The organism is Pseudidiomarina sp. CB1 (genome assembly GCF_024752025.1).
Taxonomy (GTDB): domain Bacteria; phylum Pseudomonadota; class Gammaproteobacteria; order Enterobacterales; family Alteromonadaceae; genus Pseudidiomarina.
In genome coordinates, this window is the sequence record NZ_JANTPU010000002.1 from 344421 (window position 1) to 400989 (window position 56569).

At 50.2% G+C, this 56569-nt stretch carries 61 protein-coding genes and 2 tRNA genes (2 of these 63 only partly in view); 17 read left to right on the forward strand and 46 right to left on the reverse strand.

Annotated features, from left to right (window positions below; genetic code table 11):
* On the forward strand, window positions 1–572 hold the 3' portion of the coding sequence (locus NV375_RS10890) for a 23S rRNA (adenine(2030)-N(6))-methyltransferase RlmJ (protein ID WP_258240991.1). 286 nt of this gene lie to the left of the window's left edge; the window shows 572 of its 858 coding nt (coding positions 287–858); the start codon falls outside the window, past its left edge; its stop codon occupies window positions 570–572.
* Here the strand turns inward: NV375_RS10890 and NV375_RS10895 are convergent.
* Together NV375_RS10895 and NV375_RS10900 are read right to left on the reverse strand one after the other, a co-directional pair.
* Entirely contained in the window at window positions 569–1462 is an 894-nt protein-coding gene (locus NV375_RS10895; protein ID WP_258240992.1) for a phosphoribulokinase, read from the reverse strand. The two genes, NV375_RS10890 and NV375_RS10895, sit on opposite strands and share 4 nt — an antisense overlap.
* Window positions 1463–1551: 89 nt before the next feature.
* Entirely contained in the window at window positions 1552–1788 is a 237-nt protein-coding gene (locus NV375_RS10900; protein WP_258240993.1) for a SlyX family protein, read from the reverse strand.
* Window positions 1789–1876: 88 nt separating this feature from the next.
* Between NV375_RS10900 and fkpA the strand changes: the two genes are divergently transcribed.
* Complete coding sequence (fkpA, locus tag NV375_RS10905; RefSeq protein ID WP_258240994.1) at window positions 1877–2671, forward strand: FKBP-type peptidyl-prolyl cis-trans isomerase; 795 nt, start codon at window positions 1877–1879, stop codon at window positions 2669–2671.
* Window positions 2672–2723: 52 nt separating this feature from the next.
* Here the strand turns inward: fkpA and rsd are convergent, their stop codons facing one another.
* Window positions 2724–3194 (reverse strand): sigma D regulator, encoded by a 471-nt coding sequence (gene rsd / locus NV375_RS10910; RefSeq protein WP_258240995.1) that lies wholly within the window; start codon window positions 3192–3194, stop codon window positions 2724–2726.
* A gap of 89 nt (window positions 3195–3283) precedes the next feature.
* Between rsd and nudC the strand changes: the two genes are divergently transcribed.
* From nudC to NV375_RS10930, 4 genes are all read left to right on the forward strand, one after another.
* Window positions 3284–4105, forward strand: coding sequence for an NAD(+) diphosphatase (gene nudC / locus NV375_RS10915; RefSeq protein WP_258808250.1), 822 nt, complete (start codon window positions 3284–3286; stop codon window positions 4103–4105).
* A 60-nt stretch (window positions 4106–4165) separates the two neighbouring features.
* Window positions 4166–5230, forward strand: coding sequence for a uroporphyrinogen decarboxylase (gene hemE / locus NV375_RS10920; protein WP_258240997.1), 1065 nt, complete (start codon window positions 4166–4168; stop codon window positions 5228–5230).
* A 128-nt stretch (window positions 5231–5358) separates the two neighbouring features.
* Window positions 5359–6408 (forward strand): efflux RND transporter periplasmic adaptor subunit, encoded by a 1050-nt coding sequence (locus NV375_RS10925; protein ID WP_258808251.1) that lies wholly within the window; start codon window positions 5359–5361, stop codon window positions 6406–6408.
* 2 nt (window positions 6409–6410) lie between these two features.
* Window positions 6411–9518, forward strand: coding sequence for an efflux RND transporter permease subunit (locus NV375_RS10930; RefSeq protein ID WP_258808252.1), 3108 nt, complete (start codon window positions 6411–6413; stop codon window positions 9516–9518).
* 7 nt (window positions 9519–9525) lie between these two features.
* On the opposite strand, the gene NV375_RS10935 is transcribed toward NV375_RS10930, so the two are convergent.
* The 3 genes from NV375_RS10935 to rsgA are packed head-to-tail and all read right to left on the reverse strand — an operon-like array spanning window position 9526 to window position 12187.
* Window positions 9526–10254 carry a glycerophosphodiester phosphodiesterase gene (locus NV375_RS10935; RefSeq protein ID WP_258241000.1) on the reverse strand — a complete coding sequence of 243 codons (729 nt, stop codon included), beginning with the start codon at window positions 10252–10254 and terminating at the stop codon, window positions 9526–9528.
* Window positions 10255–10256: 2 nt separating this feature from the next.
* A complete protein-coding gene (asd, locus tag NV375_RS10940; RefSeq protein ID WP_258808303.1) occupies window positions 10257–11087 on the reverse strand; it encodes an archaetidylserine decarboxylase in 831 nt (276 codons plus the stop codon).
* Between the two features lie 32 nt (window positions 11088–11119).
* A complete protein-coding gene (gene rsgA / locus NV375_RS10945; protein ID WP_258808253.1) occupies window positions 11120–12187 on the reverse strand; it encodes a small ribosomal subunit biogenesis GTPase RsgA in 1068 nt (355 codons plus the stop codon).
* A 147-nt stretch (window positions 12188–12334) separates the two neighbouring features.
* On the opposite strand from rsgA, the gene orn reads away from it, so the two are divergent.
* The 3 genes from orn (at window position 12335) to NV375_RS10960 (ending at window position 13159) form a co-directional block, all read left to right on the forward strand.
* Window positions 12335–12886, forward strand: a complete 552-nt coding sequence (gene orn / locus NV375_RS10950; protein WP_126773574.1) for an oligoribonuclease — start codon at window positions 12335–12337, stop codon at window positions 12884–12886.
* Between the two features lie 94 nt (window positions 12887–12980).
* Window positions 12981–13056: transfer RNA gene (locus NV375_RS10955), tRNA-Gly, on the forward strand.
* Window positions 13057–13083: 27 nt separating this feature from the next.
* Window positions 13084–13159: transfer RNA gene (locus tag NV375_RS10960), tRNA-Gly, on the forward strand.
* 5 nt (window positions 13160–13164) lie between these two features.
* Here the strand turns inward: NV375_RS10960 and dgcN are convergent.
* Both dgcN and NV375_RS10970 read right to left on the reverse strand, forming a co-directional pair.
* Window positions 13165–14172, reverse strand: a complete 1008-nt coding sequence (gene dgcN, locus NV375_RS10965; protein ID WP_258808254.1) for an N-acetyltransferase DgcN — start codon at window positions 14170–14172, stop codon at window positions 13165–13167.
* Window positions 14173–14262: 90 nt separating this feature from the next.
* Window positions 14263–15165: a LysR family transcriptional regulator gene (locus tag NV375_RS10970; RefSeq protein WP_258241004.1), complete on the reverse strand. Its 903-nt coding sequence runs from the start codon at window positions 15163–15165 to the stop codon at window positions 14263–14265.
* A gap of 97 nt (window positions 15166–15262) precedes the next feature.
* On the opposite strand from NV375_RS10970, the gene NV375_RS10975 reads away from it, so the two are divergent.
* Window positions 15263–15922 (forward strand): 4'-phosphopantetheinyl transferase superfamily protein, encoded by a 660-nt coding sequence (locus NV375_RS10975; RefSeq protein ID WP_258808255.1) that lies wholly within the window; start codon window positions 15263–15265, stop codon window positions 15920–15922.
* Here the strand turns inward: NV375_RS10975 and NV375_RS10980 are convergent.
* The 24 genes from NV375_RS10980 to NV375_RS11095 all read right to left on the reverse strand — a co-directional run bounded on the left by NV375_RS10980 (window position 15902) and on the right by NV375_RS11095 (window position 34276).
* Window positions 15902–16336, reverse strand: a complete 435-nt coding sequence (locus tag NV375_RS10980) for an excinuclease ABC subunit A (protein WP_258241006.1) — start codon at window positions 16334–16336, stop codon at window positions 15902–15904. The genes NV375_RS10975 and NV375_RS10980 overlap by 21 nt on opposite strands.
* Window positions 16337–16370: 34 nt before the next feature.
* Window positions 16371–17603 carry a beta-ketoacyl-ACP synthase gene (locus NV375_RS10985; protein WP_258808256.1) on the reverse strand — a complete coding sequence of 411 codons (1233 nt, stop codon included), beginning with the start codon at window positions 17601–17603 and terminating at the stop codon, window positions 16371–16373.
* Window positions 17603–18331: a 3-ketoacyl-ACP reductase FabG2 gene (locus tag NV375_RS10990; RefSeq protein WP_258808257.1), complete on the reverse strand. Its 729-nt coding sequence runs from the start codon at window positions 18329–18331 to the stop codon at window positions 17603–17605. Before NV375_RS10990 ends, NV375_RS10985 begins: the two co-directional genes overlap by 1 nt.
* Window positions 18324–18782, reverse strand: coding sequence for a hotdog family protein (locus NV375_RS10995; protein WP_258808258.1), 459 nt, complete (start codon window positions 18780–18782; stop codon window positions 18324–18326). The genes NV375_RS10990 and NV375_RS10995 overlap by 8 nt, the downstream gene beginning before the upstream one ends.
* Complete coding sequence (locus NV375_RS11000) at window positions 18766–19989, reverse strand: beta-ketoacyl-ACP synthase (RefSeq protein ID WP_258808259.1); 1224 nt, start codon at window positions 19987–19989, stop codon at window positions 18766–18768. The genes NV375_RS10995 and NV375_RS11000 overlap by 17 nt, the downstream gene beginning before the upstream one ends.
* Window positions 19989–20582, reverse strand: a complete 594-nt coding sequence (locus NV375_RS11005; RefSeq protein WP_258808260.1) for a DUF3261 domain-containing protein — start codon at window positions 20580–20582, stop codon at window positions 19989–19991. The genes NV375_RS11000 and NV375_RS11005 overlap by 1 nt, the downstream gene beginning before the upstream one ends.
* Window positions 20567–21820, reverse strand: coding sequence for an NAD(P)/FAD-dependent oxidoreductase (locus NV375_RS11010; protein WP_258808261.1), 1254 nt, complete (start codon window positions 21818–21820; stop codon window positions 20567–20569). Before NV375_RS11010 ends, NV375_RS11005 begins: the two co-directional genes overlap by 16 nt.
* Window positions 21821–21832: 12 nt before the next feature.
* Window positions 21833–24118 carry a hypothetical protein gene (locus NV375_RS11015; RefSeq protein ID WP_258808262.1) on the reverse strand — a complete coding sequence of 762 codons (2286 nt, stop codon included), beginning with the start codon at window positions 24116–24118 and terminating at the stop codon, window positions 21833–21835.
* A complete protein-coding gene (locus NV375_RS11020) occupies window positions 24102–24668 on the reverse strand; it encodes an outer membrane lipoprotein carrier protein LolA (protein WP_258808263.1) in 567 nt (188 codons plus the stop codon). The genes NV375_RS11015 and NV375_RS11020 overlap by 17 nt, the downstream gene beginning before the upstream one ends.
* The gene (locus NV375_RS11025) at window positions 24665–25075 is read right to left on the reverse strand and encodes an acyl-CoA thioesterase (RefSeq protein WP_258241015.1); all 411 of its coding nucleotides are present in this window, start codon (window positions 25073–25075) and stop codon (window positions 24665–24667) included. The genes NV375_RS11020 and NV375_RS11025 overlap by 4 nt, the downstream gene beginning before the upstream one ends.
* Before the next feature lie 2 nt (window positions 25076–25077).
* Window positions 25078–26619: a histidine ammonia-lyase gene (gene hutH, locus NV375_RS11030; RefSeq protein ID WP_258808264.1), complete on the reverse strand. Its 1542-nt coding sequence runs from the start codon at window positions 26617–26619 to the stop codon at window positions 25078–25080.
* Window positions 26609–27568, reverse strand: a complete 960-nt coding sequence (locus NV375_RS11035) for an acetyltransferase (RefSeq protein ID WP_258808265.1) — start codon at window positions 27566–27568, stop codon at window positions 26609–26611. Before NV375_RS11035 ends, hutH begins: the two co-directional genes overlap by 11 nt.
* Window positions 27565–28308, reverse strand: coding sequence for a glycosyltransferase family 2 protein (locus NV375_RS11040; protein ID WP_258808266.1), 744 nt, complete (start codon window positions 28306–28308; stop codon window positions 27565–27567). Before NV375_RS11040 ends, NV375_RS11035 begins: the two co-directional genes overlap by 4 nt.
* Window positions 28309–28312: 4 nt before the next feature.
* A complete protein-coding gene (locus NV375_RS11045) occupies window positions 28313–28678 on the reverse strand; it encodes a hydroxymyristoyl-ACP dehydratase (protein ID WP_258808267.1) in 366 nt (121 codons plus the stop codon).
* Between the two features lie 11 nt (window positions 28679–28689).
* Entirely contained in the window at window positions 28690–29997 is a 1308-nt protein-coding gene (locus tag NV375_RS11050; RefSeq protein WP_258808268.1) for an AMP-binding protein, read from the reverse strand.
* Window positions 29972–30520 carry a hypothetical protein gene (locus NV375_RS11055; protein ID WP_258808269.1) on the reverse strand — a complete coding sequence of 183 codons (549 nt, stop codon included), beginning with the start codon at window positions 30518–30520 and terminating at the stop codon, window positions 29972–29974. The genes NV375_RS11050 and NV375_RS11055 overlap by 26 nt, the downstream gene beginning before the upstream one ends.
* A gap of 2 nt (window positions 30521–30522) precedes the next feature.
* On the reverse strand, window positions 30523–30777 hold the full coding sequence (locus tag NV375_RS11060) for an acyl carrier protein (RefSeq protein WP_126773723.1): 255 nt from the start codon (window positions 30775–30777) through the stop codon (window positions 30523–30525).
* Window positions 30778–30785: 8 nt separating this feature from the next.
* Entirely contained in the window at window positions 30786–31052 is a 267-nt protein-coding gene (locus NV375_RS11065) for a phosphopantetheine-binding protein (protein WP_258808270.1), read from the reverse strand.
* Window positions 31033–31830: a 1-acyl-sn-glycerol-3-phosphate acyltransferase gene (locus NV375_RS11070; RefSeq protein ID WP_258808271.1), complete on the reverse strand. Its 798-nt coding sequence runs from the start codon at window positions 31828–31830 to the stop codon at window positions 31033–31035. Before NV375_RS11070 ends, NV375_RS11065 begins: the two co-directional genes overlap by 20 nt.
* Window positions 31820–32485 carry a beta-ketoacyl synthase chain length factor gene (locus NV375_RS11075; protein WP_258808272.1) on the reverse strand — a complete coding sequence of 222 codons (666 nt, stop codon included), beginning with the start codon at window positions 32483–32485 and terminating at the stop codon, window positions 31820–31822. Before NV375_RS11075 ends, NV375_RS11070 begins: the two co-directional genes overlap by 11 nt.
* A gap of 90 nt (window positions 32486–32575) precedes the next feature.
* On the reverse strand, window positions 32576–33232 hold the full coding sequence (locus NV375_RS11080; RefSeq protein WP_258808273.1) for an START domain-containing protein: 657 nt from the start codon (window positions 33230–33232) through the stop codon (window positions 32576–32578).
* Window positions 33233–33487 carry a hypothetical protein gene (locus tag NV375_RS11085; RefSeq protein ID WP_258808274.1) on the reverse strand — a complete coding sequence of 85 codons (255 nt, stop codon included), beginning with the start codon at window positions 33485–33487 and terminating at the stop codon, window positions 33233–33235.
* An 18-nt stretch (window positions 33488–33505) separates the two neighbouring features.
* A complete protein-coding gene (locus NV375_RS11090; RefSeq protein ID WP_258808275.1) occupies window positions 33506–33889 on the reverse strand; it encodes a hypothetical protein in 384 nt (127 codons plus the stop codon).
* Window positions 33890–33904: 15 nt separating this feature from the next.
* The gene (locus NV375_RS11095; protein ID WP_258808276.1) at window positions 33905–34276 is read right to left on the reverse strand and encodes a DUF423 domain-containing protein; all 372 of its coding nucleotides are present in this window, start codon (window positions 34274–34276) and stop codon (window positions 33905–33907) included.
* Between the two features lie 57 nt (window positions 34277–34333).
* Between NV375_RS11095 and NV375_RS11100 the strand changes: the two genes are divergently transcribed.
* From NV375_RS11100 to maoP, 4 genes are all read left to right on the forward strand, one after another.
* Window positions 34334–35617: an acetyl-CoA hydrolase/transferase family protein gene (locus tag NV375_RS11100; RefSeq protein ID WP_258808277.1), complete on the forward strand. Its 1284-nt coding sequence runs from the start codon at window positions 34334–34336 to the stop codon at window positions 35615–35617.
* Between the two features lie 146 nt (window positions 35618–35763).
* Window positions 35764–37851, forward strand: a complete 2088-nt coding sequence (locus NV375_RS11110) for a cytochrome D1 domain-containing protein (RefSeq protein WP_309491688.1) — start codon at window positions 35764–35766, stop codon at window positions 37849–37851.
* Window positions 37851–40046 (forward strand): TonB-dependent receptor domain-containing protein, encoded by a 2196-nt coding sequence (locus tag NV375_RS11115; RefSeq protein WP_258808278.1) that lies wholly within the window; start codon window positions 37851–37853, stop codon window positions 40044–40046. Before NV375_RS11110 ends, NV375_RS11115 begins: the two co-directional genes overlap by 1 nt.
* 109 nt (window positions 40047–40155) lie before the next feature.
* Window positions 40156–40521, forward strand: coding sequence for a DUF413 domain-containing protein (gene maoP / locus NV375_RS11120; RefSeq protein ID WP_258241028.1), 366 nt, complete (start codon window positions 40156–40158; stop codon window positions 40519–40521).
* Window positions 40522–40570: 49 nt separating this feature from the next.
* On the opposite strand, the gene purD is transcribed toward maoP, so the two are convergent.
* The 11 genes from purD to cutA all read right to left on the reverse strand — a co-directional run bounded on the left by purD (window position 40571) and on the right by cutA (window position 51326).
* Window positions 40571–41860 (reverse strand): phosphoribosylamine--glycine ligase, encoded by a 1290-nt coding sequence (gene purD / locus NV375_RS11125; protein WP_258808279.1) that lies wholly within the window; start codon window positions 41858–41860, stop codon window positions 40571–40573.
* 24 nt (window positions 41861–41884) lie between these two features.
* Window positions 41885–42733 carry a class I SAM-dependent methyltransferase gene (locus NV375_RS11130; RefSeq protein ID WP_258808280.1) on the reverse strand — a complete coding sequence of 283 codons (849 nt, stop codon included), beginning with the start codon at window positions 42731–42733 and terminating at the stop codon, window positions 41885–41887.
* Window positions 42734–42812: 79 nt separating this feature from the next.
* Window positions 42813–44384 carry a bifunctional phosphoribosylaminoimidazolecarboxamide formyltransferase/IMP cyclohydrolase gene (gene purH / locus NV375_RS11135; protein WP_405035620.1) on the reverse strand — a complete coding sequence of 524 codons (1572 nt, stop codon included), beginning with the start codon at window positions 44382–44384 and terminating at the stop codon, window positions 42813–42815.
* Window positions 44385–44461: 77 nt separating this feature from the next.
* Window positions 44462–44755: a DNA-binding transcriptional regulator Fis gene (fis, locus tag NV375_RS11140; RefSeq protein ID WP_126773648.1), complete on the reverse strand. Its 294-nt coding sequence runs from the start codon at window positions 44753–44755 to the stop codon at window positions 44462–44464.
* 19 nt (window positions 44756–44774) lie between these two features.
* Window positions 44775–45740 carry a tRNA dihydrouridine synthase DusB gene (dusB, locus tag NV375_RS11145; RefSeq protein WP_258808281.1) on the reverse strand — a complete coding sequence of 322 codons (966 nt, stop codon included), beginning with the start codon at window positions 45738–45740 and terminating at the stop codon, window positions 44775–44777.
* Window positions 45741–45864: 124 nt separating this feature from the next.
* Window positions 45865–46746 carry a 50S ribosomal protein L11 methyltransferase gene (gene prmA / locus NV375_RS11150; protein ID WP_258808282.1) on the reverse strand — a complete coding sequence of 294 codons (882 nt, stop codon included), beginning with the start codon at window positions 46744–46746 and terminating at the stop codon, window positions 45865–45867.
* A 5-nt stretch (window positions 46747–46751) separates the two neighbouring features.
* Window positions 46752–48101, reverse strand: a complete 1350-nt coding sequence (gene accC / locus NV375_RS11155; RefSeq protein ID WP_258808283.1) for an acetyl-CoA carboxylase biotin carboxylase subunit — start codon at window positions 48099–48101, stop codon at window positions 46752–46754.
* A gap of 23 nt (window positions 48102–48124) precedes the next feature.
* Window positions 48125–48583, reverse strand: a complete 459-nt coding sequence (gene accB, locus NV375_RS11160) for an acetyl-CoA carboxylase biotin carboxyl carrier protein (protein ID WP_258808284.1) — start codon at window positions 48581–48583, stop codon at window positions 48125–48127.
* Between the two features lie 27 nt (window positions 48584–48610).
* Window positions 48611–49084: a type II 3-dehydroquinate dehydratase gene (gene aroQ / locus NV375_RS11165; protein WP_258808285.1), complete on the reverse strand. Its 474-nt coding sequence runs from the start codon at window positions 49082–49084 to the stop codon at window positions 48611–48613.
* Between the two features lie 143 nt (window positions 49085–49227).
* Window positions 49228–51006: a protein-disulfide reductase DsbD gene (locus NV375_RS11170; RefSeq protein WP_258808286.1), complete on the reverse strand. Its 1779-nt coding sequence runs from the start codon at window positions 51004–51006 to the stop codon at window positions 49228–49230.
* Window positions 51006–51326: a divalent-cation tolerance protein CutA gene (gene cutA, locus NV375_RS11175; RefSeq protein WP_126773662.1), complete on the reverse strand. Its 321-nt coding sequence runs from the start codon at window positions 51324–51326 to the stop codon at window positions 51006–51008. Before cutA ends, NV375_RS11170 begins: the two co-directional genes overlap by 1 nt.
* Before the next feature lie 145 nt (window positions 51327–51471).
* Here cutA and NV375_RS11180 point away from each other — a divergent pair, with 145 nt between their 5' ends.
* The 3 genes from NV375_RS11180 (at window position 51472) to NV375_RS11190 (ending at window position 54525) form a co-directional block, all read left to right on the forward strand.
* Complete coding sequence (locus tag NV375_RS11180; RefSeq protein WP_258808287.1) at window positions 51472–51765, forward strand: co-chaperone GroES; 294 nt, start codon at window positions 51472–51474, stop codon at window positions 51763–51765.
* 36 nt (window positions 51766–51801) lie between these two features.
* Window positions 51802–53436 (forward strand): chaperonin GroEL, encoded by a 1635-nt coding sequence (gene groL / locus NV375_RS11185; RefSeq protein ID WP_126773665.1) that lies wholly within the window; start codon window positions 51802–51804, stop codon window positions 53434–53436.
* A 165-nt stretch (window positions 53437–53601) separates the two neighbouring features.
* A complete protein-coding gene (locus NV375_RS11190) occupies window positions 53602–54525 on the forward strand; it encodes a hypothetical protein (RefSeq protein ID WP_258808288.1) in 924 nt (307 codons plus the stop codon).
* A 33-nt stretch (window positions 54526–54558) separates the two neighbouring features.
* On the opposite strand, the gene NV375_RS11195 is transcribed toward NV375_RS11190, so the two are convergent.
* The 3 genes from NV375_RS11195 to NV375_RS11205 form a co-directional block, all read right to left on the reverse strand.
* Window positions 54559–55773, reverse strand: a complete 1215-nt coding sequence (locus tag NV375_RS11195) for a WYL domain-containing protein (RefSeq protein WP_258808289.1) — start codon at window positions 55771–55773, stop codon at window positions 54559–54561.
* Between the two features lie 90 nt (window positions 55774–55863).
* On the reverse strand, window positions 55864–56157 hold the full coding sequence (locus tag NV375_RS11200; RefSeq protein WP_258808290.1) for a hypothetical protein: 294 nt from the start codon (window positions 56155–56157) through the stop codon (window positions 55864–55866).
* A gap of 8 nt (window positions 56158–56165) precedes the next feature.
* A protein-coding gene (locus NV375_RS11205; protein WP_258808291.1) for a nucleotide pyrophosphohydrolase crosses the window boundary here: on the reverse strand, window positions 56166–56569 show its 3' portion. 337 nt of this gene lie beyond the right edge of the window; the window shows 404 of its 741 coding nt (coding positions 338–741); its start codon lies off the right edge, out of view; the stop codon is at window positions 56166–56168.

Genomic DNA, 56569 nt, shown 5'->3' on the forward strand with positions numbered 1-56569 from the left:
ATCCTGGCTCGCCCTACCTAGCAGCCCTGCAATTGCGTCAGCAAGACATGCTGACGTTATGCGAACTTCATCCTGCTGATGCACAAGAACTGAGTGAAAACGTCGCCAATGATTTCCCCCACAACGGCACCATTCATGTGGAAGCCGAGCGTAATGGTTATGCTGCGCTAAAGGCGTTGACACCACCACCGATCAAGCGCGGGATGGTGTTAATCGATCCGCCGTTCGAGCAGCGTGACGAATTTGCGCAAGTGGTGCAAGCATTGCGTGAAGGAACAAAGCGTTGGGCTAATGGCAGCTATGTGGTGTGGTATCCGATCAAAGACCCAGTAGCGGTGAGTGAATTCCAACAGCAGGTTGCTGATTTAACTACGGTGAGCAAAGTCTATTGTACCGATATGCTCGTTCGTACTGCGCAAGATCCAAGCAAAATGAATGGTTGTGGCATGTTATTTGTGAACCCGCCCTATGGCGTGGTGCAGCAAATGGCGACGATCATGGACTTTATTACGCCACTATTGGCGCACGACCAAGGTGCCGAGTGGCAGGGGAGTTGGCTGCTCGAAGCTTAGCTTTTAAGCCAGCCAGGTTTTCCGCCATGCTGTTTGGCGAACATCATTTCTTCGATCAACGGGGCTAAAATCAGCTCCATTGCAAATACCATTTTGCCACCAGGCACCACTAGCGTGTTCATGCGTGACATAAAAGCGCCGTCAATCATTTGCAGGTAGTAGGGAAAGTTGACGTTGCGCATGCCGCGAAAACGAATCACCACAAAACTCTCATCCAACGAAGGAATATCTTTCGCGCTGAAGGGATTCGAGGTATCAACGGTCGGCACCCGCTGGAAGTTAATATGCGTGCGGGAAAACTGCGGCACAATATGGTGAATGTAGTCTTCCATACTGCGAACGATGCTTTGCGTGACTGCTTCTCGGCTATGTCCCCGCTCAGCGGTATCGCGCAATAGCTTCTGAATCCACTCTAAGTTAACGATCGGCACCATACCAATCAGCAGGTCCACATACTTGGCAACATCGTGCTCAGCGGTTTTAACCCCGCCGTGGAGGCCCTCATAAAACAGTAGGTCGGTGTCATCTTGCAGGGCTTCCCAAGGGGTAAAAGTCCCCGGCATTTGATGATAAGGGACGGCGTCGTCAAAACTATGGAGATAACGACGCACCTCACCGTTGCCGCACTCGCCGTATTCACGGAACAATGCTTCTAAACGATCAAAGTCATTGGCTTCAGGACCAAAATAGCTGATATGACGGCCCTGTTCTTGTGCTTTACGAATGGCAACATCCATTTCTGGGCGCGAATAGCGATGAAAACTATCACCTTCGACACAGGCTGCACTGATGTGCTGTGAGCGGAATATGTGGCGCAAGGCCTGGCTGGTCGTGGTCGTTCCCGCCCCCGACGAACCGGTTACCGCAATGATTGGATGTTTAACCGACATAATGACTCCGTAAAAGTAGAATGATTGTTATACGGGGTCAGAAGACTGGGGTCAAGTAAGCGCCGAGAATGTACGCTAACCGTTACAGCTTAGTAGTGCGGCGGGACTTCGTCGGCTGGGTCGTTGGCCAGTTGGTCATCACTGCGCTCTTGCAGTTGTTGCAAGCGTTGCCCTAATAACTTGATTTTATGTTCGAGACGTTGGAGTTGGTCTGATTGCTGAATGACAAGTTGGTTAAGTGTTTCAATGGTATCGTCTTGAAACGCCAAGCGACTCTCGAGATCAGCCAGTTGTGTGAGGATTGTGTCAGAGTGTTGCTCAGGCATAGGCAAAGGCCCCTGTTTATGTGTAGTATAGGAATGCAACGCATTAGACCTTGTTAACAGCAAGAATTCAATCTTGGAGTAGAAAGGAATGAGTTATTTAAAGAAAACCTTTGCGGTTAGTCTTGTTGCCCTTGCCATCACAGGGTGTACGCAAGAAAAGCAAGAAGCTTATCCGGTCAGCGAGAAAGCTCCGACCGAAGAGCAAGCGAAGATGGCTTATGCATTGGGCGCTTCAGTGGGCACCTTTGTCGGTAACAACCTTGATGAACAAGACAAAATGGACATGGTGCTTGACCGTAACTTGGTGATCGCTGGGTTTGTTGACTCACTTAAGGATACGTCAAAGCTGACCGAAGAAGAAACCGAGCAATTGTTGACTGCGATGCAGCAGCAATATACCGAAACCAAGACCGCTACCTTAGGAGCTGAATCCAAGGCCGAAGGTGACGCTTATCGTGCCGAGAATGCCCAGAAAGAGGGCGTAATGGTGACTGAGTCTGGGTTACAGTACGAGATCCTTGCAGAAGGTGAAGAAGGTGGTAAGCAACCAGTTGCTGAGGATATCGTCGAAGTTCATTACGAGGGTACCTTAGTCGACGGTACGGTTTTCGACAGTTCAATTGAGCGTGGCGAGCCAGCAGTATTCCCACTGAATCGCGTTATTCCAGGTTGGACTGAGGGCGTTCAGTTGATGAGCGTGGGTGATAAGTTCCGCTTCGTTATTCCACCTGAACTTGCGTATGGTGATCGCGAAGTAGGTGGTGGTACTATCCCGCCGAAATCCACCCTCATCTTTGAGGTTGAGCTGATCGACGTTAAAGATAAACCTGAGCAACCGAAAGCTGACGTTGAAGTTGAAGCTGAAGGTGAAGGCGGCGAGTAAGTCGCTCGCAAAGCTTAACTAAAAACGCCGCTCTTGGGAGCGGCGTTTTCGTTTACAGTAAGCGGTGCTTCTCAAGCGCATGAAGTAGTCGATCTTCGAATTCCATACGCAATTCTAATGCCTCGCCAAGCGAAGAGAGTTCTCGGTCAAACCCATTAAGATGATTGTCATCATCCAAGTCGCCATAGTGATCGTTAAAGTCCAAGGCAATTTCAGTGGTGTCGCTGATAAGCGGGAAAACTTCGTCGGCAAGCTCTTGGGTAACTTGAGGGGCATCTTGACAGTTTGAAATGATTTGTTCGTACACTTCAAAGTGCCCAGCCGACACATAATCCATCAGTAAACCACAGAAGCTGCGAATATCCGGTAAGGCTGGAAGCGCTTGATTGTCACGTTCATAAGGCGGTAACCCAGCGAGTTTAAAATACTCGATTAACAAGGCTTGGCGTTCATGTAGCCATGTATCCACCGCTTTGTGGGCTCCCCCCCAGCGTTGTTTGGCTTCTTGTTGGCGCTTCAGCATGGCTTACTCCTAGTGTTATGCTTACCGTCAATCTACCGATGATGTTAAGCTTACGTCAATAGTTTTTACTTTACCGATAAATGGCTGTTATGACAAAACCTTATCAACGCCCCTCGGCAGACGAACCCGCTTGGTGGTTCATTTGCTCCGCAGGTGAACTAACGCTCGATTATGATGACCTACCGCCCCATGGCCGTTTGCAAGATTTACCTATGCCCGAGCTTGATGATTATCAAGTGGTTTGGTTGGGCGAGTTAAGGGAACGCAGTTGTTATCTGGTGGTAGCAGACTTAAATGATGATGCGTTTACTGCGCTGGGCGAATTTAAATCGTTGCGGCCGCTCGTTGCAGCACAGGATGAAGCGCTGTTTATGATGGCATCGCGGGCCAAACAAGTGACCGAATTTTTAACAACGCATCGCTACTGTGGCCGGTGTGGCACGCGAATGCAGGCGGTAGACTGGGAATTAGCGATGCAGTGTCACGCCTGTCAGCATCGCTGTTATCCGCGCATTTCACCGTGCATTATTGTTGCTATTCGCAAAGGCGATAAGATTTTATTGGCGCGCGGAGAACGGCATCGTCCCGGCTTGTATTCGGTGCTCGCCGGCTTTGTTGAAGCTGGTGAAAGTCTTGAGCAAACGTTGGCTCGCGAAGTCATGGAAGAAGCCGGCATTGAAGTTAAGAATTTGCAGTATGTTTGCAGTCAGCCATGGCCGTTTCCGAATTCGTTGATGATGGGTTTTACTGCTGAATGGGCGGCTGGGGACTTACATTTTGACCCATTTGAGTTAGAAGATGGTGACTGGTACAGCTTTGACGCACTGCCTGATATCCCGCTCCCCGGCACGATCGCCCATAAATTGATCCAAGCCGTAAAAGCGCAAATAGATCGAGAATCCTCTGCTTGAGGCTGGTAGAATACGGCCTTTCATTTTTACGTCGCCCAGCTAGATAGGTAATCAAACGTCATGAGCACTTTGCAAAACGATCTGTATTTACGCGCGCTGTTACGTGAACCCACCGAACGCACTCCCATTTGGATGATGCGTCAAGCGGGACGTTATTTGCCGGAGTATCGCGAAGTACGTAAACAAGCCGGTGACTTTATGGCGCTGTGTAAGAATGCTGAGCTTGCTTGTGAAGTGACATTGCAACCATTGCGGCGCTTTCCGCTTGATGCTGCAATTCTGTTTTCAGACATTCTGACGATCCCTGATGCAATGGGTTTGGGCTTGTATTTTGAAGCTGGCGAGGGGCCGAAGTTTGAACGCCCTGTGCGCGATCTTGCTGCCATCAGTAAGTTGGGTGTTCCTGACCCGGAACAAGAGCTCGGTTATGTGATGAATGCGGTGCGCACGATTCGTCGTGAGCTAAACGGCAAGGTGCCTTTAATTGGCTTTTCTGGCAGTCCGTGGACGTTGGCAACTTACATGGTTGAGGGCGGTAGCACCAAGAACTTCAGCCAGGTGAAAAAGCTAATGTTTGCTGAGCCGCAAGCAATGCATATGCTCCTAGACAAGCTCGCTCAGTCGGTAACCAGTTACCTTAATGCTCAGATAGCCGCTGGCGCACAGGCAGTGATGATTTTCGACACCTGGGGTGGTGTTCTTAGTCCACGTGACTACCGTGAGTTTTCGCTGCGTTACATGCAGCAAATAGTGCAGGGGTTGACCCGTGAAGCTGATGGGCGTCGGGTGCCGGTAACGCTATTTACAAAAAATGGCGGCGCCTGGTTACCGGAAATGGCAGCGACGGGAGCTGACGCACTGGGTGTCGACTGGACCACGGATATGGGAACAGCGCGAACTTTGGTACAAGACAAAGTGGCTTTGCAAGGCAATATGGACCCAAGCATGTTATACGCCTCACCAGCTCGCATTGAAGAAGAGGTGGCAACGATCTTAGCGAGCTATGGCCATGGCACTGGGCATGTTTTTAACCTTGGTCATGGTATCCATCCTGAAGTTGATCCCGAGCACGCCGGAGCATTTATTGAAGCGGTACATAAGCTTAGCCCTGCTTATCATCGCTAATTTGCGATAGACCTCTAAGATTCGGCGGTAAGCGGGGCTATCGCCGATGATCCTCACGTTACAATAACGCCATACTCTACTAAGCAGCTCTTTGCTTATAGCACTCGCACCTCAAGGAGTAACTGGCGGTGGCAAAATTCTTTAATCCAATCACATTGGTGGTTCTTTTATTAGTCGTTGCGGCAGGCTATTTTAGCTTCTTTCATGAGCCTGTTATCGAGGAACAAAGGCAACAACAGGCCGTTCCGGTAAAAGTTACCGAAGCCAAGGTTCAGCCTTTTCGCGACATTATTGAAGCGCTAGGCACAGCACAGGCAAATGAGTCGGTGGTGATTACGGCGCAGACCCAAGAAAAAGTCACGGCAGTCCACTTTAGCGATGGGCAAACGGTTGAAGCTGGTGATTTATTGGTTGAGCTCGACGCTCGTGAAGAACTTGCTCGCGTTCAAGAGCTTAAGTTCCGCCTTGCCGAGGCCAACCGACAGTATCAACGTTTACAAGATCTGCGTAAGCAAAATGCTGCCTCAGCACAACAAGTCGAAACGCAAGATGTGGTGGTTAAAGAAATTGTTGCTCAGTTGGAAGTTGCTGAAACCCTACTAGCTCAAAAGCAAATCAGCGCACCTTTCGACGGCCGCCTCGGTATTCGTCAAATCAGTGTTGGTTCGCTGGTGAGTCCTGGCCAACAAATCACCACACTTGACGATATTACGCCAATTAAACTCGACTTTAGCGTGCCGGAATTGTTTTTTGCTAGCTTAGCGGTGGGACAACAAGTTACGGCGCGCAGCGGTGCATATCCAGAACGCGACTTTACCGGCATCATTCGTAGCATTGATTCACGTGTTGATCCGCTAACACGCTCTATTATGGTTCGCGCCGAAGTCCCGAATAAAGAAGGCTTACTGCGTCCAGGGATGTTGCTGCGGGTGCAGCTGCTGCGGAGTGTCGATGAAGTATTGCAACTGCCAGAACGTGCGGTGGTGCCCTTAGATACTCGCCACTTTGTTTATGTCGTCGGTGAAGACAATAGTGCAAAAGAGCGTCAAATTACCATTGGACGTCGTAAACCGGGCGTCGTCGAGGTAACTTCGGGAATTGAGCCGGGTGAGCGTGTGGTTGCTGATGGTCTGGTCCGCATGCGTGATGGCATCGCCGTTACCATCAAGGAGGACTAACAATGTTGCTCTCTGATGTGTCGGTCAAACGCCCGGTCTTTGCAACGGTCGTTAATATTCTCTTGATTGTCTTTGGTATCGTGTGTTTTACCATGCTGCCATTGCGTGAGTACCCAGATATTGACCCGCCGGTAGTATCGATCGATACCAGTTATCCGGGTGCCTCGGCCGAGGTTGTCGAAACTCAAATTACGCAACTTATTGAAGATCGTATTAGCGGTATCGAAGGCATCAAAAATATTAGTTCGAGTAGCCGTAATGGGCGTTCGCGCATCACCATCGAGTTTACCTTAAGCCGTGATGTGGATGCTGCTGCCAATGATGTTCGAGATCGCGTATCTCGGGTTGCAGATAATTTACCTGAACAGGTTGATCCCCCAGAAGTTTCAAAAGCAAATTCGGATGAATCCACGGTGGTTTGGTACAACCTCCGTAGTGAAAACTTAAGTATTTTGGAACTTACGGATTATGCTGACCGCTACATCGTTGAACGGCTGTCGGTGGTGGATGGTGTTGCCCGCGTCAACTTGGGTGGCGAGCGGCGCTATGCGATGCGAGTATGGCTTGACCGTGAAGCTATGGCCGCGCGGGGAATTACCGTAAGCGATATTGAAAGTCGACTCCGTTCCGAGAACGTTGAGTTGCCAGCTGGCGAGGTCGAGTCACTCGATCGTGAATTCACCGTGCGGGTAGCGCGCACTTACCTTACCCCAGAGCAATTTAACCTGTTAACGATTACGCGCGGCGATAACGGTCAATTGGTGCGTTTAGGCGAAGTTGCACGCATTGAAATGGGCTCTGAGGACGACAAAACCGAGTTCCGCGGCAATGGTATTAATATGATCGGTATTGGCGTGATCAAACAATCGAAAGCGAATACGCTTGAGGTTGTTGAAAACGTCCGCCGTGAAATAGAGACGATTGCACGAACCTTACCAGAGTCGATGATCATGGTGCCAAGCTATGATTCGTCGATTTTCATTAAAGGTTCAATCGACGAAGTGTATAACACCTTGGGTATTGCGATGGCCTTGGTGGTCGTAGTGATTTATTTATTCCTTGGGAATGTTCGAGCAACCCTGATTCCGGCGTTGACGGTACCCGTGGCAATCATTGCGTCCTATATTGCACTTTTTGCCATGGGCTTTTCGGTAAACTTGTTGACCCTCCTCGCACTTGTGCTCGCGATTGGTTTGGTGGTCGACGATTCTATCGTGGTCTTGGAAAATATTTATCGCCGCGTTGAATCTGGTGAGCCGCCATTGTTAGCCGCGTATCGAGGGGCCCGAGAAGTCGGCTTCGCGGTGGTGGCGACAACGTTGGTGTTGATTTCGGTGTTCGTACCCTTGGCTTTCTTAGATGGCAATATTGGTCAGTTGTTCACGGAGTTTGCCTTAGCCATCGCTGCAGCAGTCCTCTGTTCTAGTATTGCCGCATTAACGTTGTCGCCGATGTTGAGCTCGAAGATTCTGCGTCGTCGTGAACGCACTAGCCGTTTTGGCAAGGCGGTTGATGGCTTCTTCAATTGGGTCGAAGCTGGTTATGCGCGTGTGTTGCAACGCACCTTAGCGTATCCATGGTTGGCGATAGTGCTGGTGGTGTTCGCTAGTATTGTTTCCTACAACTTGCTGAAATTGGTGCCGCAGGAATTTGTACCACCAGAAGATCGCGGGACATTTTTTGTCATGGTACGCAGCGCGGAAGGCGCAAGCTTCGAGTCGAATGCCGAGCACATGCGGGAAATTGAGGCACTCCTCTTGCCTTATCTCGACGCTGGTAAAATTGACCGTCTCCTCGTTCGTTCTCCTGGCTGGGGCAACTCAGCTGGTATTGCCATCGTCGGGGCTGTTCCCTTTGCGGATCGTGAGTGGAGCACCTTTGAGTTGATGGACGAGGTAAGTGAAAAACTCAATCAAGTGGCGGGTGTTCGTGGCTTTGCCTTTATGCGTAGTGGGATCTCCGGCGGTAATGGCCGCCCAGTACAGTTTGTTTTACAAGGTAATACTTATGAAGAGCTTGCCGCGTATCGCGATATCGTCATCGAAGAAGCGGCGAAGAATCCGAACCTACTCGAGCTTGATAGTGATTTTAAACAAACGCTGCCGCAATTATTGATCAAGATTGACCAAACTCGAGCTGCGGACCTTGGCGTTTCGGTGGGCGATATCGGGCGTACGCTTGAGACCATGCTCGGTGAACGTCGGGTCACGACGTATCTCGATAGAGGCGAAGAATATGACGTTATTCTCGAAGGTGAGCGTTCGGACTATCGCTCACCTTCGGCGATTGATCAGATCTATGTACGATCGGATGCGACGGGGCAATTGATCCCGCTGTCGAACCTTGTGACGGTAGAAGAGCAAGCGACGGCGGGGGTTCTCAACCGTTACAACCGCATGCGCAGCATTACGATTGAGGCCAATCTCGCCGAAGGATACTCGCTTGGCGATGCATTGGCCTACTTAGAAAATATCGTACAGGAGAAGTTGCCTGACGATGTTTCGATTGATTACAAAGGTGAGTCACAACTCTATCAAGAAAGCGGCAGTTCAGTGATTTTTGTGTTTGTTCTGGCGCTGGTGGTGGCCTATTTGGTTTTGGCAGCGCAGTTCGAGAGCTTTATTCACCCATTGGTCATCATGCTAATGGTTCCAGTAGCCATTCTGGGAGCCGCAGTCGGGTTGTACTTTACTGATTTGACGCTCAATATCTACAGTCAAATCGGGATTGTTATGCTGATTGGTTTGGCGGCAAAAAACGGTATCTTAATCGTCGAGTTTGCCAATCAACTGCGCGATGCCGGTTATCGTTTTGACGACGCGGTAGTTCGCGCTTCGCAACAGCGTTTACGGCCCATTGTGATGACGGCATTTACCACGTTGATGAGTGCTGTGCCGTTGATTCTCGGCAGTGGTCCCGGCGCCGAAAGCCGCATGGTGATCGGTACGGTGATTTTCTGTGGGGTCGCCTTGTCAGCGTTCTTAACCATCTTTGTGATTCCGGCGCTGTACTCAGTGTTGGCGCGCAAAACCACATCGCCACTGGCACTTACGCATGAACTTGATGCCTTAGAAAAGCAATACCCACATCACAAAGGTGACGTGAACTAACCGTTCATTAGTCAATGTGCCACGTCTCGTGGGCCTGCATAGGCAGGCCCGCGATAACGTTACGCGCAGCAACGGGGTGATTGGTAAAAATACCATCGACCCCCATCGTGTGCAGATCTTTCATGTCTTCCGGCTCATCAACCGTAAACACAAAAACACGCAGTCCACGATGGTGGGCGTCGTGCACAAATTCAGGATTCACAAAATCGACATCAATATGAACTGACCAAGCGTTAAGTTGGCTAGCGAACGCTGCATAGTCGAGCGGACACGAGGTGGTCAATGCGCCAATGCGCTGTTCGGGGTGATCTTCTTTGAGTTGGCGTAACCAGTGATGATTAAAGCTCGATACGACGAGCTGGTCCGCATCAAAGTTACTGTGTTTAACCGCATGGCGTAGATGTCGGGTTAACCCGCGGGTGATATCAGCACCTTTGAGTTCAATGTTGACCATGCAGCGGCCAGCAACGAATTCAAGTGCTTCGGTGAGCGTTGGCACCGGCTGTTGCCCAAAGACTTTTAACTTGCGAACTTGCTCTAGAGTTAAGTCTTGTAGGCGGCCAGGGTGAGCGGTTAGCCGTGCAAGGTAGCGGTCGTGAAAGACAATCCATTCATCCTGTAACGGGTAAACGTCAAGCTCGATGCCATCGGCACCGGCATCAAGGGCACGCCCGAAGGCCGTCAGTGTATTCTCTGGGGCCTCAAAGCTCGCTCCTCGATGGGCAAGAACCAACATAGTTAGTCGTCACGCTCGCCGAGAATGTCGCCCATCCGTGTGACACTTCCAGCGTCTAATGAATCGGCAAAATCAATAGCGTCTTCTGGAAAGGTGAGTACCACTGTTGAGCCTAATTTGAAGTGGCCCATTTCTTCACCTTTGGCGAGGCGAATAGCCTGATCACCACTCGCAGGATATTCCCAACTGTGGATGTGTTTGCCGGTTGGTGGCGTCACCGTGCCCGCCCAAACGGTGCCAATACTTGCAACGATGGTTGCGCCCACGAGAACCATGGCGAACTTACCAAACTCGCCGTCAAAAATAGCGACGACGCGCTCGTTACGCGCAAATAAGTTGGGAACATTGGCAGCAGTAAGAGGATTAACTGAAAACAGGTCACCCGGAACGTACACCATTTTACGCAACACACCATCACACGGCATGTGAATTCGGTGGTAGTCTTTCGGCGCTAGGTAAATGGTCGCAAACTTACCGTTCTTATACGGGTGGGCATCACGTGGGTCACCGCCTAAAAGTTCGGTAAGACTGTAATCGTGGCCTTTTGCTTGGAAAATACGGCCATCTTCGATGTCACCGAGTTGACTAACGGAACCATCAACGGGCTGCGCAAACTGATGCTCCGCCGCTTTTAGTGGACGTAACTCAGGCTTCAAATGACGGGTAAAAAAGTCATTGAAAGTTTTATAGGCACCCGGACTTTCATGTACCGCTTCGCTCATATCGATCTTGTAGGTGCGAATAAACCAGCGAATAAAAAGCTGAGTGAACCAGCCTGCACGCGCGCTAGCAAACTTACCTACTAAGCGCGATAACGCGTGTTTTGGCGTCATGTATTGTGCTTTAATCTTTACTTCGTCCCAACTCACTTTTTACTACCTCGTGGTATTGCTCTTGACGGCTTAGTGCTTGCCATCGATTCGATAATCTTGTGGAAATTGTACAACCGAAGTGGATGTAATTCACCTGTTTCCGCTGCTTCTTGCAAGGCACATCCTGGGTCTTGCGGTTGATGCTTGCAGTCGCGAAACTTACAGCGTCCTAGGAATGGCCTGAAGTCGATGAAGCACCACGCCACGCGACTTTCGTCAAGGTGCCATAAGGCGAATTCACGGATGCCTGGCGAGTCGATAAGAAATCCGCCCTGTGGTAACGCGTAACGCGTCGCAACAGTGGTGGTATGTTGACCCAGACCAGAGTTCGTTGATATCGCCCCGACATCAGCATCAATCTCAGGCAGCAACGCGTTCACTAGAGAGGATTTACCCACACCTGATTGACCAACAACAATGGAAACATGATCTTGCAGCAACTTCTGGATCGTCTCCAGTCCCCCTTGAGTTTTGGCACTGGTCCGCACTACCTGATAGCCAATGGCCTCATACATGGCTAGCGCTTGCTCGATCTCCTCCTGTACAGCAACGGGCTGTTCACTCAGCAAGTCTGCTTTGTTAAGGACAATAACAGGCGTGATATCAATGTCTTCGCAAGCCACTAAGTAGCGATCGATAATCTGCGTCGAGAATGCCGGGAGGACACTGGAAATGATAAAAATTTGGTCAATGTTAGCCGCAACAGGCTTCACTCCGTCATAGTAATCGGGCCGACTCAATAGTGACTTACGCTCTTGCACAGCTTCAATCACGCCTTGCTCACCACCTTCGGTTTGGCTGGTAAAACGGCGCCACACCACTTCATCACCACAAACGAGGCTCTCAATACTGCGACGAATGTGGCAACGAAAATGCGTATGACTCGTCTCCGCGGCAACAATCGCATGCTGACCAAAGCGACTGACAATCACGCCAGACTCAGCCGCACCAAGACTTGCATCGTCCACCTCTTGCGTGAGCTCAACCTGTTGCAAACGTTTTTGCTGGTTGGCGCGCATGCGGCGTAGTTGACCTTTATTTAATTTCCGGTGTTTACCCACAAGGCTCCTGTCTTGACTGGGACGTGTACTTTGCCCTGATCATACAATATTCTCGGCGAGAACGCCTGAACTGTTGTGCAAATTCACTTTCTTTCGCACAATAGGTAGGTAGTGACGACACTTAGCATTTACCACAAAGGAAAGCTCATGGCCGCTAGCGCAGACCGTTTGATTTGGATAGACCTTGAAATGACCGGGCTGGTTCCCGAAGAAGACGTCATTATTGAGATCGCCACAATTGTCACCGATCAACACTTGCGAGTGTTAGCTGAGGGACCGGTGGTAGCAGTACATCAATCAGCGGCGACACTAGCCAAAATGGATGACTGGAACACTCGCACGCATACGGCTTCAGGTTTGGTACAGCGGGTTCAGGACAGTGCCTTCGATAGCGCTGCCGCCGAACAAATTACACTCGATTTTTTACAGCAGTGGTGCACACCTGGCAGTTCACCGATGTGCGGCAACAGCATTTGCCAAGATCGCCGTTTCTTAGCCCGATACATGCCGAAGTTAGAAGCCTTTTTTCACTACCGTAACCTTGATGTGAGTACGGTGAAGCAACTGGCAAAATATTGGGCTCCCGAAGTTGCTGCGGGCGTGAAAAAACAAGGAAGCCATACGGCATTAGCTGATATTCGTGAGTCGATTGAGGAATTGGAGCACTATCGTGCGCACTTTTTCGACATTCAGTCGTAATAAGCTGAAAAAGCGGTTGCAAAGCCTGCCGAATTCAGTAAAATTCGCCTCCGTTATCGCAATTGAACATCGATTGCGGCTAACCTGAAGTGATGCGGGAATAGCTCAGCTGGTAGAGCACAACCTTGCCAAGGTTGGGGTCGCGAGTTCGAATCTCGTTTCCCGCTCCAAACTTCACTTCAACCACCTTTCTTGATGCGGGAATAGCTCAGCTGGTAGAGCACAACCTTGCCAAGGTTGGGGTCGCGAGTTCGAATCTCGTTTCCCGCTCCAAATTTCTAATTTTCTTCAAGTTTATCGACAAGTGTTGCGACGCCATGACGGATCGGGTCGACGCACGGCAACCCTAGTTCTTGCTCAATCTGTCGGCAATAGTCTTGCGCTTCTGCTACCGTTACCGATGACGTATTCACCGCAATACCAATCACTTTCGCGTTAGGGTTCGTGACGTGCGCCATTTGCTCGTTTAAGGCGATGGTTTCGGCAAGCGATGGTAATGGGCGGTTATCGATTGCGCGCATGCTGCTGCGCCCCAAGGCGTGGCAAACCACTAATGCGTCCGCTTGGGCGCCATGCAACAAGCCTAAGCTGACCCCGGCAAACGCTGGATGAAAAAGCGAGCCCTGTCCTTCGATAATGTCCCAATGATTTGCGGCATTCGCTGGCGCAAGCTCTTCGACGGCACCGGCGATGAAGTCGGCAACAACACAGTCGACGGCGATACCTTCACCAGCGACGAGAATGCCACTTTGTCCGGTGGCCCTAAAAGTTACTGGAATACCTCGCCGTTGCATTTCACGGGTAATACTTAAGCTGGTGTACATTTTGCCGACTGAGCAGTCAGTACCCACAGTAAGTACACGCTTCCCCGCACGGCGATAGCCTTTGCCGGTTTTTAAGCGTTTAGTTGGATGACGAATATCAAGCAGGCGTACGTTATTCTGCGCCGCTGCATTGACCAGCTCTTCATAAGCGTTCAAACGGTCATGCAAGCCACTGATAATGTCCAAACCTGCGGCAATGGCCTCATGAATCATTGGTAACCACTGTTCGTCTAAGTGTCCGCCACTATTGGCAAAGCCCAAGACTAAGCTACGTGCGCCAGCGGCAATACCTTCAGCAATGGTCATCGCGGGCATACCTGTGGTAACCGTGCAGCCGTGCGAACGTACTTCGCCAACGCACTTTTCCGGACTCCAGTCGGCAGCACTTTTAGCCATCTTGATGCTTAATGGATCAGTAGCGTGGCCGATGAAAAGTAAATAAGGGGTTTTGAGTTCTAGCATGCTGCGCTCCAATCAAGTCAGTTGCCAACTAGCTTAATGATTTAGGGAGCGATGACGAATGAAAGCTTCGAGATGAGGTATAACTTTTGGTTATGTCAATGTGTTAGGGGTGGTGTTGTCGATGCAAGTTCGTACTTCTTGAAGAAACTGCTGGGACAATTGACTTAACGGCCGACTCTTTAAATGCAGAGCACGGATAGGTACACGCAACTCAGGTTGGAGTTGGGTCACGCCAAGCGCAGGGTCTGGATTGCCAAGCGCCGTTAAGTTATCCAGTGGACAAACGCCTAGGCCTTTGGCAACCAAGCGCGCCGCAACGTAGTAGGTGTCTACTTGCAGTTGGCTTTGCGGTTGAATACCGAGGCCTTGCAGTTGCTGCCAAATTAACTGCCCAACGGGACCGCTGTCGCCGATACCAATCAGCGGATAGTCAGCCAACTCCGTAAGCTCAATGCGCTGAGGGCTTGCAGTTAAAAGTTGGCGGGGGTAGACCAGTACAATTGCCGTATCGGCAATGTCTTGTGACGCAACCCCAGGAAAATTCGGTGAGGCGAACAGCAGAGCTAGTTCACATTGCCGTTCAACGAGCGCTTGCATGGCTTCGTCATTGTGTATGGTCTGAATTCGAAAGGCCACCTTGGGATAACGTTGACTGAAGCGGGCGATAGCCTGCGGGATTACATCAAAACCTAGGGCGGGCGTAATGGCAATATCGAGCAAACCTTCGTCGTGCCGTTGTATATTATCAGCTAGTGTTTTTACGCTATGCAGCTGTCGATAGAGCTGTTCGACTTCAGGAAACAGCGCCTGAGCCTCGCTGGTGGGAATGAGCTTGTTTTTAGCTCTGGTAAACAGCGCAAAGCCCAGCTGTTGTTCGGCATGGGCGAGGCTTTTCGACACTGCAGGCTGCGAAATATGCAAGATTTGGGCTGCCTGGGTGACCGAGCCCGTGGTATAAATAGCATGAAATACTTCGATGTGACGTAAACGCATCGGCAACCTTTGTGTTATGACGGCAAAGAACCCAATAGAGCTTCATTCTTGCACTGCAGCGCAACTGCGACAAGTACTAATCCAACGAGGACGACCTTTGATCTACATTGCCCATGGCTTTGCCCTAGAACAGCTTTTGGCACCATTGCAACCTTGGCTCTCCGCTAGCGAGCGCGAGCGGGCACAGGGCTATGCAAGCACGGCAAGGCAGTTGCAGTACCAGCTCGGCCGTAGCTTGCTGCGTTGGCTGGTCTGCAGCGTTACTGGCATGAATGCCAGCGCAGTAAAGATCGAACGACACAGTAGTGGAGCGCCGTTGTTAACCATCGCTGCGTCGGAAGTCGCTTGCTCGATTAGTCATAAAGCGGGCGCAGTGATGGTCGCATTTGGCGATGCAGATGCGTTGGGGATAGATTTGGAAACCATGAAGCGACGTAAGCGTCACGCAGAGCTTATCGACGAGTTTAGTGATGGCTTTATGAACGGGGTGGAAGTGCGCGACTTAACTACTTTTTACCAACGTTGGACGCTGGCAGAGTCGGTCACTAAAGCACGCCAAGGCAAGTTGCTCGCCACGCTTCGTGAACCATTTATGGCTTACGCCAGCAGAGCGATTTTTCATACCGAGTTGGAGCACATGTTTTGTTGCTACGCAGCGCAGCGACAAACCACGACAACGACGGGTTTTCAGTGGTGGCAAGTCACCACCACTGATCGGCAATTGTTAACTCAGCAGTTAGTCTTCGAAACGAACTAAATCAGCCTTAAGCGCCGCGCCGGCGATAAACGTACCAGCACCACACTGATACTCGGTGCTACTGGCGAACTCATTATGATCGTAGTTGGATTTGATGTTGGCCACTGCATCATAACCGCCCTTCTGCGCAGCATCTTGCAATACTTTCAACGCTGACAGCATCACCCAGCGACACGCTTCTTCGTCGCTTTTATTAAAGGCATTGGTTTTGCGGCTGGTGGTTACTTCTTTACTTGCTTTGATTGCTGGATGTGCCTGTCCAGCAAAGAACATCGGCACGTCTAACAACGACTGTTTAGCGTCTTCAGAGGCTAACAGTTCATCCAATGGCAAGGTAAGGATGTCTTCACGCGCTTGCGCCGGTGTTGCAAAAAGTAATGTGAGCATAAATGCTAAGGCAAGTTTGCACTTCATAATATGTCCCTTTTAGTTATTTTTTGTTCCAGAATTACTGATTCCAACGCTTAAAAATAAGCGATGTGTTGATACCACCGAAAGCAAAATTATTGCTCATAATGTAGTCAGTTTCTACTTTTTTAGGAGCATCCACAATATAGTCGAGTTCACCGCACTCAGCATCGATGTTAACGAGGTTAATCGTTGGTGCGAACCAACCTTCGCGCATCATTTCAATACTGGCCCATGCTTCGATAGCACCACACGCTCCCAAGGTATGACCGAGGTAGCTTTTCAATGAGCTAATCGGCATACGTGCACCAAATACCGCGGAGGTTGCTTGTGACTCGGCGATATCGCCGCGATCGGTGGCGGTGCCGTGGGCATTGACATAGCCGATTGCCGCTGGTGCCAACTGCGCATCATTTAGGGCCTGGCGTATGGCAACTTCCATTGTTGCGGCGGTCGGTTGCGTGACATGAGCACCATCGGTGTTAGTACCAAAGCCTACCAGCTCAGCATAGATCTTCGCGCCACGCGCTTGGGCATGCTCAAGTTCTTCAAGAATAAAGGTTCCGGCACCTTCGCCAATGACTAGACCATCACGATCACGGTCGAACGGCCGTGGCGTGCGCTCGGGGGAATCATTGCAGGTACTGGTGGCATAGAGCGTATCGAAGACCACAGCTTCAGATGGGCAAAGCGCTTCGGCGCCACCGGCGACCATCATTTGTTGTTGTCCATACTTGATGGCTTCGTAGGCATAGCCAATGGCTTGCGAGGCAGATGTACAGGCCGAGCTGGTGGTATACATTCGACCTTTGAGTCCAAAAAATACGCCAACATTCACCGCGGTGGTGTGCCCCATGCTTTTGATATAAGTTGTGGCGTTAACACCTGACATATCTTTGTTCGCAAGCATATTGCCAAACACAATCATTTCATCGGTTGAGCCGGTTGACGAGCCATAAGCCACGCCGCAACGACCATCCTGAATACTGGGATCATCCAGGAGGCCAGCATCTTCGAGCGCTAGCTCACTGGCGCGGGTTGCCATAATGCTGACCGTACTCATGGAGCGAACGTCTTTGCGCGAGTAATGTTTGGGTTTTGTGAACGGTGGTTGGATAGGGGCTGCGAGTCGTGTGTTCAAACCGTCAAAGGCATTCCATTCAGGCATGTGAACCACGGCGTTGGTGCCAGCCAATAAACGCTCACGAAATTGCTGCCACGAATCACCAAAAGCGGTGATGCTTCCCATCCCTGTAACTACAACCCGTTTCATTAAACTAACCCACCATTAACTGAAAAAACTTGACGCGTAATGTACGCAGCGGAATCTTCGAATAAATACCCGACCAAACCGGCAACTTCTTCGGGCTTACCAGCGCGCTGCATCGGAATCATCGACAAAATATGATCCTGATGCTCTAACGTATCGGTCATGTCAGTGTCAATGAGTCCTGGCGCGACACAATTGACCGTAATCTTGCGTTTGGCAAGCTCGAGTGCAAGTGCTTTGGTGGCACCAATTAATCCTGCTTTTGAGGCACTATAGTTCACTTGGCCGCGATTGCCAGCGATGCCTGAAACCGATGCAATGGTCACAATGCGACCACCTTGACGCAAGCGAATCATCGGCATGGTCAATGGTAAAAGTACATTGTAGAAACCATCTAAATTGGTATGAATGACACTATCCCAGTCGTCGTCAGTGAGTGCTGGGAAGGCGCCGTCACGGGTAATACCGGCGTTGCAAACTGCGCCATAGTAGGCGCCATGCTCAGCAATATCGGCCTCAATAGCAGTGCGGCTTGCGGCACGGTCAGCGACATCGAATTGCAATAAACTCGCGTGCTGACCAAGCGCTTCTACTGCGCGGCAAACTTGCTCGGCGGAACGCTTATCACTGCGACAATGAATCGCAAGATCAAACCCTTGTTGCGCTAGTTTGAGCGCGATGGCCTTGCCGATTCCTTTCCCGGAACCGGTGACGAGTACACGTTTACTCATAGGTATCCTCAATAAATGCAGCCTCATCGGGCGGCTGAAATACATTAATCTTGGCGTTGGCAACAACCGTTTCCTGGTGTTTAATTTCACACTGAAAAACGCTCAATCCAGAGCTTTCGGCGTGAATCTCGGCAACGTGAATACTATAGGTTTCGCCTAATGCAAAACGGTCAATTGCGCATTGATACTTTCGTGATCCTAACAAAAAGCCGATCTTGATGTCTTCGCCAGCACCACGGTTACGGTAGCCCGCCGCAGCAGCAATACTCTGTGCCATGAGCTCAACTCCCACATGTGCAGGAAGTCCTCCCAGCTCATCACGGTAGAATAGATTGTCAGTGGTGATGGTGACTTCGCAATGCGCCGTGGTCTCGACGTTATCGCCGTCAATGAAGCGGTCAATCAGACGCATGGGTGGTTGATGTTTAATGAGATCAGTCAATGTCGTCATTCGTTGTGCCTCCCGCTTCACTACGGCTAAAAATCAGCGCCACGTTATTGCCGCCAAACGCAAATGAATTGCTCAAACAGTGTTGGGCGCGGTGTTCGAGTTTACTGTCGCTAGTGACCAACGGTAGCTTTTCAATTGCATCGTCATAGTCGCCATCATAACAGTGCTTAGGGAGCTGACCCTCGGTAGCGTTTAGGGTGAGCCAGCATAGTGCCGCTTCGAGTGCACCAGCCGCACCAAGGGTGTGACCGGTCATAGGTTTCGTTGAGCTAGCGAAGGCATGGTTTAATTCTAATGACGCGAGGGCGCTTGCCTCCATTGCATCATTTAGCGCTGTTCCGGTGCCATGCAAATTGATGTAATCGATAGCCTGCGGCGCGAGGTTTGCTTGACGGAGTGCCGCGCTAATAGCGAGCTGTGCGCCGCGACCATGCGGTTCCGGAGCCGTCATGTGATAAGCATCCGAAGCATGGCCAGCGCCACGAAGGTAAATCTGATCCGCTGCGTCAGCAAGAGGCTCTCGTGTAGCAATAAAAAAGGCGGCGGCTTCACCAATATTGATGCCATCACGCTGCTTGCTAAACGGCTGACATAAGCCCGCAGAAGTTGACTCTAATGCGCGAAAGCCGTTTAGGGTTAAGCGACAGAGTGAATCGACTCCGCCGACAATCACGGCGTCTGCGAGACCACTGGAGAGGATTTCACGTGCGCTCATCAAAGCTCGTGCACTCGAGGAACAGGCAATGGATATACTGTAGCGAGGTCCACCGACGCCACAGTAATGCGCGATAAAATCAGCTGGCGCGGCCATTTCTTGCATGCTGTAATGAAAGCTGTCGGGTAACTTTTGCTGTTGTGTGTAGTGCTTCAACGCATGCTCACCCTCAGCTATGCCTGAGGTGCTGGTGCCGACAATGACCGCAACACGTTCTGCGCCAAACTGTGCTTTACAATTCTCGATTGCGCTGCGCAGGTTCGTGAGCGCAGCTGCCGCTAATCGATTGTTGCGGGTCTGATAGTTGGGCGGCAACGCGGCTAAGGATGGCAATTGCTCGTCCGCAACCTGGCCAGCAATAATAGGTGTGCCGTCCACCAACGGAAAGTTGCTCGTTTGCATGCCGCGTTGACTGCCGCGCACTGCATTTTGCCAAACCTCGTGCAGGTTATTCCCCAGCGCGCAAATAACACCAAGATGGTTTAAATACATCACTTTTGCTCTCCTTCAAGAGCGGGGAACTCTAACATTTCTATGCTGAGTTGGCGCAGTTTGATGTGATAGCCAAAGGCGAGATGCTCAACCAGCATACCGCTGTCGTTAAAACTCAGGCGCCATAAGATCGCTCCGGTCGGTGAACTCAGCAAACGGCCATTGTCAGTTACCTGCAGCGACGCGCCGTGCAAATTGGGTTGTAGGAGATCGACAGGCCAATTCACCAGTTGCAAGGTGGCGAGCATTTGTTTGATTAAACGCGGGTCATCAAACGGCGCGATGCCACTCGCAGTAAACCGCCCCGAGGCATCAAGAGCGGCACGCCACAATTCCTGTCCTAGTGGACTTAGACCCACCATGGTGAGGCCTTTGGCGCTGCGGGCGCTGCTCACTTGCAAGGTGTGTTGCCCTTGCGCAGGATGTGACCATTCGACGAGCATCAACTCTTGTTGCGCTGGGCCAGGCCAATGACTCACGAGCTCAAGTCCAGCCTGCTCGCTGACCGGCGTCCAAAGTGATGATTGCGGCGGTGTGGCTTGGCAGCCCACAAGCATGAAGAGCGCGAATAAAAGCGTTAAGATTCTTGGCATAACTCGGTCACCACCTTTAAGCGCCGTTCGCTTTCGCGGACAAATGGATTCTGCAAATCCCACGCGTATCCTGCCAAAATCGAGCAAATCATTTGCTTGATTGTAGCTTGTTGATGCGGATAAAAAATCACGTCTTGAAACGAGCAATCGTACCAACCTTTTACGTAGGTGCGAAAGGTATCGATGCCTTTGCGCAAGGGCGAGCTAAACTCTTGTTGCCAATCCACCGTTTCGCCGTTGAGTTCACGTAATACCAGCGGCACCGCCATAATTGCTGATTTCAGGGCGATGGTAACGCCTGATGAGAAGACCGGATCAAGAAACTCTCCGGCGTTTCCGAGCAAGGCGTAACCCTTACCATGCAATTGTTTTACATTGGCCGAGTAACCGGTGATGATTTGCTCATCGCGAACCACGTCACAGTCACCCAGCACTTCGAGCAGATAGGGTTCATCCTCTACTTTTCGCCACAAGGCGGCTTTCGCATTGCCATCGTCAGCGAAGAAGCGCTCACTGCCAACCACCCCTAAACTTGCAGTGCCGTCGGCAAATGGGATTAGCCAATACCAGATCTCTGGGTTGGTTGGGTGCACCGTAATGAGAATTTTATTACGGTCAAAAGATGGGTGGTCAAGTTCCGTTTTGACATGGCAGAAGGCTGCTTGGCGCACGGGAAAGTCGGACGGATACTCTAAATCAAGTAGGCGTGGTAGTACCCGTCCAAACCCACTGGCATCGAGCAAAAAGGCACAAGTGACGTCGAGTTGTGCGTCATCCGCTAGGTTGCGTAGCTTAACGCAATGCTTGCCGTCATCCTGCAACGCTACTTGTTCGACTTGCATGCCATGTTGAACCTCTGCACCGTAAGCCGTTGCTTGTTGAATGAGCAATTGATCGAATTTTTCGCGTTTGACTTGAAAAGTAGTGCCGGGACCGGTTGATGACTTCTCGCGAAAATCAAATACGGTATGCTCCCCGCCACGGTAAAAAGCGGCGCCGTCTTTGAATTGAAAACCAAGTGCTTGTGCGTGTTGCTCAACGGTGTCACGAAGCCCCGCCTGTTCCAAATACATCATGCATTGCGGCAACAGGCTCTCGCCAATTGAAAAGCGTGGGAACTGCTGCCGTTCGAGGACCAGCACTTTCTTCTCTGCTTGTGCGAGCATGGCCGCGGCAGCTGCACCGGATGGGCCTGCGCCGATGATGATGACGTCGTAATGAGGGTGGGCTAAAGACACGCGTATCTTCCTTTACACTGAATGAGTCGAGTTTGCTGGTGTCAGCAGCGGTACAAGTACCGCTGTGATGGCAACACCAATAAGTACGGTAACGCCGAACGAAGCAATGGCTGCTGTTTGACTAAAACTAAGTGCACCAAAAGCGAACATGGTCGTCAATGCTGAAATACTGATCGCCTGCAGCGCATGCGCACGTGGTATCCGACTGGCGCAAAAAATGCCGTAATCGATACCGAGCACGATGACTAACATCGCGCCGACGAAGTGAAATGCATTCAATGGCTGCCAAAGCGCGGCAATGGCTAACGCACTGCTTAGTGCGGTAATGATAATCGCACTTACGTGCAGGCTGGCGAGGTAGCGCTGTTGCCGGCGACTATAGGGTAAGCGCCAACTTAAGACGATGAAAAGCAAGATGACCAGCGCCATCATCCACTGCATAAGTTGGCTGCGATAATGGCCTAAAGCCTCGCTCGCTTGGGTTAAAGGACTAAAGAGCTCAACGCCATTAAGTGCCGCTATGGCTTGGGTAAAGTCATTATTAGTGGTACTTCCGCGTAACCTAATTACCCCGACAACGGGCTGTTTAGCATCTGCCGAGGTATAAAAGAAGTTCTCGTACAGTGGGTGTGCCTTGGGTAGTTGTTGGCGGCTCGAGAGGTTCGCTTGTGGCGGTTGAATTCCCAGCCACGCGAGGTAGTCCTGGCCTGCGGGTTGTTGCCATAGCTGCGCTAAAGCGTCGCTCACTTGCTGCTGTTGTTGCGGCGTAGGGACATAATCAAACCAACTCTGCCAACTGGTGAGCCAGCCTTGCTGTTGCCAGTCGACAAGACGTCGATGAACCCGTGCATAGCGTTGATACAGCTCATTCATACTTGTGGCTTTTATCAAAATCACTTCTGAATCATAAAAGGCCTGCGTTTGCTCACGCATTTCTTGTTCTTGTGCGAGCAATGATTCACTTGATGTTGCCAATAATTGGACGGCGTCGTCGCTGCGATACGTCTGCCATGCTGCAATCGAGCAGGTGATGGCAAGGACAACAAGAATGATGCTGCCGGTACGGGGTGCAACATGTTGATAGCTGCGTGCGACCTTTTGGTGCAAACGTTGCCAGCGCAAAGTTGTCGGTTTGGTTAAACCAAGCGCTGGAATAAGTAACACCAATCCAGTCACACTAACCAACGCAGCCGCCATAAACACGCCAAGCTGCTGTAGTAACGGCAGTGACAATAGCGTCAGTAAAAGAAAACCGACAATCGTTGTAGCTGCGCCGAGCAGCAAGGCTGGCACCACTTGCTGCCAGTTATTTTTGCCATGGCTGGCGCCAATGCTCGCGTGGAACACATAATCAATGCATAGGCCAATCAAAGTAGTGGCAAAAACCAATGTTAGAACGTGGGGCGAGTTAAAACACCACATGACCGCGGTGACGCCGACGAGGGTCGACACACTTACCACCACCAAGCTGTAGAGTAGATGCAGCAGGGAGCGAAATACCCACCACAGCAAAATGAGCACAAACGCTAATGACAAGCCGCCAAACCAAGTCATCTCATATTTTGCTTGAGTGGCTGCCGCGTCGGTGTGAAACACCAAACCACTGCGAATGACTTCATGTGGGATTGCGGTTGCCGTTAACGCGCTAAGCAGCTGTTCGGTGTGCGCGACAACCGTGCGCGAGTGCTCTTGACTCAGCGTGTCGGCTTTACTCTGCAATGCCACCACAATGCTTGTGTGCGTCGCCGAGTGACGAACATAAAGAGGCCCCTCTGCAGCAAAGTTGGGTAACGGCTCGGGTAACGCCTCGACCAAGCGTTGACTGAGCAACAATGGGTCTTGTTGAATATCGACCCATAGCGGTAAGGGCTGCTGTAGTCGCTGTTGTGCGTATTGAATAAGCTGTTGTGGATTCTCGCGCAGCGTCGTCAGATCACTCGGCGAGGCCCATTGCCCCGCGTACTCGGCGTAGATTGAGACAATTGCTTGCGCATCCAGCTGTTGCAGCGGCTGAATCTCAGCTTCACTGCTCGTTAGCTCTGCAAGTTCTTGGCGTAACGCGGTGGCAAATGCAGCGAAGTCGTCGTTGGCGACGGTAAACAACAACATGAAGCGTTGTTCGTTCGGTTGTTGATGGGCCATGTAAACTTGCTGTGCGGGATCAGCCTCTTGTGGCAGTGTATCGAGCAAACTGCTTTGCCAAGATACTGCAGGCAAGCGCAGCCAGAACAAGCCAGCGGCGAGCAGGACGACGATAGCGATGCTTAACCATGCGGCAAATTTAGTGCGCAGCCACACCGTTATGCGCCTCATAGTGGAAGGTGATAGAGCTCCGGTTGCCTTGTTGCTCGATGAGCTGAATGCGCTCAATGGAGCTGTTACCGCAGCTTTCAATGGCTTGCACAAATTGCTGCAGTTGCTCTAATTTGGGCGTTAAGGTCAAACAGTCCGCGGCAAGTTGCACTGAAAAATTCTTATCGATCGCTTCGGCGTCACCCTGTAATACGGCGAGAAGGAGTTGTGCAATCACAGCACTACCGCGCATTGCGGCTTCGCCATCAGGCTGGATACCTGTAGCAGTGATCACCAGTCGTTGGTCTAACGGTTCCTTGGTGTGCCACACCACTTTATCAGCGGCGACCGTTAAGGTCCCAGAACTCAGCAAAGCACGCGGTAACCCCTGGATCGTACGCTGTTGTTCGAAGTCGACGGCAAAAGGTAATGGCTGTTGTTGCTGCTGCAAAAATGCGAGTACTTCCGGCTCTAGTGGTTGCTCGTTGGCGTGCGTACATTCGCTCCACAGCAGCGCGCCGATGATGAGAACGCGAAGTAGGACACGCGGCGTCATGAGCGCTGTACTCCTAGTTTATCGAACAAGATATCGGGTGACTCGAAGAGCATTTCTTCACTAGCAATATCGACCGCGACCTGAATGCTTGTCGCCTTGGTGAGGACTTTATGCGTATCACAACAACGAATCACATAGTCAATACGGAGGCGATGCTCCCACTCGCTGAGTTTGGCGATGACCTCAATGTCTTGGCCATAGCGTGCTGACGCGACATATTTAAGACGCAAATCAACAATCGGCCATAGGTGACCATTGGCCTTCATCGTGGGGTAATCATAATCAAATTGGCGCAAGAGCTCGCTGCGAGCCATCTCCATGTACTTAACGTAGTGACCGTGCCACACCACATGCATAGCATCGACGTCAAAAAAGGGCACATTAATTTTTAAGCGCGCTTCAAACATGCTTAGTCCTTGTATAGATCCCAACGTTGCTGACGAACTTGTTCCAGCCAATAACGCAATTCTGATTCTAGCGGGCGATCTTCGTCAATCAGCGCAAACTCTTGCGCGATGTCCGCCAGCATCGCTTCAATCGCGGCGGCTGGCTTACGTAAGTCAGGATTCTCGCGGCGCCGTAGTTGCACAGCTTGATAAGCCGCCAGTAACGTTGCTACTAAAACTTGTTCGGTGAGCTCGAGTACACGTAGACAGTCTCGCGCCGCAATAGTGCCCATGCTGACCTTATCTTGATTGTGGCATTCGGTGGAACGCGAAAATACACTCGCTGGCATGGTTAATTTCAGCGCTTCTGCGGTCCATGCCGAACAACCAATTTGCAAAGCTTTGAAGCCATGGTTAATGGTCGCGCGTTGGCCCGTTGCCGCTGACAAGTTGGCTGGCAACCCATTATTCATTTTGGTATCCATGAGCAAAGCCATCTGGCGATCGTGTAAATCGGCGAGGTTAGCGACTGCAGTTTTCATGCTGTCCATGACCATCGCTATGTGGCCACCGTAGAAATGACCGCCATGCAATACATGTTCGCCGATACCGTCGATGATTGGGTTGTCATTGGCACTGTTTAGTTCGTTCTCAATGGTTTCCGCAAACCACGGTAAGGCATCGCGCAAAACCCCAATAATATGTGGCGCACAACGAATGGAGTAACGGTCTTGTAAACGATCCGAGTTACGAGGGTGCTCGACATGATTGATGTCTTGCTGAATCCAGCGCGCAACTTCTTGTTGTCCACGGTGCGGTTTGACCGCAAAAAGTAGTTCATCAAAGTGGTTACTGTTACCATCCAGTGCAATACTGGCAAGCGCTGTAACTCGAGTGGATAACTGACTTAAGTATTCAGCGCGATGCCATGCTTGGCATGCTAGTGCGGTCATCACCGCAGTGCCATTCATGATCGCAAGACCTTCTTTAGGACGTAAAGTTAGCGGTGCAAGATTGAGTTTCGCGAACGCTTCTTTACTGGAGATCGTTTGTGCACCGAACCGAACCTCGCGCTCGCCAATGAGCGCACCTGCTACGTAGGACAACGGGGTCAAGTCACCACTGGCGCCAACGCTGCCTTCTTCGGGGATCAACGGCAGTACGTTCGCGTTGATCATGAGCACCAAACGTTCCAGCAGCTCCCAACTCACGCCAGAATAACCTTGCGCCAACGAGCACAGGCGTGTGGCTAAAATCGCGCGCACGCTATCATCAGCAAAATGCCGGCCGAGTCCGCAGCCATGAAAGCGCGTCAAATGAATCGGTAGTTCGTGGGCGAGTTCAGTCGGTACAGTGACCGTGCAGCTATCCCCGTAGCCTGTCGTAACGCCATAGATAACGCCATCTTCGCGTAATAACGTATCCAAAAAACGGGTACCCGCAGCAATACGCTCACGCAAACTAGGATCCTCACTTAGCTGCGCTTGGGCTTTGCCTTGGCTTAGGCGAATGATGTCGTTGATGGTTGTGCGTTTACCACCAAACTGAACGTTCTCAATCGGCATTACCTACTGTTCCTTCTGTCTGTTGTTGCCAAAAGTCGAAAAAATTAAACCATTGGTATGGGTAACGTTGACACAAATTTTCGAGTTGCGCGACGTATTGCGCTAAAATTGCTTCGATATGTTGATGTCGACTGCGGCGCGGTAAATGGAGTCGCTCGGTAACAAAGTCTAAGTGCAAGTCGTAGCCCTGACCGCTCGCATTTCGCACGCAGAATAAAAAATAAACCGGGCATTCCAAAATACTGGCTAAAACCCAAGGGCCGATTGCGAACTGTGCTGGTTCGCCAAGAAAGTCGTGGGTAATACTTTGGGTGGGATCGGTGACCGACGTGCGATCGCCGACAATGACCACAAACTCACCTTGGTCGACCCGCTCACGCAACATGATTGCGAGTCCCATGTCGATGTTGGTAACCTGAATAACATCCACAGCGACGTTTGGATTGAGTTCGCGTAAGGCGCGGTTAAAGGCTTGTGCATGTTCGGTAAAAACCAATACATTCATGCGCTTGCAATAACTGCTACTGGCAATCGCGCGTGCCACTTCCAAGTTCCCTAAATGGCTACCGATAAGAATCCCGCCCTCAGGTCGTTGCTCAAGGTCACGAAAATGGGTGTTTCCGCAGTTTTTGACATGCTGCTTGTTAATCCGTCCAATCCAAGCGTCTGTCTTCGCTAATGAGGCAAGACCAAACTGCCAGAAATGCTTTAAACTGTTACGCCACGTTGGCAGTTTTTGAAATGGTGAAGCTTGGCCGCTATACCCGTGAAGCTTGCGCAAATAAGCCATCGACGCCTTCCGGGCTGTGGTCCCGGTAAGGAAAAAATAGAAAATGACTGGCGCAAGCACGAGGCGCATGAGGAGATGCCCGCCGTATTTATATGCACGCAACACAATCAAAATACCCAAGTAATTGCCGCGTTCTTTGGTGGTTGCCCAGTGCTTCATGCCGCACTCCGACGTAGTCGTCGTGCAACAAGACGTGGTGCCCGCAGCAACATGCCAAAAAACAAGCGAGTGTGCATTTTTGAAATAAGCCAATTATCGGCAAAACCCTGGAAATGCGAACGGCCACCCTCGGGGTAAATAACTTGGGTCGGAATAAACCGCACGGGTACGCCGCGCCAGTACATGCGCACCATAATTTCAATATCAAAGTCCATGCGGTTACCTGGGCGGTGCTCGGCAATCGCTTCGAGGGTTGCCGCGAGCGGATAAACACGAAAACCACACATGGTATCTTTTACCTGCAAGGACAAGGTCTCGATATGCACCCAAAAATGGGTGATCTTACGCCCAAACTTACGCGCGGTTGGAATCGAAGCATCGTACTGTGGCGCGCCGCTGATAAGGGTTTCGGGATGTTGTTCGGCTTGTCGCCAGAATTCGGGGATATCGCCCGTATCATGTTGACCATCAGCGTCAATTTGTAAGCCATGGGTCATTCCCGCTGCATATGCCTGTTCAAACCCTGCCATGACCGCGGCACCTTTACCTGAGTTTTGCGGTAAGGTGTGCAAGTGCAGTAAAGGGGTACGTTCAACGAGCTTGCTGAGTTCTTGTTTGGTGGCGGCATCGGAGCCGTCATCCACAATAAAAATGGGCAATTGGAACGGACTCAACGCCGCTACCGTGGCTGCGATCGTTTCGTGATGGTTATAAATGGGAATTATGAAACAAGCGTGCATAAGGTCAATTCGCTTCGGTAAAAATGAGACGCCCAGACGAGTAGGCTTGGTCGTTATGGTGATAACGGAAAACGACGCAGTCGGCGCGTTTCCACTCCAAGCTTAAGGTCACGTTCGCCTTTGGCAAAATCATATCGTTAAACTTTAACACTTCGATTTGTTGAACTGTACGCGGTGTTTGCCAATGGTCTGCAGCAAGTTGGATCGCCCAGTCGAGTTGCGTCACGCCAGGTAATAGCGGCGCTTCTGGGAAGTGGCCTTGCAGGTAGAGACAATCGGGTGCAAGCGTAAAGTGCGCGACTAAGTGAGGACGCCCGTTGGTATGTTGAAACTCGGTGAGCTCGGTAAAATCTGGGTAGGTAACGTTCATCAATCGCTCTCTTATTCACTTGCTTCGAACAGTTGTTGCAACATAGCTAACGTGGTTTTGCCACTCGCGTTACAAGGTAATGTGTCAACATAGCGGAACTTACGCGGTAACACGACTTTATCGAAGCGTTGTTGCAAATGCTCACGGATCTTACGGCGCATGTCTAAACGTCCCTCTTGCGCAAGTTGCTGTTGTCCTGCAGCAGTTAACACTAGGACTAAGCCAAGGGTAGTTCGCGGCTGGTAAAGTTGACAGGACTTTGCTTTGTCAATCCAAGGGTGCGCTTCACAGAAGCGTTCAAGTTCTGCCAGCGAAACGCGTTTTTCGGCAATTTTCACAATACGATCAGCACGGCCTAGTACATTGAATTCATCAGCGCTAAGTAGTTCCACCTTATCTGTCGTCGTGAACAGCGTGTCATCGGGTAGGTGCGGCGACCGCAGTTGCAGGCAATGCTCGTTATTCACGCCGATTTCGACATCCGTAAAGCGGCGGAATGCTGTCGTTGTAGCGCTGCGCTGCCGCCAACCGATACCACCGGTTTCGGTGCTGCCATAGATTTCGAACGGGGCGGCGAGACCTGCGCCGATAAAACGCTGTGGAACCTGATCAGCAAGAGGTCCTCCCGAGGAAAACACGGCACGCAAGCGCGCTGGGTGGTGCTGCATGTGCGTAAGGTCGTCGAAACGCTCGAGATGCGCTGGACTACTGACGATACAATAAGCATTTGCTTGTTGATGGTGTTGTTGCCACTGTTCAAGGTATTCCACGCGTTGTGCGACCAAACATCGGCCGACGCAAACCGGCCAAATAACGGTAAAGAGCAACCCATAGATGTGTTGATGTGAGATCGTCGTTATCACCTCTGCATCGAGCAATGTTTCACCAAAGGTCGATTCAAGGGTTTGCACTTCATTGAAGAGTTGTCGCGCAGATTTACGAATTGCTTGGGGTTCACCACTTGAGCCTGAAGTGAATAATGTCAACGTGGTTGCGAGTCGGCCACTGAGTGGCTCGAGCTCTGATGACTGAACAGCTTGAGGCAGCTGTCGCGGCAATTCGGCGTCGATGACAGTAGACACTAAGCGCAACGTTTCGCTGTGGTTATTTTGCGGCATTACCGGTTGGCGGTTTTCGGCAAGTAAAGCAAAGAACCACACGGTAAAACGATAGCTATCGCCATCAAATAGCAACCAACGTTGCTCTGAACGCGCCTTAAGCCACTGCCGTGCAGCTTGAACATCGACGTCAAATCCATGCCAAGGTGCAGTCTTTGGTAGGTTGAGGAACCAATTAGTGGTGTCGCTTTTTAACCACATAGCGAATACCTAATTCGATCGTGAAGATGAGAGCCATCAATACATATGCAATGACGCCGTTGTACCAAGTCCAAACACTTAGGTTAGCTTGTGTTGCGGTCCACCATGCAATGCTGCCATTCAGCAAAAAGAAAAGTGTCCAAACGATCGTTACTTTTTCTGTGTAGCTTACTGCAGCGGGCGATAGCTCTCCTTCCATGGCACTTGCTAAGCGCGTAATAATTGCCGGCTTACGCCAAAGCGAGCTGGCAAAAAGTATCAAAAAGCCAAGGTTCATCCATACCGGATAAAACAATGCCCCTGCCTGTGGGCCGAGTAGCCAAGCTCCGATGACGACACAAAGGGTTGCGAAGAGCACGACGTAACTACGCGGCTGTTGCCAGTCAGCAAGCCACACTTGTGGTATGACAAATAAACACAGTAACCACCATAAATGTTGGCTGTAACCTGCGTGCACTAATCCTGCAACCCAAAGCGGGTAGGTAGCAAGACATAGGTAAGAGAGAGCACGCAGAATTCGCATGGTTACGCTGGTTCGTGCATGAGTTTGACGACCTCATTGACGACATCTTCGACGGTACGTACCGCTTTAAATGCATCTGGACTGATCTTCTTTCCGGTAATCTCACGTAACTTCACTACGAGGTCTACTGCATCGATGCTGTCGAGATCGAGATCTTGGTATAGATTGGCGTCTAACTTGATCTCTTCAGCATCGATCTCAAAGTCCTCCGTGAGGATTTGTACAAGTTGTTGATAAACGTCTTCTTTGGTTTCCATGGTCATTCTTATCCCTTGTGACTGGCAACGAAGTCGGCCAACGTATCTACACTGTAAAAATGTTTCTTGGTGTCTTCAGAGTTCGCGTCTAATTTGACATCAAACTTCTTTTTGATGGCTAAGCCCAGCTCAAGCGCATCAATTGAATCGAGGTCGAGGCCGTCATTGTCATCGCTGAAAAGCGGTGCGCTGTCTTTGATGTCGGCAACGGTAATATCTTCCAAATCGAGTGCTTCGATAATGAGTGTTTTAAGCTCAAGTTTTAAAGTTTCCATTACTTTCGAGTACCTTATTGTAATAATCTTCGAGATCCCGTGTGAGCTTGCGCGCGGCAATGCTGGGTTGCTCAGTCTGGTAGCTGGTTGTCGGCACGCTACGTAAAAACTCAATGGTTAGCGTTGGCTTGGTTTTTGGCGCACAGTACCAAGGCTCATTTTTTATCAATGTAACGGGGTCACAGCAAATACGTAACGCCGCCATGTCATTTTGGGTACGCAACGCAAGATTTGCCGGCCCCCGTTGAAACCGAAAGGGTTTCCCTGGTTCTGTGCGTGTCCCCTCGGGGAAAATAATAAGGTTATTGCCTTGTGCAAGTGAACGCTCACAATCATCAACTAAACCTTCGGGGTCGCCATTGCTGATGTAACCGGATGATTTTATCACACCTCGCATAAAAGGATTACGCCAAAGGTGCGCCTTAACCACACAGTCGGCATTGGGCACAAATGAAATGAGTGCGACGATATCAATCAAGCAGGGGTGGTTGGCAATGATCACTTGGCCGCGGCAGTTTTGCAGTTGCTGACGCGCGGGAAAAGCGAAGTTAAAGACGCCAGTAAAGCGCATGAAGCCAATGAAAAAACGGAATGTGCGTTGCACCATGGCTTTCGCCATTTGCTGCTGACGTTGGGGATCACCGTAGGCGCGTAACTTCAATAAAGGCAGTGCGGTGAGCGACATTACCAGCCCACCTAAGCCAAAAACGACAAAACAGAGACCAGTCGCAAGACGCCGCCAAGTATGCTGTAAAAAATGTACAGATCTAGCCCACATACCAGCTCCACGCTTGCTTACCTTGCAGTTGGACTTCGCCTTGGCCATGTTGGCTGATGAGTTGATGCAGTTGTTGCACCGGTGCTAACAGGCCGGTCTTTTCAGTGCTAGGCTTCGCTTCAAATTGTAGTGGGTGGCCTTGCTGATTGCTTAGTAGTACTGCCATTGCAAAAGCGTGTTCAGGTAACGCTGCATGTCCGGTATAAGGTTCTGGCGGAGGTTCGTCGGCATAGATGAACACCACTTCGGAATGTTGCTGAAGCTGTAATAAAGCCTCCAACCAACCCATGGCAAATGAGTCGTCACCAGCGGCGACCGTAGTCATTGCCGCAGTATTGTCGAGCAAAATACTCAGTTGTCCAAGTGCCGCATTGTTGACTGACAAACTAAATTGAGTGGGCGATAGCTGTTGCTCATCCGCGAGATCATGTAAAAGACGAATCGTCCGATGTAAGTCACCGTGTTGTGTTGCCAGCACAATAGGCGTGTTTGCTACTTGTGGATAGTCGGCAATCAATTGATAGACCACTCGTACTAAGAGTTTTGCGTACGGGCTTAAACGCCGACGCGTTCCCGCGGGAAGTTCTCGCAGTATCGTATCGGCAACGACATCGTCTTGTAGCGCTAAGGCACTGGTCTTGGTGAATGCTTGCATGGGCGGCAATTGATTGAGTTTGAATGTATAAAAAAAGAAGCGGGATAATACACAAAGCCGCGGGTCTTTTCAAAAACTTAACACTTGCATCTAGGGTTCGACAATACCCTCATACGGACGTTGATGATTCTCTAATGCGGCGGGCAAGCGAGCAAGTGTTTTCTTCAATGCTTCAAGTGCGGCGCTACGCGCGACCAAACCGAGTAATGCCCCTGCTGGATCCGCGTAACCTTGGTAGGTGATTCTCAGTTGTCCGTTCGCTAATGGAAAGAGTTGCCATTCTGCGGCGAGGTTGGTGATACGGACACCATCAGTAGGTATGTCGTAGTCATTATTGGCATTTTCGACGGTTATCGTCACAGCTTTAGTAGCGGGGTCTTGGTGCCACACACTGCGCGTGACCATGTCGCGCCGTGCAACCAAGAAAAAACCAGAAAACACAGTATGGACAACATGTGTGTGCGCATCAGGTTGTGCGAGCACCGTTGCTTTTTCGGCACGTGCTAACCACGACGAGATGTTCTCAACATCTTCGAGTAAATGAAGGAAGCTGCCGAGTTGTGCTGTAACGACAAGCTCGGCACGCAGCTCGAGTACCTTGTCCGCACGCTCGCGGTAGTCAATAGTGTAGTGTTGATTTGCGACAGCGGGTTGCCATGTGTCGTGCTGCTGCGCATGCGCAGATGCGACAAAGAAAAGCCCTAAGCAGAAACTTAGGGCATAGGTTTTAGCTACAGCGATGTTCATTTAGGGCTGCAGTGCTTTGACTTGAATAGTCATTTGGATGTCATGGCGTAGATTATTGACCCAGCGGTTGTAGTTGCTCATCACCCACCCGCGTTGGGCGCCCGCTTCAATAATCGCCATACGAATTTGCTCGTGACTTAGTTGGTGGTTGATGGTGGCAGCGTTAACATCCTTGATGGGCGCACTGGTAGAGCAGCCAAGAAGAGTAAAACTAAAAACGCATACAGCAAGTATTTTGAGAAATGCAGTGGTCATCGTAAATTCCTTTTTCATTTAGCGTAACAGCAATAACTTCAGTGGTTGGTTTACGGGCACGAATTCTGTGATCCCTGTATCACAATGATAGGCGCCAACCAGAATTTCGTCACCATGTTTGATAAATGCTGAGGTCATCCACCCTAATTCAGTTGCCGTTTGGTCGGCAGCGCAAGGAAGTTTAGCGGCGGCTAGCTGTGCTGCGCTAGGTAACCGCCACGGAGGATGACTCTCCACTTCACGATTCAGTTCGAAGACCATGCGTTTTGCTTGATTCCAGTTCACTGGGGAGGTCTGGATGCAGACGGAAACGTCGGTCGGCAATGTTGCCGAGCATTGCGCAAGCTCGTGTTCATTAGCGGCAAGAGCGACCGCAAACAGTAGACCTAGATTCACTTGCATCGGCTCCGTGGTAACTTACAACTCTTTCAGAACTGCCCAGAAAATCCAAATCCAACCGATGATAAAGCAGGCACCGCCAACTGGAGTAATCGGGCCGAACCAGCGTATGCCAGTGAGCGCCATCAAGTAAAGACTGCCAGAAAACAATGCAATGCCGGCGAGCAAGATCCAGCCTCCGGTACGTAAGCCGCTGGCTTGCGGGTAGGGAATAAGTAGTGCCGCGACCATGAACAAACCTAGCGCATGATAAATGTGATATTGCACACCCGTTTGGAATACGCCGAGCATTTCGGGTGATAACTTTGCCTTAAGTGCATGTGCCCCAAATGCCCCAAGAATTACCCCAAGAGCCATATTGATCGCACCCAACATTGCGAATACTTTCATGGTATGCCTAAGCTTTAACAGTTGAATACTGCTTACTTTATCGTAAAAGGAGTTGAAATGCGTGTTGCAAACGCTGAACAAGCGCTAGAAATTTTATCTGATAACGACGTCATTTGGTGCCAATCAATGGCTGCAACCCCCTATAAACTGTTGCAGGGATTGGCCGAGGTGGCGCTGCAACGGCGCAATATGACATTACTGCAACTCCACACCGAACATAGTGAGGTATTGTCGGATCCAACCTTGCAGGGGCATCTACGTCAACGTGCGTTCTTTGTCGGCAAATCTACCCGTGCGGCAGTCAATGAAGGGTTAGCCGATTATGTGCCGATTTTTCTGTCGGAAATACCGAAACTGTTTCGTTCGGGCGAGCAGCGGTTGGATGCGGTGCTGATTCAGGTTTCAGCCCCCGACGCACACGGTAACTGTAGTCTTGGTATAAGTGTCGAAGCGACACGGGCAGCCTTGCAAGTAGCGAAAAAGGTTATCGCTTGGGTCAATCCAAAGATGCCGCGCACCCATGGAGATTCGTTCATTCATGTCAGTCAGATTGATCGCTATTTTGAAGAAGCTGCAGCAATGCCGATTCACGAGCGACCCGCGCAAAGTAAAATTACCACGCGCATCGGTGAACGCGTGGCTGAACTCATCAATGACGGTGATTGTTTGCAAATGGGCATTGGTGCCATTCCCGATGCGACTTTGGCATGTTTAGGCAACCATAAAGATCTTGGTATACATACCGAGATGTTCTCGGATGGTGTACTTCCGCTTGTGCAAAGTGGCGTGATTAATAATTCTCGCAAGCGTAAACACCGAGGTCGTATTGTGACCACCTTTGCAATGGGCAGCCAGCAGCTATACGACTTTGTCGATGACAATCCACAGTGTGCGTTCTTAGATGTGGAATACACGAATGACACCTCTGTGATCCGCCAAAATAAACAAGTCATGGCGATCAACAGCGCCTTGCAAGTCGATGTTACTGGGCAGGTTTGTGCCGATTCGATTGGCACTATGGTGTACTCCGGAGTCGGTGGGCAAATGGACTTCGTTCGTGGGGCTAGTTTATCGGAAGGTGGTCGTTCAGTGATTGCGCTGCCAGCGACAGCTTGTGGTGGTACCGTCTCACGTATCACGTCGTTGTTGGCACCAGGCGCTGGAGTCGTGACCACGCGCGCCCATGTGCACTATGTGGTAACTGAATACGGCGTAGCCAATTTGCGCGCAAAAAGTCTCACTGAACGTGCCACCGCACTGATTCATATTGCGGCGCCACAATTTCGTGAACAACTGGCGCGTGAAGCTCAAAACGATTGGGGCTTGAAGGTACATATCTAAAATTGTGCAACTACCCATAAGGTGGTACCTCTCTAGGGCTTAGGTACTCCCTCCATTCATTGATATCGATCAAAAGTCCTCCTTGTACTAGGCTTACAATCAATTTCAGAAGCATCTGAATGATAGGTCCATCAAGGAGGACTCCCATGCACTACCAAAAGCCTAAAACTCTTCAATTTAGACTCACTCCGCTGGCGCTGATCAGTGGTGTGGCTGCATTGTTTTTTACGATGACGCCAGCCCTCGCTGATGAAGATGGTAAGGACGCATACGCGAAGAACTGTCAAGCTTGTCACCAGCCGAATGGTAAGGGGTTGCCAGGCGCTTTCCCCCCGTTGGCAGCAAACCCCAATGTCGACGGTAAGCCAACTTACGTTGTTAAGACAATTTTGCAGGGGAAGTCAGGGCCTCTTGAAGTCAATGGCCAGACCTACAATGCCATGATGCCGCCAATGCAGCACCTTGACGATGACACCATCGCTGCAATCACCAACTATGTGCTGTCAAGTTGGGGTAATAGCGGTGCAGACGTCAGTGACGACGATGTCGAAGACGTCCGTGTCGAGCTTGGCCTCAAGGATCGTGCTGGTGGAAAGCCTCATGCCGACGCAACTGTTGCTGAGGTTAAGTACAAGGGGGCTCCTTCCGCTGTTTCCGGTGCAAAACAAGTGGTCACCCCTGGCGCGCCGAGCATGACCGAAGATGAGTTCGCCAAGGCCCAGGAAATCTACTTTCAACGCTGTGCGGGTTGTCATGGTGTGTTGCGTAAAGGTGCGACCGGTTTACCTTTGACCCCAGACATTACTCAAGAAAAGGGTACTGATTACCTGAAAGCTTTGATTAACTACGGCTCGCCAGGTGGTATGCCAAACTGGGGAACGTCAGGCGAATTGAGTGAAGAAGAAATCGATATCATGGCACGATTTATCCAGCATGAGCCGCCTACACCACCTGAGTGGGGTATGCCGGAAATGAAAGACAGTTGGATCGTTCATGTCACGCCAGAAGATCGTCCAACTGAGCCACAGCATGATTATGACGTCGATAATATGTTTGCGGTAACACTGCGCGATGCAGGGCAGGTGGCAATCATCGACGGTGCCAGCAAGAAAGTCTTGAACTACGTCGACACTGGGTACGCAGTGCATATTTCGCGCGCTTCAAGCTCAGGCCGGTATTTCACCACGATTGGCCGCGACGGCAAGATCGATTTGATTGACCTGTATATGTTCCCGCCACAAGTCGTTGCTGAGATCAAAATTGGTCTCGAAGCGCGCTCGGTGGAGAACTCACGTTACAAAGGTTACGAAGATAAAATTGCCATTGCTGGCGCTTATTGGCCACCGCATTATGTGTTGATGGACGGTCAAACCCTTGAGCCGCACAAGATTGTTTCGACCCGCGGAATGACTGTGGATACGCAAGAGTATCACCCAGAGCCACGTGTGGCAGCGATTGTCGGTTCGCATAAACATCCGGAGTTTATCGTTAACGTGAAGGAAACCGGTCAAATCAAACTGGTGAACTATTCTGACATCGATAACCTTCAGGTCACCACCATCGATGCCGCGCCATTTTTGCATGACGGTGGTTGGGATCGCTCTGGTCGCTACTTTATGACGGCAGCCAATGAGAACGACACCATTGCGGTCGTGGATGCGTTGGAACGTGAGCTTGAAGCTTTGGTTCCAGTTGAACGTATCCCGCACCCGGGTCGTGGCGCTAACTTTGTTGATCCTGAGTTCGGACCAGTATGGGCAACCAGCGCGCTGGGCAATGCCAATATAACGTTGATTGGTACTGACCCAGAGAATCATCCCGACCAAGCATTTAAAGTCGTTCGCATTCTTGAAGGTCAAGGTGGTGGTTCGCTGTTTATTAAAACCCATCCGCAGTCGCACAATTTATGGGTGGATTCACCATTAAATCCTTCGAGTGAGATTGCCCAGTCTGTTGCAGTGTTTGATACCCGCGATTTTAGCAAAGGTTATGAAGTGCTACCGATTGCTGAGTGGGCAGATTTAGGTCCGGGTCCGAAACGTATCGTGCAGCCCGAATACAACATGGCCGGTGACGAAGTTTGGTTCTCGGTCTGGAGTGGTATGGAAGAAGAATCTGCGATTGTGATCGTCGATGACAAAACGCGCACACTGAAACATGTCATCAAAGGCGAAAAAATCGTTACACCTACCGGCAAGTTTAATAATTACAACACACGTAACGAGGTGTATTGATGGAAGCACTGCTCAGGCTAAGGATTGCCTGTGGTGCAGCACTGTTAGCGGTGGCAGGTTCTGCCACCGCGCAACAGAATGACACCCAGGATGAAGTGGTCGCGAAACAAATAGTTCCTGATGAAGTGATTACTGTGGTCGCCCACCGCCAGCCTCGACAACTGAATGAAGTAGCTGGCACGGTTAGTGTCATTAGCGCCGAAGAACTGGCGCGTGACTTAGTCTTAAATGCGAACGATTTGGTTCGTTACGAAATGGGAGTAGAGCTTGATGACACTAGTTCTCGCTTTGGTCACAGCGGTTTTCGTATCCGTGGTATTGGTGGTAACCGCACCGCCATTGTCGTCGATCAAGTAGCTATTGCTGATCGCTTTGCCGTCGGCAGCTTCTCTGACACGGGGCGTGGCTTGCTCGATTTGGGCTTGGCGAACCGTGTCGAGATTCTGCGTGGGCCAGCGTCAACCTTGTATGGCAGTGATGCACTGGGTGGCGTAGTCGCCATCGAAACGCTCAGTGCTGATGATGTACTTTATAACGGTAAACGCGGCACGCACTTGCGGCTAGGCGCTGCAAGCGACGCACAGCGCGGTTATGGGCGTGTTGCCACAGCGTTGAGTGATGGCGACCATAGCGTGTTACTGGCTGGGGCTGCGCAGTATCGTGAGGAGCGTGATGCCGCCGCTGCGACGACGCTCGATCAGCAACGCGTACGGCAAACAGGCGCCTTGCTGAAATGGCAAACCTATGCCGATGTTGGCGTTTGGCAAGTCAGCTTTGATGCCCTTCGTGAAACCCGTGACACGGCTATTTTTCATAGCTTAGGCAGTGGCCGTCAAGCGAGCACCACAGCACTTAGCGGTGATGACGAACGCTACGAGTGGCGGGCCATTTTGCGGTTACGCACTGAGCCAAACGTGCTGGCCGACCGCGGTGAGTGGCGTTTGTTTGTACAAGAGGCGCAAACTCAGCAGCATTCTTTTGAAGAACGCGGAATATTAGCAGAACCATTAAGTATTTATCGTGGTTTTCGTTATGACTATGACAACTATGGTCTAGCCGCAGATCTTGAAAGTGATTGGCGGTGGGGGGATGTACGACACCGCATGGGTTATGGCTTTGAAGTTAGTCGTGCAGAAGTTTGGGACGAGCGTGATGCTTGGCAATGGAATCAAACGCAACAAACGTCCACGACGATCCTGCTCGGTGAAACCTTTCCGTTGCGTGACTTTCCGCGTAGCAAGATCAATGAGCTTGGCTTATATCTCCATGATGAAATCAAGTTGTGGCGAAACGGCCCAAGCTTAAGTCCTGGCCTGCGTTATGAACGTTACGTGCTGCGTACACAAGACGATCCATTATTTGCCGAGCGCTATCCAAATAGTGATGTTACCGATTTAACGCACGATGCGTGGTTGCCAAAACTAGGTTTACTCTGGCCATTGAATGATCAGGCTGAATGGTTTGCGCAGTATGCACGAGGTTACCGTGCTCCGCCGTTCGCTGACGTCAATGTCGGGTTGTATTATCCGCAGTTCCGAGTGCTTGCGATTGCAAACCCGGCTCTACAACCGGAACGTGGTTACACATTTGAAACTGGCGTGCGATGGCGCTCGGCTGAATCCCGGGCGAGTGTGACGGCGTTTCACAATCGTTACAGTGACTTCATCGATAGTCGTGCTTCACTCGGCTTTGACCCACAGCGGGGATTACTCATCTTTCAATCGGTTAACCGCGAAAAAGTCGTCGTTGAGGGCATCGAAGCAAGTTGGGAACACGATTGGACACCAAGGTGGTCAAGCGAGCTTTGGTTGCAGTCAATCCGTAGTGAAGACAAAACCACTGGCGCGGCAGTTGCAGCGGTGAGCCCGTCGTCCATGTTAGCGGCCATACGTTATACGCCAGAAAGTTTGCGTTGGGATAGCCGCTTGGTGTTGCGCGCACAACGTGGGCAAAAGCAACTTTTCAACGCTGACGATGAGGCGCTCTTTGCTGCCCCTGGGTATGCGACGCTGGATTGGCTCGTGCAATGGTACCCAAGTGCCGACATCCGCGTTGGTGCTGGGCTATTGAACCTTACTGATAGAACCTATTGGCAGGCGGCGCAAGTAAGTAGCTACCCTGAAAATGATCCTATCTTGCCGGTATTGTCACAACCAGGGCGTCATGTGCGTGTGACACTTGACGTACGTTTTTAGTAAAAACTAAAAAATTTTATTGACAAGCGTGCCGTTCGCCTCTATATCGTCAGTGTCGCAAGAGGCGAACGATTTTCCCTGTAGTTGTTGGTCTGGAGGAAGGCACACAATGGCAACGATCAACCGTGATTTCATCACTAAGAAGCCGTATAACGACTTCAAAAACTATCCTTACGGGTTTGCCCGTTCAGGCGATTTTTCTATTCGCGAAGCTGAATTGCTGAGTCAGCATGGAAGTTTGATTGCGGCGCTGATGAACGGTGAAGTCGAACCGATGTCAGCCGAAGAGCAGTCATTGTTAGCTGTCGCGCGTGGTGAAAAAGCTGCAGAGACGCCCGTAGAAAAGGCTTGGTCAAAATATCAGGCGCGTATTAACCGACCTAAAGTTGGAAGTATGTATGGTCGTAGCCGCTATACTGATGATGCTTTCGAGCTCTCAGGCGCAGATGACGATGACCTTGTTGTTGAAGACTAACTAAAAAAACCGCGCTGGCCTCAAAGAAAAGGTCGCGCGGTTTTCTCGCTTAAGCGCCTTCGCGACGAATGGCGCGGTGTGCAATATCGGTTCGATAATACACGTCATCCCAGGTAATTTTGTCGACGCCTGCATAGGCTTTTTGCTGCGCTAAGCTTACCGAGTCAGCAATTGCCGTAACACACAATACGCGTCCACCAGCTGTGACAATATCGCCATTTTCTAAGCGTTTCGTTCCGGCGTGGAAAACTTTGGTATCACTCGTATCGGCGTCCTGCAAGCCACTGATCACCTTACCTTTCGCATAGCTTTCAGGGTAACCACCAGCAGCCATAACCACACCTACTGTCGCGCGCGGATCAAAGTCAATGACTTGTTCAGCTAGCTTACCGTCACAAGCAGCTAAGCACAGTTCTACTAGATCTGATTGCAAACGCATCATGATGGGCTGAGTTTCTGGGTCACCGAAGCGGCAATTGTACTCGAGAACCTTAGCGGTACCGTCGGGAGCAATCATCAATCCAGCATAGAGGAAACCTGTGTAGGGATGACCTTCAGCGGCCATACCTTGCACGGTCGGCTCAATCACATGGTCCATCACCCAGTTATGTACTTCAGGCGTCACCACGGGTGCAGGAGAATAGGCTCCCATCCCACCAGTGTTCGGTCCTTTATCGCCGTTGTCACGTGCTTTGTGGTCTTGGCTACTGGCAAAAGCCAATGCTGTTTTACCATCGACCATAACGATAAAGCTCGCCTCTTCGCCGACCAAGAACTCTTCGATGACGACGCGGCTACCGGCGTCACCAAAACGGTTACCCGCGAGCATATCGTCAATTGCGGCAAAAGCTTGTGCTTCAGTTTCGGCAATAATCACGCCTTTACCTGCCGCTAGGCCATCGGCTTTGATGACGATGGGTGTACCTTGGGCACGCACATAGTCTTTCGCAGCGTTAACATCGGTGAAGGTGCCATAAGCTGCAGTTGGAATCTGGTGGCGCGCCAAAAAATCCTTGCTGAACGCTTTTGAACCTTCCAGTTGTGCGGCGCCTTGAGTCGGACCAAAGATATTCAGGCCCGCTGCGGTAAAGGTGTCGACTACACCTGCAACAAGTGGTGCTTCAGGACCAACGATGGTGAGACCTACGGCATGTTCTTGCGCAAATTGGAGTAAGCCTTGGATATCATCAGCGGCAATCGCCACATTTTCGAGTTTTAGTTCCGTTGCAGTGCCGGCATTACCGGGTGCGACAAAGACAGTTTCAACCTGCGGCGATTGCGCCGCTTTCCATGCTAGCGCATGCTCACGGCCACCGCCGCCAATCACAAGTACATTCATGTCGTATCGACTCTCTTGTTTTGCTTATGAGGAAGATTCAGGTTTCTTAAATTTCAAGGTAAAGCGGTCACTTTCGCCAATCCCTTGATAGCGTTCACGGTCTTGCTCACCTAATCCCAAGGTAGGTGGTAAGGTCCACACCCCACGTGGATGATCGGCGTTATCATCAGGGTTTGCGTTAATATCGCTGGCTTTCACGAACACAAAACCAGCCGCTTCGGCCGCGCGCACAGCTAGGCTTTGTTTCATGTAGCCGGAGCTGTCCATATGCGTATTGGGGCGGCTTTCAGGTAAACGGTGATCGACAACACCTAAAATACCACCAGGCTTTAAAGCCTTATAAAACGTTGCGAATGCGGCTTTGACGCCGTCTTCGCCGGCGTTCATGTACCAATTATGTAAATTACGGAAGGTCAACACGCGGTCAGCCGAACCTGCTGGGGCGATCTCACTGTTTTCGAGCGGTGCAAATTCGGTTACCACGATCTTGCTAAAAGCAGGGTCTTTAGCAACTCTCTCGTTAAAAGCCTGCCGCGAGTTAACGTAATACTCACGGGTTTCTGATTGCGGAAAGTGAGCCGCATAAAGTTTGCCCTGTTCCTTGAGATACGGCGCAAGGATTTCGGTGTACCAGCCACCGCCTGGCCAAATTTCGACGACGGTCATATCTGGTTCGACTTCGAAGAAGGTCAGTGTCTCGATGGGATGGCGATGCCGATCTCGACTCAGGTTGTCAGCCGAACGTGCTGGGTTGTTATTGACTGCTTGCTCTAGGCTCATCGCACTCGTGTCCGCTGAGTCAGTGTTCTCAGAACAAGCGGCAAGCAGGCTCACGCTCGCCGCTAAGGTTATCATTGCTAAGAAGTTTTTCATGGTTACTTCCTTATGTTGCTGCTATCGACGGATAGGTTAGGTTTAATCCTAGACGGCGTAGCGCAGAACGGCAATGTTATTAATGACGGAAGTGGCGCATGCCGGTGAAGACCATGGCAATGCCGTGCTCGTCTGCCGCGGCAATGATTTCGTCATCACGAATTGAACCACCAGGCTGAATAATCGCTTTAATACCCGCTGCTGCCGCCGCATCAATACCGTCCCGGAACGGGAAGAAGGCGTCGGATGCCATAACGCTACCGGCGACTTCAAGGTTTTCATCAGCAGCTTTTATGCCCGCGATTTTGGCACTGTAAACACGACTCATTTGGCCTGCACCGACACCGATGGTCATGCCGTCTTTGGCATAGACAATGGCATTGGATTTCACAAATTTGGCAACTTTCCAGCAGAACAGTAAATCTTTGAGTTGGTCAGCGGTCGGCTGCACCTTGCTCACCACTTTTAAGTCTTGTTCGGTGATCTCGCCAAGGTCAGCATCTTGCACTAATAAGCCACCATTGACGCGCTTAAAGTCAAAGCTTGCAGCTCGCTGTGCTGGCCATTGACCACATGATAACAAGCGAACGTTAGCTTTCGCTGCTACGACCTGCTGCGCTTCAGCACTTACACTAGGGGCAATAATGACCTCAACGAATTGGCGGTCAATAATGGCTTTCGCTGTCGCTTCGTCAAGTTCACGGTTGAAGGCGATGATGCCGCCAAATGCTGACGTTGGATCAGTTTTGAAGGCACGGTCATAAGCAGACGAGATATCGTCGCCAATTGCTACGCCGCATGGGTTTGCATGTTTAACGATAACGCAAGCCGGTTCGGCGAAGGATTTCACACACTCCAGCGCGGCATCGGTGTCAGCAATGTTGTTGAACGACAATGCTTTACCTTGCAACTGCTGAGCAGTGGCAACCGAAGCTTCGTGTGGCTCTGCTTCGACGTAAAAAGCCGCCTGTTGATGGCTATTTTCGCCGTAGCGTAAATCCTGCTTCTTCTCGAATTGGGCGTTGAAGGTGCGTGGGAATTGGCTTTCTTGTTGCGGCAAACGCGCGCCAAAGTAATTGGCAATCATACCGTCGTAGTGCGCCGTGTGCTCGAAGGCGCGAATAGCAAGATCGAAACGGGTGTCGAAGGTCAGGCTGTTGTTATTAGCATCCATTTCGGCAATCACCCGCTCATAATCGCGTGCATTGACCACAATGGTGACGTCTTGATGGTTTTTCGCGGCAGCACGAACCATTGTTGGGCCGCCAATATCGATGTTCTCAACGGCGTCTGCATGTGAACAGTTTGGATCGGCTACCGTTTTTGCAAATGGATACAGGTTTACCACGACCATATCGATAGCGGCGATACCTTGTTCAGCCATTACTGCGTCGTCGGTGCCGCGCCGCGCTAAAATGCCGCCATGGATTTTCGGGTGCAACGTTTTAACCCGACCGTTCATGATTTCTTCTTGACCGGTGTGTTCGGAAACATCGGTAACAGGGATATTGTTGTCACGCAGCAGACGCGCTGTTCCACCTGTGGAGAGGAGTTGCACACCACGTTGTTGCAAGGCTTGTGCAAATTCAATAATGCCAGTCTTGTCCGATACACTTAAGAGCGCACGTTGAATAGGTCGAAAATCCATCATGGTCACCGTTAAATTTCAATAAACTACTGTTCTCAAAACAAAAAAGAGCACACAAGGCGCTCTTTTTCAGGGGGCAATTAATTCATGCCGTACTTTTTCAATTTCTTACGCAACGTGCCGCGGTTGATGCCCAGCATGGTCGCTGCACGGGTTTGATTACCGCGCGTATAGGTCATGACCTCTTCCAGCAACGGCGCTTCGACTTCAGCGAGCACCAACTCGTACAACTCTTCAGGGTCTTGGCCGTCAAGTTGTTTCAGGAATGAGTTTAATGCTTGCTTCACTGAATCGCGCAGCGGTTTTGGCTGGGCGTTATTACCAATCGTCGTGAATGGTGAAACTTGGTCACGATTTGCGTTTTGATCAAACATAGGTGCGCTCTATCTCTTCTTAGTTTACTGAGTTAAAAAACGTCGCCAGTGCATCGATTTGCTCGGCGGCATCCTCGATAGTCACAAATTGGCGGCGAAATTCTGCCGCAGGCTGTTGCTCTTGCAAGTACCAACCCACATGTTTTCGGGCAATCCGTACACCGGTAAAGTCACCGTAATGTTCATGCAAACGTTTTACATGCCGCATGACCACGTCAGTTACTTCACTCATGCTCGGCTTTGCCAACTGTTCGCCGGTTGCCAAGTAATGCGCAATTTCGCGAAACAGCCATGGATTACCTTGGGCGCCGCGACCGATCATAATGGCATCGGCACCGGTATAAGCTAAAACCTCACGAGCTTTAGCTGGAGTTCTGATGTCACCATTAGCAACAACTGGAATCGTCACCGCCTGTTTTATGGCTCGAATGGTGTCGTATTCCGCTTCTCCTTTGTACATACAAGCACGCGTGCGTCCGTGTACCGCGAGGGACTGAATACCAGCTTGTTCCGCAAGCTGAGCAATAGCAACGCCATTACGATTGTCAGGATCCCAGCCTGTACGTATCTTCAAGGTGACGGGAACATCTACTGCGTTGACGACCGCATACAAGATGTCTTGCACTAGGTCGGGGTATTGCAGCAATGCTGAACCCGCCATCTTTTTATTCACCTTTTTGGCTGGGCAGCCCATGTTGATGTCAATGATCTGCGCGCCATTCGCCACATTATGCTGTGCCGCTTGCGCCATCAACTCAGGTTCGCACCCAGCGATTTGAACAGCCTTTATACCGGGCTCGTTAGCATGCCCCATGCGCTTTTGCGACTTTTGGGTTTGCCATACGCGTGGATTACTCGACAGCATCTCAGAGACAGTTAATCCTGCACCAAGCTCATTGCACAGCTGGCGAAAAGGAAGATCTGTGACACCCGCCATGGGTGCTAAGATCACTGGATTGTCGAGGAGATAAGGTCCGATCCGCATCGGTTAAAAACTGTTCAACTCAAGGGTCGGAAATTTTAGGGAATTTAGCACAGAAAGAAAAGGCTGTATTTTGTACAAAAGCAGCCTTTTTTGCACTTTTTACTCTTGACAATTTAATGACAAGCTACTGTTTACGCGTTGCGTGGAGCATTACCCAGTCATCTTGCACGGTAGCCGGGTCAAATGTGAAATCAGCGTTATAAGCGTTTTGCACGGCTTCAATTTGCCGTTCAAGGATGCCAGACATCACTAAATCCCCCTGCGGACCGACATAACCTTTGATGACGGCAGCGAGCTCTTGCAACGGTCCAGCCAAGACGTTGGCCAAAACAATATCGGCCGCCATGGTCGGTTGTTCACTCGGCAAATAAACCTCCAAGCGTTCCGCCACGCCGTTCCGTTCAGCGTTTTCGCGGCTGGCGATTAACGCTTGACGATCAATATCGATACCGATCGCGCGCTCGGCTCCCAATAACAATGCTGCAATTGCCAAAATACCTGATCCACAGCCAAAATCGACGACGGTTTTGCCGCTCAAGTCTTGGCTGTCCAACCATTGCAAGCAAAGGGCCGTGGTTGGGTGAGTACCAGTACCAAAGGCCATGCCGGGGTCGAGTAGGATATTGACCGCGTTGGGATCTGGAATGTCCCGCCAGCTGGGGCACACCCATAAACGTTGACCGAACTGAATCGGATGAAAGTTATCCATCCACTCACGTTCCCAGTCTTTGTCTTCGAGCGGGTCGGTTTTATAGTTCAGGCCATCCTTGAAGTATTTTGATTTGCGTAGGTTTGCCAGCACCGGCTTAAGATCCGCCGCGGCGGGAAAGAGACCCGTCACCAGCGTTTCTTGCCAATACAGCACTTCACCGAGTGGCGGCTCAAAAATGGGATTGTCTTGCGCATCGCGATAGGTCACCGCCATAGCGCCGTTGCCCTGCAACATGTCACCGACCAGCGGTGCATGTTGCTCAGGCGCAGATACCGTAAGCTGAATCCATGGCATGGGGGTTAATGACCACCCATGCCAAGTTTCTTCTCGAGATAGTGGATGTTCGTGCCACCATGCTGGAAGTTTTCATCAGCCATAATGTCTTTCTGTAATGGTACGTTGGTTTTGATACCTTCAATGATAAGCTCACTCAAAGCATTGCGCATGCGTGCAATTGCCACATCACGGTTTTCGCCGTAGGTGATGAGTTTACCAATCATCGAGTCGTAGTTCGGCGGCACTTTGTAGTCCGCGTAGACGTGTGAATCCCAACGCACACCCAAGCCACCCGGCGGATGGAAGCGAGTGATTAATCCCGGCGATGGAACGAAGGTATTTGGATCTTCGGCATTGATACGGCATTCCACCGCATGGCCTCGAATCACTACGTCTTCTTGTGAGAATGACAGCGGACGACCGGCAGCGATGCGTAACTGCTCTTTGATCAAATCAATGCCGGTAACCATTTCGGTAACCGGGTGTTCTACCTGAATACGGGTGTTCATTTCAATAAAGTAGAACTCGCCGTTCTCATAGAGAAACTCGAAGGTACCAGCGCCGCGGTAACCAATTTCCAAGCAGGCTTTGGCACAACGCTCGCCGATGTACTTGCGCATTTCTGCAGTAATTCCAGGAGCAGGCGCTTCTTCCACGACTTTTTGGTGACGACGTTGCATCGAGCAGTCCCGTTCACCAAGGTAAACAGCGTTGCCTTGACCATCGGCGAGTACTTGGATCTCAATGTGGCGTGGATTCTCAAGGAATTTTTCCATGTACACCATTGAGTTCCCAAATGCCGCACCAGCTTCTGCTTGCGTGGTACTAATGGCGCGAATGAGTTCTTCTTCTTTGCGCACAACGCGCATACCACGACCGCCACCACCACCGGCAGCTTTAACGATCACTGGGTAGCCAATGCGCTTGGCGATTTTTAAGTTCTTTTCTTCATCGTCGCCAAGTGGGCCACCTGAGCCAGGTACGCAAGGAACGCCAGCTTTTTTCATCGCTTCAATGGCAGAAACTTTATCGCCCATTAAGCGGATCACATCAGCCGTTGGACCGACAAAAATGAAACCTGAATTTTCCACCTGTTCGGCAAAGTCAGCGTTTTCCGCAAGGAAGCCGTAGCCAGGGTGGATGGCAGCTGCGTCGGTTATCTCAGCAGCACTAATAATGCGCGGAATATTTAAGTAACTCTCGTTGGCTGGTGCATTACCGATACAAATCGATTCATCCGCCAACAGCACGTGTTTGAGATTACGGTCAACCGTCGAGTGCACCGCAACCGTCTTGATACCGAGCTCCTTGCATGCACGTAACACGCGCAAGGCAATTTCACCTCGGTTTGCAATGACAACCTTATCTAACATGATGATGTCCTGATTTGTGGTGTTTACTCGATCACGAATAGCGGCTGGTCGAACTCAACAGGCTCGCCATTCTCAACGAGGATTTGTTTCACCACGCCGCCTTTGTCCGCTTCGATTTGGTTCATCATCTTCATGGCTTCAACGATACACAGGGTATCGCCAGCTTTGACTTGTTGCCCAACGCTAACGAAATCGTTTGCGCCAGGAGCTGGCGCGGCATAAAAAGTACCGACCATTGGCGAACGGACAATATGACCGCTCAATTCAGGTTCTGCGGCTTCAACTGGAGCTGCTGGAGCGGCAGGCGCTGGAGCAGGTGCTGCAGGGGCGTGCATTGGCGCTGGTTGATAATGCATTGGCGCTGCCATTTGGCTGCCACCACGGTGGATACGAACCGACTCTTCACCTTCGGTGATTTCAAGTTCGGCGATACCTGATTCTTCGACCAGTTCAATTAATTTTTTGATTTTACGAATATCCATGATCTGTTGTGACCCCGTAGATAATAGTTAGGTGTTATCGCGTTGCTGTAAATTTGAGACTGCAGCTTGCAGAGCTAGTTCATAACCCTGTGCGCCACAACCGCAAATCACCCCAACGGCTAATTCGGCTAAATAAGAATGGCGACGAAAAGCTTCGCGCGCATGAATATTGGACAAGTGTACTTCGATAAACGGAATTGCAACGGCAGCAAAGGCATCGCGCAGGGCGATACTCGTATGTGTGTAGGCCGCCGGATTAATAATGATAAAGTCTACTTTGCTGGACGCTGCCTCTTGGACCCAATCAATGAGTTCGTGTTCGGCGTTCGACTGTCGGCAGTCGAGGGTCACACCAAGGGCTTCGGCCTTGTGGCGTAACTCGCTTTCGATGTGCGCGAGGGTGGCGGAGCCGTAGATCTCTGGCTCACGTTGCCCCAACCTATTTAAGTTGGGGCCGTTCAACAACATGATTCTGTAGTTATGTTGATTATTTTCGGCCATTTTGCTGCTATCTGTTGCGAAGTTATCAGTAAGTTGCTTTTTGTGCGAAATTTTCAAAGTTGCACAGCAAATTACACTGGTACCTTGGCATTATAGATAAAAATGACCGAAACGCAGCAAAATACTGGTCTTATCACCGAAGATCACTGCAAATTTTGTGTTGCCTCAACTTCTTCAAGGTGCTGTACAAAGGCCTCGGCGTCGAGAAACCCTGCCACACGCGCATTCGGCACCAACTTACCATCATAGAAAAACAAAATGGTTGGTAGTCCAACAACTTGGTAGTTTTGCAATAGCGCGTTAGTGGTCGGGGTGTTTTTCGTCACATCGGCTTGCAAAACGATAGCATCGGCCAGCGCATTTTGTACTTGCGCATCGGTAAAGGTATAGCGTTCAAACTCTTTACAGGCGACGCACCAATCCGCATAAAGGTCGAGCATGACCAATTGTGTGGGTTCTGCCGAAGCGAGTTGTGCTTCTATTTCGGCCACCGATGAAACCTGTTTAAAGGGCAGCTCGGCGTGGTTGCCTTGCGGCCACCACAAGAACAACAGCCAAGTCGCCAAGGCTAACCATGCCGCGCTGATCAGAACTGCCACGCCACTTTCAATATCGCGTAACGAAGTGATAATCAGGTACAAAGCGCTGAGTGAGATAAATACGATCCATAGCCAGTCCGCAACGGCAACAGGCAATAAGCGTTCAATAAAGATTACCGCAACAGCTAGAAGTACCACGCCAAAGATTCGTTTGACCACGTTCATCCAAGCGCCGGCCTTGGGCAACAATTTACCACCGGTGGTACCAAATAAAATAAGTGGTAATCCCATGCCTAAGCTCAAGGCGTACAGCACACTCGCACCGACTGCAATATCGCCTGATTGCGCGATAAACAACAACACGCCTGACAAGGGTGCAGTGGTGCACGGCGAAGCAATTAAACCGGACAACACGCCCATCACGAAAACGCTACGGTGGGCACCGCCGCGCTGTTGTTGACTTACTTCATGCAAATAATTTTGCCACTTGCTCGGTAATTGCAGGTTATAGAGTCCGAGCATACTCAGTGCTAACAACACAAACAGCGCCGCTAGTACGATCAACACAAAAGGGTGTTGTAGCATCGCTTGATAACGCAGACCCGCAAGCGCTACGACAATACCAAGCGCAGAGTAGGTGATGGCCATGCCTTGGACATAAGCAAACGACAGCGTGAAGGCGCGTGTGGTTTTAAGAGCCTTATTGGGCCCCATGATCACCGTTGAAAGAATCGGATACATGGGCAGCACACAAGGAGTAAAGGCGAGACCGATACCGGCGACAAAGAACACCAGCAGTACCCAAACCAGGGGCTGCTCAGTTAAGTCGCTAAATAAACTGTTGGCAGTAAACTGCTGACTGTTGGCGGCGATTTGCTCGAAATCTACCGCCGCTGGGACGGGTTCAACCCCGGTGGCTGCTGAGTCAGTGACTGCGCCTAACGGAATTTCTTTGGTACTTGGCGGATAACATAAGCCAGCGTCGGCACAGCCTTGATAACCTAAGGTGAAATTATTGGCCGCGATGTTCGCCAAGGTAAGTTTAAGCGTCACTTGATCACGATAGATGATGGATTCGCCAAAAAATTCGTCGTAATGAGCTTCGCCTTCTGGCAACTGCGGCTGGGCCGCTAAGGGAATGGCTGGGTCAAATTGAAAGCGATGCTGATAGAGGTAATAGCCCTCGGCAATTTCGAAGGTGAGCTCAAGCTGCTTACCTTGTTGGCGAAAGTCAAATTGGAAGGCTTGGTCAACGGGTAAAAATTGATTTTGTGCAAAGGGGTCGTCGTTGCCTGCGTTAAAGTCTTGCGCATGCGCTGCGCCGTTAAAGACGACTAGGAACAGCGTCAAAAAAGCCGCTACAAACCACTGGCGGTACTGCATTAAGATGTTACCTCTGTTAACCACTGCAAATAAGCCTCACTGCCGGCTTCAATAGGTACGGCAATAAGTTCGGCCACATCATAAGGGTGTGCAGCCTGCACCATTTCAAACAGTGCCGGTAATTGTTCCGACGTTGTTTTGATATTCAAAATGACTTCTTCGTCACTATGTAAGTGATCGTCCCACCAATACATCGACGTAGAAGCAGCGCCAATGTTAACACAGGCGGCAAGGCGCGCACGCAGAACCTTTTCGGCGATGGCCTTCGCGGTATTCTTGTCTGGACAGCTGCAAAACACTAAATGATAGCTAGCGCTCATGGTGAGTCCTTAAATTTTTTTTTCGAAAAGCCTTGAGTTCAGGATTTTGCACCCCATAACTGTGGCACAACATTTTTTAACAGCCCTTGTGGGTAATCACAAGGGTAAGTTATCAACCCACAACTAGGTTTAGGAGTTATCAAAGATGAAACTTCGTCCTTTACATGATCGAGTGATCATTAAACGCTCTGAAGCAGAAACTAAGTCTGCAGGCGGCATCGTATTAACTGGTTCGGCAGCCGAAAAGTCGACCCGTGGCGAAGTCGTTGCAGTCGGTAACGGCCGCATTTTGGACAGCGGTGAAGTCAAAGCACTTGACGTTAAAGTCGGCGATAAAGTGCTATTCAGCGAAGGCTACGGTGTCAAAACCGAGAAAATCGACGGTGAAGAGTACTTGATCATGAGCGAGTCAGACATTCTCGCGATCGTTGAAGGTTAATTCAGCTAGAAACAGATTCGAAAGAGGAATACGAACATGGCAGCTAAAGAAGTAAAGTTTGGTAACAATGCTCGTCAGCGCATGCTCAAAGGCGTGAACGTACTGGCTGATGCAGTCAAAGTAACCTTGGGTCCAAAAGGCCGCAACGTTGTTTTGGAAAAATCATTCGGCGCACCTGTAATCACCAAAGATGGTGTTTCAGTAGCAAAAGAAATCGAGCTTGAAGACAAGTTTGAAAACATGGGCGCACAAATGGTGAAAGAAGTTGCGTCAAAAGCGAATGATGAAGCGGGTGACGGCACGACGACTGCTACTGTGCTGGCACAATCGATCGTCAACGAAGGTTTGAAAGCTGTTGCTGCGGGTATGAACCCGATGGACCTGAAGCGCGGTATCGACAAAGCGGTTATCGCTGCAGTTGAAGAATTGAAGAAAATTTCTCAGCCGTGCGACAACAACAAAGCCATCGCGCAGGTTGGTACGATCTCTGCGAACTCTGACAGCACCATCGGTGAAATCATCGCGAAAGCCATGGAAAAAGTAGGCAAAGAAGGCGTGATCACTGTTGAAGAAGGTCAAGCATTGCAAGACGAGCTTGACGTTGTTGAGGGTATGCAGTTCGACCGTGGCTACTTGTCACCATATTTCATCAACAATCAAGAAAACGGCACTGTTGAGCTCGATAGCCCGTACATCTTGTTGGTTGACAAGAAGATTTCAAACATCCGCGAGTTGCTACCAACTCTTGAAGGCGTAGCGAAGTCTGGCAAGCCACTATTGATCATCGCTGAAGATGTTGAAGGCGAAGCCTTAGCGACCTTGGTTGTGAATAACATGCGCGGCATCGTTAAAGTTGCCGCTGTTAAAGCGCCTGGCTTCGGTGACCGTCGCAAAGCTATGTTGCAAGACATCGCTGTGTTGACTGGTGGTACCGTGATTTCTGAAGAAATCGGTATGGAGCTGGAAAAAGCTCAGTTGGAAGACCTTGGTACTGCGAAGCGCGTAGTGATCAACAAAGACAACACTACTGTGGTCGACGGCAACGGTGACCAAGCAGCAATCGAAGGCCGCGTGACGCAAATTCGTCAACAGATTGAAGAAACTTCTTCTGACTACGACAAAGAGAAACTGCAAGAGCGTTTGGCTAAATTAGCTGGCGGTGTGGCAGTTATCAAAGTTGGCGCAGCAACCGAAGTTGAAATGAAAGAGAAGAAAGCGCGCGTCGAAGACGCGCTGCACGCAACTCGCGCAGCCGTTGAAGAAGGCGTAGTCCCTGGTGGCGGTGTGGCCCTCGTGCGCGCCGCGAGCAAACTTGGCGACCTACGTGGTGACAACGAAGAGCAAAACGTTGGTATCAAACTTGCGTTGCGCGCGATGGAATCGCCACTGCGTCAAATCGCAACCAATGCTGGCGCCGAAGGCTCAGTTGTTGCGAACAACGTGAAGAACGGCGAAGGCAACTACGGTTACAACGCTGGCAACGACACTTATGGCGACATGCTCGACATGGGTATCTTGGATCCAACCAAAGTAACCCGTTCAGCATTGCAGTTCGCTGCGTCAGTAGCCGCACTGATGATCACCACCGAAGCGATGGTTGCTGAACTTCCAAAGGAAGAAGCACCAGCCCCTGATATGGGCGGCATGGGTGGTATGGGCGGCATGATGTAAGCCTCCTTACCTCTTAGAGGAGGTTTTGTTCTTCCACAAATGCTCTTGAAGCCCCGTTTTTACGGGGCTTTCTTGTATTCAATAAGACAAAATAAGTCTTATCTCGGTTTATGATGGTGAAAGTGCGCAAGCCTCATTATAACAATTAACAACGGTCCACACTTAATGAAAGAAAAAACGATTAGTAAAACAAATTATTTAAGTAATTCAGTTGTTTCAGAGTTCATTGAATACCTGTACCTGGTTGTCACTGATAAGGAGACTTTGAATTTAACTTTTTCGGTTCCAAAACAAAATAAAGAATATCCGTCCGATTATTGGATCGATAATCCGCAAAGAATAGTCAATTATAGGGTGTTCAATGACGCTTTGACGGAATATTTTTGGGCAAAAGAGTCTCTTGAGGAGAACAAAGAGCGGCTTGATATAATATCAGCACAATTAAATGATGCTATAAGTGCATCATCGGATGAAGCCTTTTTTAAAGCCGTAGATGATTGTTTGCTATGGGGCGCTGGATACCGAAAATCAGCATCACTTTACCGGAATAATATTGCGTGGCTGGAGAGTAACTTTCCAACGAGAGCCGGTGTCCTCTCTTATTTCCTAGAGACATTAGAAGCTTTACTGGCGGAGCAAGTTCAACTGCATGCTATGCCTTCACTATTTAGAATGAATTCCGGCTATACAAAAGTATTTGCACTGATGTCGCCATCCCAATTCATTATTTATGACTCTCGGGTAGCGGCGGGACTGGGGTTGCTCTTTATTAAGTTCTTACATAAACGACCTATTCATTCTACTGAGTTGAGTAACGCATTGGGTCTTCGCTTTCTACGACAAGGTGTACCGGCAAGAGATCCAAACGTCATTTTTAATATCGGCATGAAAGCGATATACCCGAGTGCTGCAAATAGTTCACTACACCATGCAGAGTCGAATGTTCGAGCAAACTGGCTTCTGCAAGCAGTTGAGGAACTAGTGAAGCGCAAGGGAACAAAACCAGAAATGGATTTAAGAAAAATGGAAGCCGGATTATTTATGCTTGGCGCTCAAGTAGGTCGACCCAATGGCCCCATATTGTCTTAGCGCAGAACCATGCTGTCCCTAGCGCACACTTTATTACGAGTATCTTTTCTTGTATACGCCAAGCATCAAATTATTCGAAGTTTGTTGGTGAGCGCTCTCGAGTAAAGTCTGGATACTTCTTTCGATGTCATCGTTTTCATACAGTGAAATCATCGCTTCAGCGCGCCGCTTGAATTCGGCTCTGACAATATCGGGTTTGAGTACTTGCAGTGAGTCACCAAAGCTCGATAAAAAGTTCACGCAGTCGAACACATCCGGCGCCTGCTTATTAAAATGATTGGGAATGAGCACTTTACCTGTGACTTTTGATGTCCCACCACCATTTGAGGTGACCTTTATATGTTCACCAAAGCCTATTTTGCAGAGGTGGTTTACAGCCCAGTCAGCGCCGCGAAACTCAAAGTCATAGTGTTTTTCGAATTGATCCCAGTTGATGCTTCGGTATTTAACGTTAGTAGCCTGCTGTATGTTTTTTAGTCGATCTAGTTGAAAGCTATAATAGGTATTTATTTCGTGTACAAAAGCGAACAGTTTTATATCGTGATTAATATACTGGATGCGCTGAGGAGAGAGTGTGACACATTCAGGAACAACGCTTTTATGCATTGAATCATAAGTTGCGGAAAAGACGCGGTTGTTGATAAGTGCGTCGAACACATCACGCCAGTGAGGATGATTTTCGACAGCAGGTTGCTTCTCTCCTTGAATAAATGTCGGCCAAAACCTTAGTTTATTCTCTAGCTCCTTAAACTGGTTATCGTCAACATCAGACTCTTCAATGTCGTTCTTTAGCTCTTCAATAAGAGAGGGAGGAAAGCAGTCTCTAAGGTATGCATTGATAAAACGAAAGGCGAATATACGTGCCTCAACGCGCGTATTTGAAACAGAGCCATAGCCCAAAGCTTCGTTTCTTACTTCGTCATTTGCCCAATAAAAGCGAGCCTTTCCAAAACCACGTTCGGCGTTATTTATTATCTTTAAAAAGCTTGGGGACTCCGCATCTTGATATGTGATAACCAGCTCATTAAGTTTTCGTGTGATATTGCGAAAAAACGTGCCATAGATTTTGCTTTCTGTTGCGTAAAGTCGATCGGAGTCAGATGTCGAGAGTAGTTCAGGGTTATACTCAGCAACACATTGCAGCATGTTTTCATCGGCTAGTATTTCAGCGACGCTGCGCGCCGCACTTTTTCCACTTCTTACGGACTTCATTAATGCATCGGTATAATGTTTGTACTTAATGGACATAAACGCTGGTATCGGCCGAAATTGTTTTCTAATTTATAGAATATCCTGCCTTTATTAAAGAGGACAACCCCTGTCTCAATTGGGGCTGCATCAATTAGGCAAAGCTATCTCATCAGCAAACTTTATTAAGTCCTCAAGAATCTCAATGAGAGGTATACGCGATGCAGCGTCGGAGTGGTTTGTAATTGTATCACTGATAACATCCATACTGTCCGCAACCATTCTCTGTAATAATTGGTATTGAAACTTATTTAATTGAAGTATGGCTCCTTCACTTTCGAACAGGGTTGCAACAAGCTGTTGCACCGAATGATAAACCTGCTGCTCCTCGAACTGGCGAGGATCACTCCACATCATTAAAGCTTGGAAAGCTGGTCTACTCATGATTCTACCTAATTAGTTAACTTTAGAGCTGGGTTACTCTGATGCCTATCCTTGTCGCGATTAGTTTTCTTGTCCATGTTGCGTGCAAATGCTTCGTCCAAGTCGATCTCCATTTGGTTCGCCAGGCACACGACGATAAATAAAACATCAGATAGCTCATCAGCTATCGCGGTCTTTACGCAAATGGGACGCTCTTCGGGTTTAAAGGATTGTTGCCCGAATTCTCTACCAATCAAGCGCGCAACCTCGCCTGTTTCTTCAATGAGGTTAGACAAATTGGTCATTTCGTCAAAGTAATTGACGCCAACTTTTTTGATCCAGTGATCTACTTGTTGCTGGATGGTATTTAAATTTGTACTTGGTTTTTCGCGTTCAAACGTAATGTTGTCCATTAGTTCCTCCATGCTGGGAA

Coding starts and splice junctions, on each gene's coding strand:
- NV375_RS10895 (WP_258240992.1), bottom strand. CDS start 1,462: ATGTCGGTTAAACATCCAATCATTGCGGTAACCGGTTCGTCGGGGGCG.
- NV375_RS10900 (WP_258240993.1), bottom strand. CDS start 1,788: ATGCCTGAGCAACACTCTGACACAATCCTCACACAACTGGCTGATCTC.
- fkpA (WP_258240994.1), top strand. CDS start 1,877: ATGAGTTATTTAAAGAAAACCTTTGCGGTTAGTCTTGTTGCCCTTGCC.
- rsd (WP_258240995.1), bottom strand. CDS start 3,194: ATGCTGAAGCGCCAACAAGAAGCCAAACAACGCTGGGGGGGAGCCCAC.
- nudC (WP_258808250.1), top strand. CDS start 3,284: ATGACAAAACCTTATCAACGCCCCTCGGCAGACGAACCCGCTTGGTGG.
- hemE (WP_258240997.1), top strand. CDS start 4,166: ATGAGCACTTTGCAAAACGATCTGTATTTACGCGCGCTGTTACGTGAA.
- NV375_RS10930 (WP_258808252.1), top strand. CDS start 6,411: ATGTTGCTCTCTGATGTGTCGGTCAAACGCCCGGTCTTTGCAACGGTC.
- NV375_RS10935 (WP_258241000.1), bottom strand. CDS start 10,254: ATGTTGGTTCTTGCCCATCGAGGAGCGAGCTTTGAGGCCCCAGAGAAT.
- asd (WP_258808303.1), bottom strand. CDS start 11,087: ATGACGCCAAAACACGCGTTATCGCGCTTAGTAGGTAAGTTTGCTAGC.
- orn (WP_126773574.1), top strand. CDS start 12,335: ATGGCCGCTAGCGCAGACCGTTTGATTTGGATAGACCTTGAAATGACC.
- dgcN (WP_258808254.1), bottom strand. CDS start 14,172: ATGCTAGAACTCAAAACCCCTTATTTACTTTTCATCGGCCACGCTACT.
- NV375_RS10970 (WP_258241004.1), bottom strand. CDS start 15,165: ATGCGTTTACGTCACATCGAAGTATTTCATGCTATTTATACCACGGGC.
- NV375_RS10980 (WP_258241006.1), bottom strand. CDS start 16,336: ATGAAGTGCAAACTTGCCTTAGCATTTATGCTCACATTACTTTTTGCA.
- NV375_RS10985 (WP_258808256.1), bottom strand. CDS start 17,603: ATGAAACGGGTTGTAGTTACAGGGATGGGAAGCATCACCGCTTTTGGT.
- NV375_RS10990 (WP_258808257.1), bottom strand. CDS start 18,331: ATGAGTAAACGTGTACTCGTCACCGGTTCCGGGAAAGGAATCGGCAAG.
- NV375_RS10995 (WP_258808258.1), bottom strand. CDS start 18,782: ATGACGACATTGACTGATCTCATTAAACATCAACCACCCATGCGTCTG.
- NV375_RS11000 (WP_258808259.1), bottom strand. CDS start 19,989: ATGTATTTAAACCATCTTGGTGTTATTTGCGCGCTGGGGAATAACCTG.
- NV375_RS11005 (WP_258808260.1), bottom strand. CDS start 20,582: ATGCCAAGAATCTTAACGCTTTTATTCGCGCTCTTCATGCTTGTGGGC.
- NV375_RS11020 (WP_258808263.1), bottom strand. CDS start 24,668: ATGACGCCGCGTGTCCTACTTCGCGTTCTCATCATCGGCGCGCTGCTG.
- NV375_RS11025 (WP_258241015.1), bottom strand. CDS start 25,075: ATGTTTGAAGCGCGCTTAAAAATTAATGTGCCCTTTTTTGACGTCGAT.
- hutH (WP_258808264.1), bottom strand. CDS start 26,619: ATGCCGATTGAGAACGTTCAGTTTGGTGGTAAACGCACAACCATCAAC.
- NV375_RS11035 (WP_258808265.1), bottom strand. CDS start 27,568: ATGAAGCACTGGGCAACCACCAAAGAACGCGGCAATTACTTGGGTATT.
- NV375_RS11040 (WP_258808266.1), bottom strand. CDS start 28,308: ATGCACGCTTGTTTCATAATTCCCATTTATAACCATCACGAAACGATC.
- NV375_RS11045 (WP_258808267.1), bottom strand. CDS start 28,678: ATGAACGTTACCTACCCAGATTTTACCGAGCTCACCGAGTTTCAACAT.
- NV375_RS11050 (WP_258808268.1), bottom strand. CDS start 29,997: ATGTGGTTAAAAAGCGACACCACTAATTGGTTCCTCAACCTACCAAAG.
- NV375_RS11055 (WP_258808269.1), bottom strand. CDS start 30,520: ATGCGAATTCTGCGTGCTCTCTCTTACCTATGTCTTGCTACCTACCCG.
- NV375_RS11060 (WP_126773723.1), bottom strand. CDS start 30,777: ATGGAAACCAAAGAAGACGTTTATCAACAACTTGTACAAATCCTCACG.
- NV375_RS11065 (WP_258808270.1), bottom strand. CDS start 31,052: ATGGAAACTTTAAAACTTGAGCTTAAAACACTCATTATCGAAGCACTC.
- NV375_RS11070 (WP_258808271.1), bottom strand. CDS start 31,830: ATGTGGGCTAGATCTGTACATTTTTTACAGCATACTTGGCGGCGTCTT.
- NV375_RS11075 (WP_258808272.1), bottom strand. CDS start 32,485: ATGCAAGCATTCACCAAGACCAGTGCCTTAGCGCTACAAGACGATGTC.
- NV375_RS11080 (WP_258808273.1), bottom strand. CDS start 33,232: ATGAACATCGCTGTAGCTAAAACCTATGCCCTAAGTTTCTGCTTAGGG.
- NV375_RS11085 (WP_258808274.1), bottom strand. CDS start 33,487: ATGACCACTGCATTTCTCAAAATACTTGCTGTATGCGTTTTTAGTTTT.
- NV375_RS11090 (WP_258808275.1), bottom strand. CDS start 33,889: ATGCAAGTGAATCTAGGTCTACTGTTTGCGGTCGCTCTTGCCGCTAAT.
- NV375_RS11095 (WP_258808276.1), bottom strand. CDS start 34,276: ATGAAAGTATTCGCAATGTTGGGTGCGATCAATATGGCTCTTGGGGTA.
- NV375_RS11100 (WP_258808277.1), top strand. CDS start 34,334: ATGCGTGTTGCAAACGCTGAACAAGCGCTAGAAATTTTATCTGATAAC.
- NV375_RS11110 (WP_309491688.1), top strand. CDS start 35,764: ATGCACTACCAAAAGCCTAAAACTCTTCAATTTAGACTCACTCCGCTG.
- NV375_RS11115 (WP_258808278.1), top strand. CDS start 37,851: ATGGAAGCACTGCTCAGGCTAAGGATTGCCTGTGGTGCAGCACTGTTA.
- maoP (WP_258241028.1), top strand. CDS start 40,156: ATGGCAACGATCAACCGTGATTTCATCACTAAGAAGCCGTATAACGAC.
- purD (WP_258808279.1), bottom strand. CDS start 41,860: ATGAATGTACTTGTGATTGGCGGCGGTGGCCGTGAGCATGCGCTAGCA.
- NV375_RS11130 (WP_258808280.1), bottom strand. CDS start 42,733: ATGAAAAACTTCTTAGCAATGATAACCTTAGCGGCGAGCGTGAGCCTG.
- purH (WP_405035620.1), bottom strand. CDS start 44,384: ATGATGGATTTTCGACCTATTCAACGTGCGCTCTTAAGTGTATCGGAC.
- fis (WP_126773648.1), bottom strand. CDS start 44,755: ATGTTTGATCAAAACGCAAATCGTGACCAAGTTTCACCATTCACGACG.
- dusB (WP_258808281.1), bottom strand. CDS start 45,740: ATGCGGATCGGACCTTATCTCCTCGACAATCCAGTGATCTTAGCACCC.
- prmA (WP_258808282.1), bottom strand. CDS start 46,746: ATGCCATGGATTCAGCTTACGGTATCTGCGCCTGAGCAACATGCACCG.
- accC (WP_258808283.1), bottom strand. CDS start 48,101: ATGTTAGATAAGGTTGTCATTGCAAACCGAGGTGAAATTGCCTTGCGC.
- accB (WP_258808284.1), bottom strand. CDS start 48,583: ATGGATATTCGTAAAATCAAAAAATTAATTGAACTGGTCGAAGAATCA.
- aroQ (WP_258808285.1), bottom strand. CDS start 49,084: ATGGCCGAAAATAATCAACATAACTACAGAATCATGTTGTTGAACGGC.
- NV375_RS11170 (WP_258808286.1), bottom strand. CDS start 51,006: ATGCAGTACCGCCAGTGGTTTGTAGCGGCTTTTTTGACGCTGTTCCTA.
- cutA (WP_126773662.1), bottom strand. CDS start 51,326: ATGAGCGCTAGCTATCATTTAGTGTTTTGCAGCTGTCCAGACAAGAAT.
- NV375_RS11180 (WP_258808287.1), top strand. CDS start 51,472: ATGAAACTTCGTCCTTTACATGATCGAGTGATCATTAAACGCTCTGAA.
- groL (WP_126773665.1), top strand. CDS start 51,802: ATGGCAGCTAAAGAAGTAAAGTTTGGTAACAATGCTCGTCAGCGCATG.
- NV375_RS11190 (WP_258808288.1), top strand. CDS start 53,602: ATGAAAGAAAAAACGATTAGTAAAACAAATTATTTAAGTAATTCAGTT.
- NV375_RS11195 (WP_258808289.1), bottom strand. CDS start 55,773: ATGTCCATTAAGTACAAACATTATACCGATGCATTAATGAAGTCCGTA.
- NV375_RS11200 (WP_258808290.1), bottom strand. CDS start 56,157: ATGAGTAGACCAGCTTTCCAAGCTTTAATGATGTGGAGTGATCCTCGC.